44 protein-coding genes, 1 tRNA gene and 1 pseudogene (1 of these 46 running past the window's edge) are annotated in these 52,072 nt (G+C 39.3%); 29 read left to right on the top strand and 17 right to left on the bottom strand.

Features of this window, described 5'->3' with window-relative positions; all coding sequences use genetic code 11:
- Positions 1-149 precede the first annotated feature (149 nt).
- Positions 150-479, top strand: a pseudogene (locus C7H19_RS05965) (ABC transporter ATP-binding protein); the annotation flags it as partial.
- Between the two features lie 7 nt (positions 480-486).
- Positions 487-1,476, top strand: coding sequence for a glycosyltransferase family protein (locus C7H19_RS05960; RefSeq protein ID WP_106455969.1), 990 nt, complete (start codon positions 487-489; stop codon positions 1,474-1,476).
- Positions 1,477-1,520: 44 nt separating this feature from the next.
- Here the strand turns inward: C7H19_RS05960 and carB are convergent, their stop codons facing one another.
- The 4 genes from carB to C7H19_RS05940 all read right to left on the bottom strand — a co-directional run bounded on the left by carB (position 1,521) and on the right by C7H19_RS05940 (position 8,524).
- Positions 1,521-4,772: a carbamoyl-phosphate synthase large subunit gene (carB, locus tag C7H19_RS05955; protein ID WP_106455968.1), complete on the bottom strand. Its 3,252-nt coding sequence runs from the start codon at positions 4,770-4,772 to the stop codon at positions 1,521-1,523.
- A gap of 123 nt (positions 4,773-4,895) precedes the next feature.
- Positions 4,896-6,641 carry an ABC transporter ATP-binding protein gene (locus C7H19_RS05950; RefSeq protein ID WP_106455967.1) on the bottom strand — a complete coding sequence of 582 codons (1,746 nt, stop codon included), beginning with the start codon at positions 6,639-6,641 and terminating at the stop codon, positions 4,896-4,898.
- 9 nt (positions 6,642-6,650) lie between these two features.
- Complete coding sequence (locus C7H19_RS05945) at positions 6,651-7,385, bottom strand: TIGR00297 family protein (RefSeq protein WP_219907591.1); 735 nt, start codon at positions 7,383-7,385, stop codon at positions 6,651-6,653.
- A gap of 47 nt (positions 7,386-7,432) precedes the next feature.
- Positions 7,433-8,524, bottom strand: a complete 1,092-nt coding sequence (locus C7H19_RS05940; protein ID WP_106455965.1) for a DUF3616 domain-containing protein — start codon at positions 8,522-8,524, stop codon at positions 7,433-7,435.
- Between the two features lie 137 nt (positions 8,525-8,661).
- Here C7H19_RS05940 and C7H19_RS05935 point away from each other — a divergent pair, with 137 nt between their 5' ends.
- The 6 genes from C7H19_RS05935 (at position 8,662) to C7H19_RS05910 (ending at position 11,614) form a co-directional block, all read left to right on the top strand.
- A complete protein-coding gene (locus tag C7H19_RS05935; RefSeq protein ID WP_106455964.1) occupies positions 8,662-9,444 on the top strand; it encodes an ABC transporter permease in 783 nt (260 codons plus the stop codon).
- Positions 9,445-9,511: 67 nt separating this feature from the next.
- Positions 9,512-9,754, top strand: a complete 243-nt coding sequence (locus C7H19_RS05930) for a hypothetical protein (RefSeq protein ID WP_106455963.1) — start codon at positions 9,512-9,514, stop codon at positions 9,752-9,754.
- The gene (locus C7H19_RS05925; RefSeq protein ID WP_106455962.1) at positions 9,744-10,115 is read left to right on the top strand and encodes an NINE protein; all 372 of its coding nucleotides are present in this window, start codon (positions 9,744-9,746) and stop codon (positions 10,113-10,115) included. Before C7H19_RS05930 ends, C7H19_RS05925 begins: the two co-directional genes overlap by 11 nt.
- 5 nt (positions 10,116-10,120) lie before the next feature.
- Positions 10,121-10,813, top strand: coding sequence for a helix-hairpin-helix domain-containing protein (locus C7H19_RS05920; protein ID WP_106455961.1), 693 nt, complete (start codon positions 10,121-10,123; stop codon positions 10,811-10,813).
- 42 nt (positions 10,814-10,855) lie between these two features.
- Positions 10,856-11,074, top strand: coding sequence for a hypothetical protein (locus C7H19_RS05915; protein WP_106455960.1), 219 nt, complete (start codon positions 10,856-10,858; stop codon positions 11,072-11,074).
- 189 nt (positions 11,075-11,263) lie between these two features.
- Positions 11,264-11,614 carry a hypothetical protein gene (locus C7H19_RS05910; RefSeq protein WP_106455959.1) on the top strand — a complete coding sequence of 117 codons (351 nt, stop codon included), beginning with the start codon at positions 11,264-11,266 and terminating at the stop codon, positions 11,612-11,614.
- Between the two features lie 149 nt (positions 11,615-11,763).
- Here C7H19_RS05910 and gnd read toward each other — a convergent pair whose 3' ends face one another.
- A complete protein-coding gene (gene gnd, locus C7H19_RS05905; RefSeq protein ID WP_106455958.1) occupies positions 11,764-13,188 on the bottom strand; it encodes a decarboxylating NADP(+)-dependent phosphogluconate dehydrogenase in 1,425 nt (474 codons plus the stop codon).
- A 250-nt stretch (positions 13,189-13,438) separates the two neighbouring features.
- Between gnd and C7H19_RS05900 the strand changes: the two genes are divergently transcribed.
- On the top strand, positions 13,439-13,888 hold the full coding sequence (locus C7H19_RS05900) for a DUF29 domain-containing protein (RefSeq protein ID WP_106455957.1): 450 nt from the start codon (positions 13,439-13,441) through the stop codon (positions 13,886-13,888).
- Here the strand turns inward: C7H19_RS05900 and C7H19_RS05895 are convergent.
- Positions 13,877-14,323: an EVE domain-containing protein gene (locus C7H19_RS05895; RefSeq protein ID WP_106455956.1), complete on the bottom strand. Its 447-nt coding sequence runs from the start codon at positions 14,321-14,323 to the stop codon at positions 13,877-13,879. The two genes, C7H19_RS05900 and C7H19_RS05895, sit on opposite strands and share 12 nt — an antisense overlap.
- A 468-nt stretch (positions 14,324-14,791) precedes the next feature.
- Here C7H19_RS05895 and C7H19_RS05890 point away from each other — a divergent pair, with 468 nt between their 5' ends.
- Positions 14,792-15,604, top strand: coding sequence for a response regulator transcription factor (locus C7H19_RS05890; protein WP_106455955.1), 813 nt, complete (start codon positions 14,792-14,794; stop codon positions 15,602-15,604).
- A 6-nt stretch (positions 15,605-15,610) separates the two neighbouring features.
- On the opposite strand, the gene C7H19_RS05885 is transcribed toward C7H19_RS05890, so the two are convergent.
- The 8 genes from C7H19_RS05885 to C7H19_RS05850 form a co-directional block, all read right to left on the bottom strand.
- Entirely contained in the window at positions 15,611-15,964 is a 354-nt protein-coding gene (locus C7H19_RS05885) for a hypothetical protein (RefSeq protein WP_106455954.1), read from the bottom strand.
- A gap of 321 nt (positions 15,965-16,285) precedes the next feature.
- The gene (locus C7H19_RS05880) at positions 16,286-19,336 is read right to left on the bottom strand and encodes a response regulator (RefSeq protein ID WP_106455953.1); all 3,051 of its coding nucleotides are present in this window, start codon (positions 19,334-19,336) and stop codon (positions 16,286-16,288) included.
- Between the two features lie 288 nt (positions 19,337-19,624).
- Positions 19,625-20,602, bottom strand: a complete 978-nt coding sequence (locus C7H19_RS05875; protein ID WP_106455985.1) for a prephenate dehydrogenase/arogenate dehydrogenase family protein — start codon at positions 20,600-20,602, stop codon at positions 19,625-19,627.
- Between the two features lie 23 nt (positions 20,603-20,625).
- Complete coding sequence (gene aroF, locus C7H19_RS05870; RefSeq protein ID WP_106455952.1) at positions 20,626-21,687, bottom strand: 3-deoxy-7-phosphoheptulonate synthase; 1,062 nt, start codon at positions 21,685-21,687, stop codon at positions 20,626-20,628.
- Positions 21,688-21,765: 78 nt separating this feature from the next.
- The gene (gene trpB / locus C7H19_RS05865; RefSeq protein WP_106455951.1) at positions 21,766-23,001 is read right to left on the bottom strand and encodes a tryptophan synthase subunit beta; all 1,236 of its coding nucleotides are present in this window, start codon (positions 22,999-23,001) and stop codon (positions 21,766-21,768) included.
- A gap of 25 nt (positions 23,002-23,026) precedes the next feature.
- Complete coding sequence (gene trpA, locus C7H19_RS05860) at positions 23,027-23,845, bottom strand: tryptophan synthase subunit alpha (RefSeq protein WP_106455950.1); 819 nt, start codon at positions 23,843-23,845, stop codon at positions 23,027-23,029.
- 14 nt (positions 23,846-23,859) lie between these two features.
- Complete coding sequence (trpC, locus tag C7H19_RS05855; RefSeq protein WP_106455949.1) at positions 23,860-24,771, bottom strand: indole-3-glycerol phosphate synthase TrpC; 912 nt, start codon at positions 24,769-24,771, stop codon at positions 23,860-23,862.
- A 5-nt stretch (positions 24,772-24,776) separates the two neighbouring features.
- Positions 24,777-26,996: an anthranilate synthase gene (locus C7H19_RS05850; protein WP_106455948.1), complete on the bottom strand. Its 2,220-nt coding sequence runs from the start codon at positions 26,994-26,996 to the stop codon at positions 24,777-24,779.
- Positions 26,997-27,840: 844 nt separating this feature from the next.
- Here C7H19_RS05850 and C7H19_RS05845 point away from each other — a divergent pair.
- The 12 genes from C7H19_RS05845 (at position 27,841) to C7H19_RS05790 (ending at position 42,189) form a co-directional block, all read left to right on the top strand.
- Complete coding sequence (locus C7H19_RS05845) at positions 27,841-29,073, top strand: hypothetical protein (protein WP_245927327.1); 1,233 nt, start codon at positions 27,841-27,843, stop codon at positions 29,071-29,073.
- A 37-nt stretch (positions 29,074-29,110) separates the two neighbouring features.
- Positions 29,111-30,901, top strand: coding sequence for a thiamine pyrophosphate-binding protein (locus C7H19_RS05840; RefSeq protein WP_106455947.1), 1,791 nt, complete (start codon positions 29,111-29,113; stop codon positions 30,899-30,901).
- A 15-nt stretch (positions 30,902-30,916) separates the two neighbouring features.
- The gene (gene scyB, locus C7H19_RS05835; protein ID WP_106455946.1) at positions 30,917-32,017 is read left to right on the top strand and encodes a tryptophan dehydrogenase ScyB; all 1,101 of its coding nucleotides are present in this window, start codon (positions 30,917-30,919) and stop codon (positions 32,015-32,017) included.
- Positions 32,018-32,026: 9 nt separating this feature from the next.
- Positions 32,027-33,004, top strand: a complete 978-nt coding sequence (gene scyC, locus C7H19_RS05830) for a scytonemin biosynthesis cyclase/decarboxylase ScyC (protein ID WP_106455945.1) — start codon at positions 32,027-32,029, stop codon at positions 33,002-33,004.
- A 93-nt stretch (positions 33,005-33,097) separates the two neighbouring features.
- Entirely contained in the window at positions 33,098-34,504 is a 1,407-nt protein-coding gene (locus C7H19_RS05825) for a ScyD/ScyE family protein (protein WP_106455944.1), read from the top strand.
- 24 nt (positions 34,505-34,528) lie between these two features.
- Positions 34,529-35,683 carry a scytonemin biosynthesis PEP-CTERM protein ScyF gene (scyF, locus tag C7H19_RS05820; RefSeq protein ID WP_106455943.1) on the top strand — a complete coding sequence of 385 codons (1,155 nt, stop codon included), beginning with the start codon at positions 34,529-34,531 and terminating at the stop codon, positions 35,681-35,683.
- A 45-nt stretch (positions 35,684-35,728) separates the two neighbouring features.
- A complete protein-coding gene (locus C7H19_RS05815) occupies positions 35,729-36,409 on the top strand; it encodes an EboA domain-containing protein (RefSeq protein ID WP_181280539.1) in 681 nt (226 codons plus the stop codon).
- Positions 36,410-36,434: 25 nt separating this feature from the next.
- Positions 36,435-37,343, top strand: coding sequence for a TatD family hydrolase (locus tag C7H19_RS05810; RefSeq protein WP_219907590.1), 909 nt, complete (start codon positions 36,435-36,437; stop codon positions 37,341-37,343).
- 14 nt (positions 37,344-37,357) lie between these two features.
- On the top strand, positions 37,358-38,254 hold the full coding sequence (eboC, locus tag C7H19_RS05805; protein ID WP_106455941.1) for a UbiA-like protein EboC: 897 nt from the start codon (positions 37,358-37,360) through the stop codon (positions 38,252-38,254).
- Between the two features lie 16 nt (positions 38,255-38,270).
- Positions 38,271-39,512, top strand: a complete 1,242-nt coding sequence (locus C7H19_RS05800) for a 3-dehydroquinate synthase (protein WP_106455940.1) — start codon at positions 38,271-38,273, stop codon at positions 39,510-39,512.
- A 42-nt stretch (positions 39,513-39,554) separates the two neighbouring features.
- Positions 39,555-40,817 carry a metabolite traffic protein EboE gene (gene eboE / locus C7H19_RS05795; protein WP_106455939.1) on the top strand — a complete coding sequence of 421 codons (1,263 nt, stop codon included), beginning with the start codon at positions 39,555-39,557 and terminating at the stop codon, positions 40,815-40,817.
- A gap of 1 nt (position 40,818) precedes the next feature.
- Positions 40,819-42,189 (top strand): alkaline phosphatase family protein, encoded by a 1,371-nt coding sequence (locus C7H19_RS05790; RefSeq protein WP_106455938.1) that lies wholly within the window; start codon positions 40,819-40,821, stop codon positions 42,187-42,189.
- Positions 42,190-42,243: 54 nt separating this feature from the next.
- Here the strand turns inward: C7H19_RS05790 and gyrB are convergent, their stop codons facing one another.
- Complete coding sequence (gyrB, locus tag C7H19_RS05785; RefSeq protein WP_106455937.1) at positions 42,244-45,474, bottom strand: DNA topoisomerase (ATP-hydrolyzing) subunit B; 3,231 nt, start codon at positions 45,472-45,474, stop codon at positions 42,244-42,246.
- 452 nt (positions 45,475-45,926) lie between these two features.
- Between gyrB and C7H19_RS05780 the strand changes: the two genes are divergently transcribed.
- From C7H19_RS05780 to C7H19_RS05765, 4 genes are all read left to right on the top strand, one after another.
- Entirely contained in the window at positions 45,927-46,127 is a 201-nt protein-coding gene (locus C7H19_RS05780; protein WP_106455936.1) for a hypothetical protein, read from the top strand.
- A gap of 111 nt (positions 46,128-46,238) precedes the next feature.
- Complete coding sequence (locus C7H19_RS05775) at positions 46,239-46,967, top strand: hypothetical protein (RefSeq protein ID WP_106455935.1); 729 nt, start codon at positions 46,239-46,241, stop codon at positions 46,965-46,967.
- A gap of 639 nt (positions 46,968-47,606) precedes the next feature.
- Positions 47,607-47,676: transfer RNA gene (locus C7H19_RS05770), tRNA-Met, on the top strand.
- 213 nt (positions 47,677-47,889) lie between these two features.
- Positions 47,890-49,323, top strand: a complete 1,434-nt coding sequence (locus tag C7H19_RS05765; RefSeq protein WP_106455934.1) for a vWA domain-containing protein — start codon at positions 47,890-47,892, stop codon at positions 49,321-49,323.
- A 73-nt stretch (positions 49,324-49,396) separates the two neighbouring features.
- Here the strand turns inward: C7H19_RS05765 and C7H19_RS05760 are convergent, their stop codons facing one another.
- Together C7H19_RS05760 and C7H19_RS05755 are read right to left on the bottom strand one after the other, a co-directional pair.
- On the bottom strand, positions 49,397-49,732 hold the full coding sequence (locus C7H19_RS05760) for a XisI protein (RefSeq protein ID WP_106455933.1): 336 nt from the start codon (positions 49,730-49,732) through the stop codon (positions 49,397-49,399).
- Entirely contained in the window at positions 49,720-50,136 is a 417-nt protein-coding gene (locus tag C7H19_RS05755; RefSeq protein ID WP_106455932.1) for an element excision factor XisH family protein, read from the bottom strand. Before C7H19_RS05755 ends, C7H19_RS05760 begins: the two co-directional genes overlap by 13 nt.
- Positions 50,137-50,174: 38 nt before the next feature.
- On the opposite strand from C7H19_RS05755, the gene C7H19_RS05750 reads away from it, so the two are divergent.
- The 3 genes from C7H19_RS05750 to C7H19_RS05740 form a co-directional block, all read left to right on the top strand.
- Positions 50,175-50,999, top strand: coding sequence for a hypothetical protein (locus C7H19_RS05750; RefSeq protein ID WP_106455931.1), 825 nt, complete (start codon positions 50,175-50,177; stop codon positions 50,997-50,999).
- A gap of 3 nt (positions 51,000-51,002) precedes the next feature.
- Entirely contained in the window at positions 51,003-51,635 is a 633-nt protein-coding gene (locus tag C7H19_RS05745; RefSeq protein WP_106455930.1) for a ThiF family adenylyltransferase, read from the top strand.
- 124 nt (positions 51,636-51,759) lie between these two features.
- Positions 51,760-52,072 carry the beginning of a hypothetical protein gene (locus C7H19_RS05740; protein WP_106455929.1) on the top strand. It continues 1,253 nt past the right edge of the window, so 313 of the gene's 1,566 nt are visible here — the first part of the coding sequence; it begins with the start codon at positions 51,760-51,762; the stop codon falls past the right edge of the window.

Raw genomic sequence — 52,072 nt, 5'->3', positions numbered from 1 at the left:
AGTAATTGGAATGTTTATCAATCGAGATGAATTTGGAGTTTTAATTTGAGGTTTAACAACAGATCAATAACATCACCAACGAGTTATCTGTAGAGTAGGCTTGATTTTTGCTTCAACTTACTAGCAATACAAATGCCTCAGTGGACAATAAACAACGGATTTGTATTGCAAGAGCCTTAGCCTTAAATCCTCAGTTGATTGTCTATGATGAATCGGTTTCCGCGCTAAATGTTTCAGGACAAGCCTAAGTTTTGAACTTATTGAAAGAACTACAACAGGATTTTCAACTCACTTATATTTTTATTTCCCATGATTTAAGTGTAGTCAGATTTATGAGCGATCGTATTATTGTGATGAATAAAGGTAAAATTGCTGAACATGGTACAGCAAAAGATATTATTAATCATCCCAAAGAAGATTATACTAAGCTATTAATTGCTTCGATTCCCAAATTTGAGAATATAAACGTTAATTTGTAGTATTAAAATGACCAAAATATACTTTTATACTCCACATAAAATTCAGCAACAAATTATTCAAGAAAACCACACACAATGGAGGAGTCATCACAGTAATTTTATGGCTTGGATTGCTCAAACATATTTTTATCTTAAACAAGCTGGTTTCCCTTGCAAAATTACTGAGAAAATTCCTGATGAAGGAATATTAATTGCTGATCGTGATACACTAGCAAACAATTACCCATTTCTCGATCAAGTAATGCTAATTTGTGCCAAAAGTGATAAAGAATATCATCCATCAGCACATTTACATACAATTCATAACCCGATAGATTGGCAAAAAGAAAAAAATACGATTTGGAATCCCCATTTAATTAATCATTGGCCGATTCCTGGATTAATTCCTAGAGATAAAAAGCGTTTGAGTAATGTAGAAAATATTGCTTATATTGGTTCAAAAAGTCAGATTGCACCAGAATTAATATCAACGACTTGGAAAGATGCTTTATCCTCTTTAAATTGTCATTGGTTGCCCATATTTAATAGCTCTCAATGGAATGATTATACTTGTCTTGATGTTATCGTAGCGGCTCGTAGTTTTGAATCAAATATTTATCTTAACAAAGGTGCGATTAAACTAATCAATGCTTGGCACGCAGGTGTACCAGCTATTTTAACACCAGAATCAGGCTTTATGGCAGAACGAAAAACAGATTTAGACTTTATTATAGTTCGTTCTGTTGACGAGGCAATTCAAGCGGTTAAAAAACTGAAAAATTACCCTGAACTATATCATAAAATGGTTGAAAATGGCTACGAAAGAGCTAAAGAAACTAGCATTCAACAAACGCTTAATAAATGGGTTTCATTTTTTAACGATGTGGCTTTTCCTGCTTATGCCGAATGGTCTAAAATGAGTAAAAATCAAAAAAGATTTCTTTTTTATCAACGCTATTTTAATTTTAAATATAGTAGAGTTAAAGATAGATTTACCAGAAAAATCAAATTAATTTGAGATTAAGAAGGGTTTGGAGACCAAACCCCTACAAAAAAAATCGTTTATTTTTCGATTAGATAATCCTGTATCGCTTTCACCTCTAATGGCGAAGACTGTAAAGAACGAATGGCGGCGACAGTTGCTTTAGCCCCTGCGATCGTTGTAATAATGGGTAATTTATAATCTAGTGCAGTTCGGCGAATCATGCGTCCATCGGCTTGAGGTTCTTCACCACTGGGAGTATTAATAATAAACTGAATCCAATTATTCTTGATCCAGTCGATAACATGGGGACGACCTTCATGAAGTTTTAGCACAACTTCTACCCCTTCAACACCATTTTCTAGTAAAACTTGGCGTGTTCCTGAAGTCGCTACGACTTTAAATCCTAGTTCCATTAAATCTTTGACGACGGGAATGGTAGCCATTTTATCTCGATCGTTCATGGATACAAAAACGGTTCCTTCAGTGGCGAGTTGAACTCCTGCGGCGAGTTCAGCTTTGGCGAAGGCTTTACCAAAATCGCTGTCAATGCCCATTACTTCGCCTGTAGAGCGCATTTCTGGACCCAGTAATAGATCTGCACCGGGGAACTTTTGGAAAGGTAATACAGCTTCTTTAACGGCAATATGACGGGGTATAAATTCATCAGCGAGGCCTAAACTTTCGATGGTACGTCCTGACATGATTAATGAGGCCATTTTGGCTAGAGGTATACCTGTCGCTTTAGAAACATAGGGAACGGTTCGAGAAGCGCGGGGGTTGGCTTCTAGGATGTACACTTGTTCGCCTTGTACGGCATACTGAATATTCATTAATCCAACTACATTTAAAGCTTTAGCGAGTTGAATTGTCCAATTGCGAATCGTTTCTATTACTGACTCAGAAAGGGAAGTATAGGGAAGTGAACACGCAGAATCACCCGAATGTACGCCCGCTTGTTCGATGTGTTCCATAATGCCACCGATGATTACTTTTCCTGTACCATCGGCTAAAGCATCCACATCAACTTCGATCGCATTTTCGAGAAATTTATCGATTAGAATTGGGTGATCTGGTTCGATTTTTACAGCAAAAGTCATGTAGTGTTCTAATTCTTCGTCACTAAACACAATTTGCATGGCACGACCTCCCAATACATAGGACGGACGTACTACTACTGGATAACCAATTCGTTTAGATACGGCAACTGCATCTTTATAGTCTCGTGCTAGTCCATTTGCAGGTTGAGTAATATTTAAATTGCGAAGAATTTGTTCAAATTTTTCTCGATCCTCAGCGATATCAATAGAGGTGGGAGAAGTTCCCCAAATTTTGGTATTTACGGGACAGTTAGGGCTTTCTAGATATTTTTGTAGCGGGACGGCTAATTTTAAGGGTGTTTGCCCGCCAAATTGAATAATTACGCCTTCTGGGTTTTCTGCTTCGATGATATTGATCACATCTTCTTTAGTTAAAGGTTCAAAGTATAAGCGATCGCTCGTATCATAATCCGTGGATACGGTTTCTGGGTTAGAGTTAACCATAATGGTTTCAAACCCTGCATCACTTAAAGAAAAAGCCGCATGACAACAACAGTAATCAAATTCGATCCCTTGTCCAATACGGTTCGGCCCACCGCCTAAAATCATCACTTTTCGGTTGTCAGAGGGCATGACTTCGGTAATATCTGGCTCGTAGGTAGAATAGAAATAAGGGGTAAAGGCTTCAAATTCAGCAGCGCAAGTATCAACAACTTTGTAAACGGGAATAATTCCTAACTGTTTGCGGACTTGACGAACTTCATCTTCATTGGTTTTCGTCGCATAAGCAATTTGACGATCGCTAAATCCTTGTTGTTTGACATACCGCATTTGTTCGGCGGTAATTTGTTTAAGAGGCGTTTGTTTAAGGAAATTTTCGGTTTCTAGAAGTTCATTTAATTTATCTAAAAACCAAGGATCGATCGCCGTGAGTTCGTGAATTTCCTCAACCGTTAACCTCAGTTTCATTGCTTGATAAATCGTAAAGACGCGATCTGGGTTAGGAGTTCGTAAACCTGCGCGAACTTGGGAGAGTGGGGGTAAAGTTTCATCACGATCGCAACCAAAGCCAAATCGTCCAACTTCTAGTGATCTTAAGGCTTTTTGAAAGGATTCTTGGAAAGTTCGCCCAATAGCCATCGCTTCCCCGACTGACTTCATTTGGGTGGTGAGAGTGGATGATGATCCTGGGAATTTTTCAAAGGCAAAACGAGGAATTTTCGTTACTACATAATCGATCGTTGGTTCAAAAGATGCGGGGGTTTTTTTGGTAATATCGTTAGAAATTTCGTCTAGGGTGTAGCCTACTGCTAGTTTAGCGGCAAATTTAGCGATCGGAAAACCTGTAGCTTTCGATGCTAAGGCTGAGGAACGAGATACCCTAGGATTCATTTCAATAACGATTACATCGCCATTTTGGGGGTTGACAGAAAACTGAATATTAGATCCGCCTGTTTCCACGCCGATTTCGCGGATAATTGCTTTAGAATAATCTCGTAGACGTTGGTATTCTTTATCGGTTAGGGTTTGTGCGGGGGCAACTGTGATCGAGTCACCTGTATGAACGCCCATCGGGTCAAAGTTTTCGATCGAACAAATAATAACTACATTATCGGCTAGATCTCGCATTACTTCGAGTTCATATTCTTTCCAACCGATCAAGGATTTTTCAACTAGAATTTGCGACATTGGCGAACAATCTAAGCCATATTGTGCCATTACCTCATATTCTTCTTGGTTGTAGGCTATACCGCCTCCTGTTCCCCCTAATGTGAAGGCAGGACGGATAATGAGAGGATAAGAACCGATTTCAAGGGCGATCGCTTTAGCTTCATCAAGATTATTAGCAATACCAGAAGGACAAACGGGAACACCAATTTTAGCCATCGCTTTCTTAAAGAGTTCCCGATCTTCGGCCATTTCGATCGCTCCTAGTTTAGCCCCAATGAGTTCAACATTGTATTTTTCTAGGGTTCCGTTCTTAGATAGTGCAACTGCTAGATTGAGGGCTGTTTGTCCGCCCATTGTTGGTAATATTGCGTCTGGGCGTTCTTTTTCGATTATTTTGGCGATAATTTCTGGCGTAAGAGGTTCGATGTAGGTTCGGTTGGCCATTTCTGGATCAGTCATAATTGAAGCGGGGTTAGAATTGGCTAAAACCACTTCATAGCCTTCTTCTCGTAGGGCTTTACAGGCTTGGGTTCCCGAATAATCAAACTCACAGGCTTGTCCAATAACGATCGGTCCTGCACCCAGGATTAAGATTTTGTTAATATCGTTGCGACGTGGCATAAGCAGTCTTCGTAGGGAGATACTATATTAATCCCAATCATTCTATCTGCTATTGATCGGATCGATGTCGATATTTTCTCTTGGTTTAATGACTTGCTCGGATGGTGATTAGATTTTTGGGGTTTAATTTAAAGTCGCTTCTAATTGTTGTTGGTTCCATAATCGTTGATAAAGTCCGCTTTGCAATAATAAGTCTTCATGAGTTCCCATTTGGACGATTTCTCCTTTATCCATGACAAAAATACGATCGGCATTTGCAACAGCCGATAATTGATGAGAAATAAAAATAACGGTTTTTTTCTGTTCTGTCGAAAGATTATTTAAAATTTTTGTGGCTGTTTCATTATCAACACTCGAAAGGGCATCATCTAGAATTAAAATGGGTGCATTGATTAATAAGGCTCTTGCTAATGCGGTTCTTTGTCGTTGTCCTCCAGAAAGGGTGATCCCTCTTTCGCCGACTAAGGTTTCATATTGTAGCGGGAAATTCAAGATTTCTGGATGAATTTGCGCTTGTTTGGCAGCAGTTTCGACGTTTATTGGTTCGGAGATCGGATCACCATAGCGTATATTATTTTGAATGGTTGTACTGAAGAGAAAACTTTCTTGGGGAACGTAGGCGATCGATGAGCGTAAATCAGCTAAGTTAATTTGAGTGATATCTTGATCATCAATAAATAATTGTCTTGAATTAATATCCAATAGACGAGGGATCGCATTTGCTAGAGTCGATTTTCCGCAGCCAATGGGACCGACGATCGCCACTGTTTCACCTGCTAAAATTTTAAAACTAACTTCTTTTAAGGCTGGCTTTTTCGCCCCTGGATAAGTGTAAGATAACTTATTTGCCCTAATTTCTCCTTTAACGTGTTCTAGCGGCATTGAATGGCTATTGGGAGCATTTTTTATCTGGGGGTCTACCTGTAAAATTGCTTCGATGCGATCAATACTGACTTCACCTCTTTGATAAGCTGTAATTGTAAATCCGAGTAAGGCGGTGGGGAAGCCTAAACCTTCGACTAAGATAATTAAAGCAATAAAATCGCCTGTTGTAATTTCTCCTCTAATAATCGCACGGGTTCCCAAAGCTAATAAAATCAATAAACTAACATAAGATAATCCTTCAACGATGGGAAATAATAAATTTCTGGTGAGGGCTAATTTTAAATTAGCATCTAATAAATTTTTGTTTTTGACTTCAAAGGCACGTTTTTCGTTATCTTCTTGGGCGTAAATTTTAATGAGAGACATTCCACTCATGTCTTCTTGGATCAATTCACTGATATCTGAAAGACTTTCTTGTACTTCTAGTTGTTCTACTCTCAAGCGATCGCTAAATAATTGTACAGTAATGAGCATCAATGGATAAATTGTAACTGCCCATAAACTGAGAGGAACATTGATCGCTAACATGGCGGGCAGTGTTAAAGTATAAGCAAAAAAGGTATTAACGATACTTAAAACCGCAAATCCTAATAAACGACGAATATTATCAACATCACTGGTTGCGCGGTTGATCAAGTCTCCAGATGTATTAATAGCAAAGTATGCGGGTTCGAGTTTTAATAAATGCTGAAAAATCTTTTGTTTAAGTTCATATTCTACCTGACGACCCACACCAAATAACAAAACCCGTGATAATAAACGGATCGCAAACATGAGCGTTGCTAGTACTAAAATTAGGATCACATAGTACCAGACTTGGGAAAATTTAAAAGTTGACTTGAGTTGATCGACTCCATCTCGAATAAGTAAAGGAATGTAAACACTCAAACTATTTACAAAAAATAAGGCGACAACCCCGATTAAAATAGTTCGCCAATGGGGATAAAGATAAGTCAGTAACTTTTTGAGTCTTCTGTTGTTCATCGAGTTTTTTTAGATTAAAATACCGAATAAAATAGCGATCGTTGCACCGATAATGGTATTAATGACGTTAACCCATTCATTGGTTAACCATTCCCATTGATTTTGTAGAGTTGCACCGATCACACTTTCTAAATTTGTGGCGATAAAAGCAGCGATGATACACCAAATAACGCCTATTGGGTTGATTATACCAAGTCCCAAACCTAAAGAGGCGATCGCAGCCGAAGCAACTACCCCCGCTAATGTTCCTTCTAGACTAATTGCACCTTCGGTTCCTCGTGGTACAGGTTGTAAAGTAGTAATTAAAAATGTACTTTTTCCGTAAGCTTTCCCAACTTCACTGGCGCTGGTATCCGATAGTTTTGTACTCAGACTCGCCACATAACCTAAAATCAATAATTCTTTGATGGGGGAACTGACCAGTAAGGTTAGTATAGCGCAGATCGTGCCGGCTAGGGCTGATCCCCAGACATTTTCTGGCCCTCTCATTCCCGAACGTTTTTCGGCTATTCCTTCTGCTTCTTTTTGTTGGATGCCAATACGAGTGACTGCTGATCCGACGAAAAAATAAAACATCATGAGCGCATAGCCACGCCATCCCAGTGTACCCCAAATGATCACACCCAGTAACCAAGCATGGAGATAACCCGCAGGGGTTAACAGTTTTTTGGGAATGATATAGGCGATCGTTAGTAATATGGTATTGATGGCGAACGCTATTACCCAAGGTGAGGAAAGATTCATGAGTTCAATGATTGAGACTTGTCTATTATTTTAATTTAAAATAATTTTTAAGGTAATTGGAAGATATCTGATAATACAGTGAATTCGTTGTTGTCAAGACGCTGTTTATTAGGAGTATCATAGACAACTAAGATGGATTTACGTTCATTTTCATCAGTATACAGGGTTATTCCCTCAGCGCGGTCGTTTTGGAAACCATGAGGAATTTCAAATAAGATTTTTAGTAAATTATCTTGCGCTTCAGTCAAACTATTTTCTTGTAGACTAAAAGGATCATTTAACTGAAATAGCCTCATTGAAGCATCTAAACTCATGGTTGGCCCTGCTAAAATCAGTAAATTATTTTCATTCATACAAAGTTCTCGAATTCCTAAGCCATTGAGGTCTATAAAATGAAGTTTATAACCTTTTTCGTCGGTTCCAATCGTTTTTAGGGTAAGAATGCCCTGTTGTGCTTCTTCTAGTTCAATTTCAATTAAGATAGCAATCCCTCTTAAAACGGGTCCCCGCAGCCCAATTAATATTTTATTATTTTTAATGACAAAACCTTCTATATCAAAACCATTATCTTTTCCAGGTAAATTACTCCTAATGATCTCCCCAAGATAAGGATCTTGTGCTAAAACTGTAAGTAATTCATTACTATTGGGTTCTCGCTTGAGTACGGCTGAATGTTCTGATTCAGTGGATTTGATTAATTTTCCGTCCTTTATAGGAATACGAGCGAGTAAATAGCGATTTCCATCCAGAGCAACTGTTAATTGTTTGCCACTAATTGGATTTTCTTTAGCTTTTTTGCGTTTGCTGCTATGAGAACCAATTAACCAGAGATATTGACCATCATAATCTAATCCTTCGATATCAACTTCTTTTTGTTTTGGATCGAAGTCATCTAATAAGTCTTGTAGTGCAAATCGTTGATGATTTCCGTAGGTTTTATCATCGATTTTTTCTAGACGTTCTATGGCAATTTCTTCATCAGCAGCTAACCATAAATATTTTCCATTTTCGGTGAATACCGCAGCCGATAATTGTTCAGTGACGGGCTTTTCGGGATCGCTATACTTGGGTTCTTTGTTTTGATACTGTGGTTCAAAGTTTAGTTTAAGTTGTTTAATTAAAGAACTTGATTTATTCATTTCGCATTTGATTAAAGATTTTACTCAATATTATAATTAAATTAATTTTGATAAAATGAAGGAGATCTTACGAAATTTTAACAATTCTCTCCCTCGTGGGTTTGGCATAACATAACTTTTTAAAAATTTTTCAAATTATGAAGAGATATTTACATTTAATTCGTTTGTTTTGGAGTACAGCGATCGCAGCAGAATTAGAGTATCGTTTAAACTTTGTGATTGCTGGCTTCAGTAGTTTAGCAAATCTAGCGGGTAGTTTGTTTGGATTATTTCTATTTTATCGAACAGGTTATCAGTTTGAGGGGTGGAGTTGGCCTGAAGCAATGATTGTTTTGGGTATATTTACTCTACTTCAGGGAATTTCAGCCACATTTTTAGTTCCTAATCTTAATCGAATTGTAGAACAAGTAGAACAAGGTACTTTAGATTTTGTGTTACTCAAACCCATTAGTAGTCAGTTTTGGTTATCGACAAGAACTTTATCACCTTGGGGCTTTCCTGATTTAGTTTTTGGCGTTATTATTATTGTATATGCAGGGATTCAACTAAATTTAACGCTTAAATCTTATTTATTGGGAATCGTGCCTATTGTATTGGGAACCATTATTTTATATAGTCTTTGGTTTATGTTGGGAGCAACGAGCATTTGGTTTGTTAAAATATATAATGTAACGGAAGTCTTACGAGGTTTTTTAGAAGCTGGACGTTATCCAATAGTAGCTTATCCCGCTATTTATCGCGTCTTTTTTACATTTATTATTCCCGTAGCTTTTTTAACAACGATTCCTGCTCAAGTGATGTTAAATAAAAGTCATTTGTTTGGAATTTTGGGTGCAGCAATTTTAGCCGTTAGTTTGTTATTCATATCTATCTTTTTTTGGAAATTTGCTTTAAGATTTTATACCAGTGCATCGAGTTAGTTTAGCTTAAAATTGCACTATGACACGTTTGTATAATAAGCGTTTTTGAGGAAGTAAAGTGATTAAAATGAATCATTATTTAAGTAGTAAAATATCTCCTAAGTGGCTTAGATTAGTTCCTTTTTTAGCGATGGGTGGAATAATTTTTACATTCAACTCAACTTTAGAGCTAAACTATATGATTAGAGGATACTTGCTCTTTCTCGAAGCACAAATCGGAATTGTAATTCTTTATTATTGGGTGACAAAAGTGATAAGAACAAATAAAAAAATGAGCAATTTAAAAGGAAAGAAAAAAGATGAAAAATAAAGTAGCAGCAACATTGTTAGTTTTCTTCTTGGGTGGTTTTGGTATCCATAAATTCTATTTGGGCGAAACTCTAGCGGGCGTTTTATATTTATTATTTTTTTGGACATTTATTCCGAGTATTTTCGCTTTCTTCGACTTTATCGGATTATTAATTATGTCCGAACAAAGCTTTAATGTTAAGTATAATTTAGGGTATACTTTAACACAACAAGGAAATTATATTAGCCCAAGTCATCTAGTTCAAGAGTCTTCTAGAGATAAAATGGCGATTTTAGTAGACCTCAAAAAATTGTATGATTCAGGAGTAATTACTGCTGAAGAATACGAAGAAAAACGACGTAAATATTTAGATTCATTATAGAAAAGATGAAACTATCAACTCGTAAGAAAAATACTCTTAATTGGCTTTGGTTAGCGTGGGTTCCCATTATAGGAGGAGGAGCGATCGCCTATGAAGGTTACAGAACTAAAACGAGAACTTGGCTAATTTTAGGCACAGTATTTATTATCATTAATTTAGTCTATACATCCAATCAACTTTTACCATTTTTGTTATTTTGGATGGCTCAAATTTTAACAGCTTTTTATATTCAAAGAAAATCTTATAAGAAAAATTCAAGAGTTTTAGACAGTTTTGAAGAACCTCAAATCATCGACAAAAATGAGCCAAAAATTGATATTAATAAATGTTCTAAAGATGAAATGGTATATCAATTAGAATTACCGATCGTTTATGCGAATAATATAGAATTACTGCGAAATGAAGGATATTTCTTTACTGATATAGAAGAATTATCAGATATTGCGGGAATTCCTAAAAACTATCTCAAAAAATTAGAACCATTAATAACCTTTAGATATCATCCTGAACAAGAAGAAGATTTATCATGGAGACGAGTTAATAGTTATTCAACAACAGAATTAATTCGCTGTGGACTAGATGAAAAAGTAGCGCAAAGAATTATTGAAGAAAGAGAGAAAAATGGTCAATATTATTCAGTGATTGATATAAAACATAGAACAGGTTTATCTTTAAATCAATATAGAGAGATTATTTAATTTCGCCAAAAATAATCAAATATAAACAAAATAGTAGTAAAAATGACGCAAAAAATACGCTTATCTAAAAAGAAAACTTATCTAACCTTATTATTACTTTGGGGTTTGGGTAACTTTGGTATTGTTTCAACAATGGATTTAAATTTATCCTTAAAATGGACTGGTTTGCTAATCGTTTTGGTTGGTGGTTCGTATATTGTTAATTATGGAATTTATCGCCATCATCGGAACAACAAAAAAGGTGGAACATTGCCTAGTTAATCTGTGAAATATAGCATTTACCTTCATTCAAAAGTAAAATAAAAACTTATTTTTAACATAAATGAAGTTCTTTCCTTATCAAAAGAAGCGATCGTCACAGTCGAATAAGCTCATAATATAATTAGTCCCCTATAGTTTTTACCTTTAGGGGATTGAAAAACCTTTCAACTAATAAGGAGTATAGCAAAAATGTCTACATTAACAGAAGCCGATTTAAAGCGGTTAGAAGATTTAATTAACAATCGGTTTAGTGATTTAGACCGAAAAATCGACGGACTAGACCGAAAAATCGACGAGAAAGTAGACACTCTTGAGAAAAAAATCGACAGAAAAATAGATTCTCTTGAGAAAAAGTTAGATGTTTACATGGCCAAAACGAATGAACAGTTAAAAGGCATTGAAAAACGATTCGATGATAACAATGCGCGTCTAGGGGGTATTGATTCGCGTCTCAATACTTTTATGATTGCTTTTTTAAGCATCATTGGTATTCTTGTTGTGGGAATTTTAAACAAAGCTAATTTTACTGGTAATCCTTAACCGTTCTTGCGGGTGGCTACACATCACCCCTATTTTAAAACCGTCTCAGAGAAAATTCTAAGACGGCCTTCTTAATAAACTAACCGTCTAGTACAGTATTGGTATTAATGTACTACTTTATTCAAGCTAAATCTTTCGTATACGAAATACTACGAAGAATGAGACCATTCAGTATGGAAGAATTCACCTTTTGGTTTATCCGTCCGTTCGTAGGTATGTGCGCCAAAATAGTCGCGTTGCGCTTGAGTTAGGTTTTGGGGTAAACGATCGCGTCGATAAGCGTCAAAATAGTCTAGAGAAGAACTAAACGCAGGAACAGCGATACCTAACTGGTTAGCTAGTACCAAAATTTCGCGCCATGCTTCTTGTCGATCTAGAATACTTTGTTTAAACTCAGGTGCAAGCAGTAAATTAGGTAAACCGGGGTTTTCTTGGAAAGCCTTTTTAATCTTATCCAAAAAGCCAGCACGAATAATACATCCACCTTTCCAAATGCGAGCCGATTCGGGCAGACTGATATTATAGTTGTATTCTGCCGAAGCCTTGGCTATAAGTGCCATACCCTGAGCATAGGAACACATCTTAGAACAATAAAGGGCATCCCGTACCTTATTCACATAAGTGGCAACATCTCCCTCAAATTTAGTCGATGGGCCCATCAGTTCTTTAGATGCAGCAACCCGTTCATCTTTAATTGACGACATAATACGGGCGTTGACAGCAGCATAAATCGTTGGAATACCCACACCCAATTCTAAGGCACTCATGACCGTCCAGCGTCCTGTACCCTTTTGTCCGGCAGTATCCATGATTAAATCAACTAAATGCTGATTCGTTTCTGGATCGATATATTTAAAGATATCGGCGGTAATTTCGATGAGATAGGAATTTAATTCATCGGTGGTATTCCACTCGGCGAAAACTTCTTGTAATTGCGGGTTCGTCAAACCTAAGCCATTTTTTAGGACATCGTAGGCTTCAGCAATTAACTGCATATCCCCGTATTCAATGCCATTGTGTACCATTTTGACATAGTGTCCCGCACCACCTGGCCCGATATAGGTCACACAAGGTCCGTCATCGACTTGGGCAGCAATTTTGACCAAAATGGGTTCTAAGTAATCATAAGCGGCTTTCGTGCCACCTGGCATCAAACTAGGTCCATTTAATGCGCCTTCCTCGCCACCACTGACACCCATGCCGACAAAACCGAGTCCAGTCGCTTCGAGTTCTTTGGCGCGTCTTTCCGTATCTTCATACAAAGAGTTACCCCCATCGATAATCATATCGTCTGGATCTAATAGGGGTTTGAGTTGGGCAATTACGTCATCGACAGGTTTCCCTGCTTTAACCATTACGAGGATTTTGCGGGGACGTTCTAAAATTTGAACGAATTCGTCTAGGCTATAGGCGGCTTTTACGTCCTTTCCTTGGGCGCGAGTTGCCATAAATTCATCTGTCTTACCTGGGCTACGATTGTATACAGCAATCGGAAAACCCCGGCTTTCTACATTGAGGGCTAAATTTTCCCCCATAACGGCTAAACCGATCACACCGAAAGTTCGTTGAGTCATAAAATTGCCAGTCTATTGAAGTCATTTACTTTTGGTTGTAACGCGATCTTTTACGACAGTTAGATAAATGTTGGTTTTTTTTAAGACTAGCGATCGAATGAAGATATACAGCATACCACGCCTATTTGTTGTTGTACGCTTTTATACCATTATCACAATAAGTCAAAAAGTGCGATCGCCGTTTTGTCTTCTTTCCCCAACCAGAGAACCGCTATACTGAAATAAGTTCCTTTTTTAGAGAGAGATTATCATGAAGACTCAAGTTAATAAACAAACTCTCTATGAAACTGATTTTGTTTTGTGGCTAGAAACAACGGCTAATTTATTGAAAACTCGTCAACTCGACCAAATTGATTATGATAATCTAATCGAAGAAATAGAAACAACGGGAAGAAGTGAAAGAGCAGCTTTGAAAAGTAATTTGAGAGTTTTATTAATGCACTTATTAAAATGGAAATATCAACCTTCAATGCGTTCTAATAGTTGGCGTTCCACAATACGAGAACATCGAAAAAGAATTCAAGAAGCCTTTAAAGATAGTCCTAGTCTTCAGCGTACATTTGATGAAGGTTTCGAGATTGCGTATCAAGATGGACGAGAATTAGCATCCGATGAAACAGATTTAGTAATAGATACTTTTCCTGATCTTTGTCCTTTTAGTGTTGAGCAGGTTTTAGATTCTAATTATCTACCTGAGTAAAAGCTTTTGAGCCACTTCTATTTCTACTGGCATTACTGACAAACGATTCCCTTTTCTGACGACCAAAAGTTGCTCAGGGCTAAATTCTCGTTTTAATGTTTCTAGAGTAATAATCTGTGTAAACGCTTCGACAAATTCTATTTTGACCGTAAACCAACGGGGCGACTCTAAAATAGATTTAGGATCATAATAAGGACTATTAGAATCAAACTGTGTGGGATCAATTACATCACTTTCTATAACTTTTACTAAACCGACTATCCCTAGAGGAGACGTATTAGAATGATAAAAAAATCCTAAATCTCCTACTTGCATCTGACGTAAAAAATTTCTCGCTTGATAGTTTCGGACTCCATCCCAAATCGTTTGACGATCGCGGCGCAAATCATCAATACTATAAACATCAGGTTCTGATTTTATTAACCAATAAGCCATTTTAATGACAACTGTCTTTTAGAAGGACACAAGATCATCCTACCTTTTAATTTATGTGTTTCGCTTTCATAACCCCGAATCAATTCTCCACGCTAAATTATAACAAGCCTAATCATTATCTTAAAATTTAAATATTATAGAAGTAAAAATTCACCATCTATAACAGTCATCGTATCGTTTTTTTATAAGTTCAAAAATTTGATAAAGTTGCTGATAACAAAGAAGACAAACTTAGCTCGATTCTTTAAGTGTGAAATCCATCTTAAGACAGATTTATAAAACTTAACATATAGCTAATCTACGGGTAGAGCCTTAGCTATTAAGCATAACCATCATAAGCAATAGTGACTTTGCTTACAAAATAGCGAAAAAAGTTTTATCTACAAAAAGACATAAATTTTTTTGAGCCTTTAGAGCCGAGCCAAAATTTTTTTGTGATTCACTTAACTTTATTATACGGAAAAGACTATGGCAGATATTTTGCTAATTGAAGATGACTCTTTAAATCGTCATTTATTTCAAGAATTTCTTGAGTCTAAAGGGTTTCGTATTATTAGTGCAGAAGATGGAATTAGTGGTATTCAGCAAGCACGACAATATTTACCTGACCTCATCTTGTGTGATATTATTATGCCCGAAATAGATGGTTATAGCGTTTTGAGTCAACTACGCCAAGACCCTACGACATCTATGATTCCGCTCATTTTTATGACTGCGAAAAAAGCTAGGATTGAGTATCGTCAAGCGATGGAACTAGGAGCCGATGATTATTTAACTAAACCTCTAACACCTGAAGAATTATTAGGTGCAATTTCGGCGCGACTTCAACGAAAAACCATGCTAGAACGCTGTTATTTAAGTCGGTGTCAGCAAGCTTTAGAAGAAGTTCATAAAGATGACAATTCTTTATCAACTTCTATCACTACTGAACAAGAAATAGAATCTATTTTCCCGATTAATTCTTCTTTTAAAGAAGTTTTTGATTTTATAGAGGCTAATTATCATCGAGAAATTTCTTTATCAGATGTAGCCCGCTCAGTTGGTTATTCTCCCGCTTATTTAACTAATCAACTTAAACAGGAAACCGGACGAACTGTAAATCGATGGATTATTGAACGCCGCTTAGTAGAAGCTTGTAATTTACTTAAAAATACTAAATGGGCAGTGGAGCAAATTGCCATCACTGTAGGTTATTCTAATGCAAGCTACTTTTTTCGTCAATTCCGCCAATATAGAGGTATGACACCTAAAGCTTGGCAAGAGAAAAATAAATCAGTTTAAAATCTTTTAAATTTCATCTAATTTAATTCTATTTTTTTTAAAAGCTTCTTTAATTTGTTGAATATTTATATGACTTTGATCTTCTATTATATGATTAGCAATAATTAATTCATTTTGAGGATTAATCATACCAATATAGCCATCTTTTAGAGTATAATCATTGATGGTCTGGCATAAATGAAGCTCGTTTAAAGTTAAAGGAATTAATTCGTAATAGATTCCATTTTTAATAAAAGCATAGGCAATAATATCTTCTATATAATACTGAGAATCGACCTGATAAACTATTTTCCAGCCAGACTCAGCTATAAAAATCTGCTTTAACACTTTGTTTGGCAATTTATGGTAGACATCTATCATTTTAGTATAAATATTTTCTGAATATCTTAAAGAATTGTTGACTCATCAACTGAATTTAAGTAAAATTACTTTTCTAACTGATTGGAATATTTTAAATTTTAAGTAAAATCACTGAATAATGACAGATCTGAAAAAATTAAATTAACTAAATTATTCAATGAGCTTTAGACATTAAAAAGCCATTAGAGAAAAACTTGAATAATTTAATTAACAATATGCCTTGATTATTAAACTAACATATAGAACTGTGAAATTTGTTTGCAAATGTTGATAAAAGTAACAAAGGTAACAAAGCCACGAATTTTTCGAGATCCCACTCACTTACTGTAAAATTAAGTTCCGTAAAGCATTCAATAACTCTGTTTCTGTATAAGGTTTGGCTAAAAAAGTGGAGCAACCCAAATCGTTGATTTCATTAAGCTTACTGGTGGATGCCAGCCCACTTGTAACGATAAATTTGAGTTGAGGATTAATTTTTTGTAGAGCGCGAATCGCAGTAATTCCATCCATTTCAGGCATCATAATATCGATTAAAACAAGATCAATCTTTTGGTGATGTTTGGCATAAAGAGCGATCGCCTCAATTCCATCATTAGCAGTAATAGTTCTGTAATTATGTTCTTCTAAAGAAATTTTGGCGATTTCTCTAATTAAAGCTTCATCATCTACAATTAAAATTAATTCACCATTCCCGTTAGATATCTCTATTTGATCTATAACATCTGTTTCCTCTCCTTCGACACTAGGTAAAAACACTTTAAATTCGCTGCCTTGGTTGAGAGTGCTAGAGACTCGAACAAAACCGCCGTGATTTTTGACAATTCCTAAAACAGTAGAAAGACCTAATCCTGTGCCTTGTCCTGGTTCTTTTGTCGTAAAAAAAGGGTCAAAAATACGCTCTATAATTTCTGGTGCAATCCCTGTTCCCGTATCAGTAATTGTAATAACTACATAAAACCCTGTGTGCGCTTCTAGCTCCATGCGAGAATAGGTATCATCGATTAAAAGATTTTCTGCCATTAAAGTTAAACTCCCGCCTTCTGGCATCGCATCGCGGGCATTAACAATCAAATTCATGAACACTTGATGCAGTTGGGTAGCATCAGCATAAACTGTCCATAAATCTTGCCTAGAACAATTCAAATGTACTTTAATCGATTTAGGAAAAGTTTTTTGAGCAACTTGGATCGTTTCCCGTAAAAGAGGCTTAATTTGTACATAAGTTCGTTTTCCTTCCTCTCCATCTCCACAGGCAAACGAGAGAATTTGTTCAACCAAAGAAGCACCGCGCCGACTACTATCTTCAATCATCTTCAAACGTTCTTGAGTTTGAGTTTCTAAAAGAGGAAATTTTTGTCGCAGTAGGTGAGCGATAAACAAAATCGGTTGCAGAATATTATTAAGGTCATGAGCAATACCACTAGCAAGCGTGCCTAGACTTTCTAATCGTTGAGCGCGGTAAAACTGCACTTCAAGGTGTTTTTTTTCGGTAATATCGGTATTAACGATGAGGATCGATTGAGGATGTCCCGCATCATCCCGTACCAAAGTCCAGCGACTCTCCACGATAATAGTCCTGCGATCTTTAGTCAGTTGTTCTAATTCCCCATACCAAATATTTTTTTCAATGACCGCATTTAAGTTAGGTTCAAGTTCAGCAGAAATGTTGTTGTAAAATAATTCATTGGTGGTTTTTTGCTCAGTTTCTGCAACACTCCAGCCATATAAACGTTCAGCCCCTTGACTCCAAAACAAAAGGCGATGCTCTAAATCGCAGACGAAAATTGCATCACTTGAAATATCGATGAGTGCTGCTTGTTGTTGAATTTTCCGCTCTGCCTGTTTGCGATCGCTAATATCCCGGAGTAACCAGCGCAGACCAACCGGCCGTCCTTGAGAATCCTTCATACAGGTCATTGCCAGAACAGCAAAAAAAGGAGAACCTATCCTCGGATGAATGCACACTTCCCAATCTTGTACAGGTTGTAACCGAGCCAATCGAGTTCTAAAAGTTTCACGATCTCCTTCAGCAATAAAAACCGCTAAAGGTTTACCAACAAGACGGCTTTGCGGGACACCGAGCAAAGTAGAGGCCGCCCGATTCGCCTCTCGAATTTTTCCATAAACATCAGTCACCAAATAACCATCAGGAGCTTCCGAAAACAAATCCTGATATCGTTGGCTTTCTGCTTCCGCCAATTCACGAGCAGCCATCAACGCTTCATTTTGTTGGCGCAGTTCTTCTTGAAAAACTTGGAGCTCATGAAGAGCCACTTGTAATTCCTGATTCGCGCTTGCTAATTGTGCTGTCCGTTGGCTCACCCGTTTTTCCAAATAATTTTGAGCTTGCCGTAGTTCTTCTTCTATTCGTTCACGCTCGACTAATTCACTTTGCAACTTTTCGTAGAGGGAGGATTGCTGAATGGCAATACCCACTTGCATAGCCAGTTGTTGTAACCATTCGATTTCTTCGGGCAGCCATTGGCGAGGAGCTTGGCAATGATGGGCAACCAGCAACCCCCAGAGATTTTCTCTTTGCAGGATCGGTACGACCAAATTAGCCCTAACCTGAAATTGAGCTAATAATTCAATATGACACTTTTCAATCTGGGCTGTGTAGATATCTGAGATTGCTTGTACCCGTCCTTGACGATAGCGTTCTACATAGCTCGATCCTTCTTGGGGTTGGCTGAAACAGGGATCGTGAATTGGCGTTGATAAAATAGATCTCCAATTGGGGTTAATAGATTCGACCGCTATTTCACCACTCCAGTCGGGTTCAAAGCGAAAGATAATTACCCTATCGGTATCCAGAAATTGCCGCACTTCTTGAGCCGTCGTGTTAAGAATTTCATCAAGATGAAGAGATTGGCGAATACGTTCTAGCATATTCATAACCAATCGCTGTCTAAATAGCTGTTGTTGTAAGGCTGTTTCTGCCTGTTGGCGAGCTATGATTTCTCTTTCATGCTGACGATTTAACCGTTCCCGCTCAACCGTACGAGCGACGATCCTTTGTAGCATTCCCGCTTTGATCTTGCTCTTAATTAGATAGTCAGATGCTCCCCCTTGAAGCGTGGCGATCGCTAATTCATCACCATGATTGGCTAACATGATCACTGGTAGATCATGTGTACCTCGAATGGTTCTCAACTCACTTAATACTTCTAGCCCATTAAGTTCACAGAGGGCATAATCTAAGACGATCGTATCAGGAAATTGCTCGGAACACATCAAAAGTGCTTGTTTTCCAGAAGCCGCCTCTAAAATTGTGTAGGTGTGTTGTCTATCTTCTAGTAAGTAGTTACGGTAAGTTTGTCGGGCTTGTTGCTCTTCATTAACAAGCAGAATTGTCAATGGTTTTTGAGACATGATGATATGAAGAATCTTAGCTGATTTAAAATCAGTAATGAATGAAAGAAATTTTCACCTATGTAAGGTAAGTTTTACACAACCTAACAAAGTTTCCTCAAAAAGTAATCATCTCTAGAGCATAAATAATGAGTTTTGGTCAAAACATGAAAATAATAAGAGATAACACCAGTAACTCTTATTAAAATAACAAATGATGTCATCATATTTAGCTAAATAGCTCTCAAAAGTGCCATCTACAGACGTGATATATTGCGTCTCTACTTGATTAAATCGGATTTGGGATGATTAAGCGATGAATTCTTGATTAATTGGGTTTTTTGGCGTAACTTCTTGGGCGGCTAAAAAACTACTTAGACGATCGATCAAGTAATTACTTTCAGAGAGGGCGCGGTGAGCATCTTGTCCAAAAATGCTACGAGTTGTCTCAAAGGTTTTTTGTAATGCAGCTTGGTCATTTTGCTTGAGCATTTGAGCAACCCGCCTAATTGTAGCATCTAAACGAGCGATCGCGTTTTGGTGTTGTGGAGTACCTAACATCAGCTTAAAAGATAAAGAACTATCTTGAGCAAACAAGCGACTCACCATATCGAGTTGCATTCGATAGAGAGGGCTGGCAAAATTCAAGGTACGATCTAGATCGATCCCTTCTTCGGCTATAAATACACCGAGGCTGAAGGCGACAAAATGACGGACAGCTTGAACACTTGCCATCATGCGATCGTGTTCTTCTGGCGTACAAAAGCTTAATTTTCCCCCTTTTTCCTCGATAAAGTCCAAAAACCACTGACAAGCTTCGAGATTACGCCCAGGGCAAACAATAACATTCTGTCCTAAAAACGACTGTACCCCTGGCCCAAACATTGGATGTAAACCCAAAACTGGGCCAGGATGATGCGATAGCATTGCGGAGACAATTGGTGTTTTAATGCTAGTCAGATCGACTAAAACCGTAGAAGGATCGAGAAATTGACTCGCTTTTTCAACAACCGCTAACGTCTGTTCAATGGGTACAGCGATCAACACTAAGTCTGCTTGTCCTAAAAGTTGTGGAGCATTCGACCAATCTCGACCCAAATTATTGACAAAACATTGATTATGTGATAGTTGCTGACCAAAAAAGAGACCCATTTTACCACATCCACCAATAATGGTGATCCGTCGTTTGGGTTTACTCAGATCACAAACGCCATTTTCTGCCTGAAATAAAAGAGTAATTTGTTCTTCCAGTAGTCGGATCAATTCTCGGTTAATCGTTGGTAGCATTTCCATTTCCCTACAAAAATGTCTTAAATCAAAACGGGTACAAGTTGTTCATGACGATTGATCGCTTGGCTGATAATCTCCATTTCTCGACTCAGATAGTCAAATTGTTCTAGAGTCAGAGATTGAGGCCCATCTGATAAAGCTTGGGCAGGTGTAGGATGCACTTCAATAACCAGCGCATCTGTTCCCGCAACGATCGCCGCTTTAGACATGGTAGGAACAAAGGCAGAAATTCCCGTACCATGACTAGGATCGATCGCAATGGGTAGATGAGTTAGCGATCGTAATACAGGAATCGCACTAAGATCTAAAGTATTGCGAGTATATTGACGATCAAACGTTCGGATTCCTCGTTCACAAAGAATCACATTAGGGTTTCCCGATGCCAAAATATATTCAGCCGCCATCAGCCAATCATCGATTGTCGCAGCCAGACCTCGTTTGAGCAAGACAGGCTTAGATTGTGTCCCCACTTTTTTAAGTAGGGTAAAGTTTTGCATATTACGCGCCCCAATTTGCACAATATCGGCAACTTCGGCAACACGTTCGATATCGCTTGTATCCATCACCTCTGTAACAATTCCTAAACCCGTTGCTTGTCGTGCTTGCCATAACATTTCTAAAGCACTTTCACCGTGTCCTTGAAAAGCATAGGGTGAAGTACGAGGTTTATAAGCTCCACCCCGTAAAAACTTAGCTCCTGCGGCTTTCACCCGTTGAGCCGTTCTGACGATCATCTCTTCATTTTCGACAGCGCAAGGACCGGCGATCGTTACGACGGGGTGGTGTTCACCAAAGCTTACTGCACCATTGGGAGTAAGTACAATCACCTCACTGGCTTGTCCGTGATAGTATTCTCGACTCGCTCGTTTAAAAGGCTTCTCGACGCGCAAAACCCGCTCTATCCAAGGGCTGATTTCTTGGAGTCTCATCGGATCGAGGGTAGCCGTATCGCCAATTGCGCCGATAATAACGTGATGTCGTCCGACAACGGTTTCGGGTTTAATATTCCAACTCTCCTGTAATTCATGAGAGATGCGTCTGATTTCTTCTTCTGGGGTTCCTTTCTTGATGACGAGAATCATAACTGAATTCCTCAAATTGTGATTTTTAGGTTAGAAATTAACTTAATTGTTCGTTTGCTCTTTCGCACCATGAGAGGTTTAGTGCAGTTGCGCCCAAGTTTTAGCCACAGTTTGTACGTCTTTATCCCCCCGTCCTGAACAATTGATCACCAGACGAGGACTCCCTTTTAATTGAGGGCAAAGGGTTTCTAGATAGGCGAAAGCGTGGGCTGTTTCGAGAGCCGGAATAATCCCCTCTAAGCGTGATAGACGCTCGAAAGCTTCGAGAGCTTGTTGATCGGTTACGCTATAGTATTCGGCTCGTCCATACTCTTTTAGATAACTATGTTCTGGCCCCACTCCAGGATAATCTAATCCGGCACTAATGGAGTGAGCTTCGATCACTTGGCCGTCTTCATCTTGTAAAAGATAACTCATTGCTCCGTGTAGAACGCCAATACGTCCCCGCGTTAGAGTTGCCGCGTGTTTTTCTGATTCTATTCCTTCGCCACCTGCTTCGATGCCAATTAATCGTACTGTTGGTTCATCGATAAAGTCGTGAAATAATCCGATCGCATTTGAGCCACCACCGACGCAAGCCAGTAAGATATCTGGTAATCCTCCCCATTTTTCTAAAGCTTGAGCGCGAGTCTCTTGGCCGATCATGGCATGAAAACTTCGGACAATGAGAGGATAGGGATGAGGGCCAGCAACCGAGCCTAAAATATAGTGGGTCGTTTCGACATTCGTCACCCAATCTCGAATTGCTTCTGAAGTAGCATCTTTGAGCGTTCCCGTTCCTGCAGCGACGGGGTGAACCTGCGCTCCCATTAACTTCATCCGAAAGACATTAAGGGCTTGTCGTTCCATATCATGAATGCCCATATAAATAATGCACTCTAAACCAAAACGAGCGCAAGCTGTGGCGGTGGCGACTCCATGTTGTCCGGCTCCAGTTTCAGCAATGATACGCTTTTTACCCATCCGTTGCGCTAAGAGAACTTGAGCAAGAGCGTTATTGATTTTGTGCGCTCCTGTATGGTTTAAATCTTCTCGTTTGAGATAAATTTGTACTCCCGTGCCATCAGGACGGCTGTAATAGTTGGTTAGGCGTTCGGCAAAGTATAGAGGACTCGGACGACCGACATAATCCTGCAAAAGATGATTTAATTGCGATTGAAAGCTCGGATCATCTTGATATTGCCGAAATATCGTCTCAAGTTCCAAAAGAGCGGGCATCAAGGTTTCTGGAACGTATTTACCGCCAAACTGACCAAATCGCCCTAAAGCATCGGGTCTTTGATGAGTGTTGAAATCTGTTTGTATGCTTACCATATTTTTAGTAAAAAGTCAATATAGCTTAAACTGAAATAGCAATTTTGGGCGTATCGAGGACGGTTTTCAGTTCTCGGCAGAGGTGGCCTACCGCTTGTAATCCTTCTGTTGGCGTACCTGTAGCCAAGCGTTGCACAAAAGCACTACCAACAATGACGGCATCAGCCCCCCATTCCCTGACTTGCTGTGCTTGTTCTCTACTAGAAATCCCAAACCCAACTCCAATGGGTTTATCGGTGATTTGTCGCATTTGCCCCAGTAACTCTTTAACTCGTCCTTGCAAGTTGGATCGTATTCCCGTTACACCCGTAACACTCACCAAATAAATAAAGCCACCCGACTGAGTTGCGATCGCTTTGATTCTTTCTGTTGAACTGGTGGGCGCAACCAATAAAGTTACTTCAATTCCGACTTCCGAAGTCACTTGCAGTAAATGAGAAGCTTCTTCGATCGGCAAATCTGGTACAATCAGACCTTCTACTCCCATACGAGCGATCTGTTCGACAAATGAGCGAATACCGCGATTTAAAATCGGGTTATAGTAAGTAAACAGAATAATCGGCGCTTTTATACTAGAACTGGTCATCTGAATTACTTCTAAAACCTCCTCTAAGCGAGTTCCTCGTTTTAAAGCGTGAGTCGCTGCAGCATGGATCACGGGTCCATCAGCCAAAGGATCGGAGTAGGGAAAGCCCAACTCGATAAAATCTGCTCCATTGTCGTCTAATACCCGTAAAACTTGGGCAGTTGTCTCTAAATTGGGATCGCCTGCGGTGATAAAAGGAATTAGGGCGCAACGATCCTGTTGTCGTAACTTTTCAAAGGTGTCAGAAATAATAGTCATTGTGTTATTAGAGATTAGATAGGTAGAGACACGCTATGACACGTCTTATAAGTGGAAAATTGATCATGATATAAATCTCTGATCGCTTGTTCTAAATCGGGTTGTCTGATGAGGCTTTCACCCACTAGAATTGCAGTAACACCCGCTTGGGCGACTCGCTCTAAATCGTCTTGAGTGAAGATACCTGATTCGCTAACGATCTTAATTCCTCGTTGACTGAACTCCTCACCGTATGCGTTCATCAGTTCTTCTGTCGTGCTTAAATCGACTGTAAAATCTTCTAAATTTCGATTGTTTATTCCTAATAAACGGACTCCCATAAAATTTAAAACCCGTTCACACTCAGAAAAGCTATGTACTTCGAGCAGTGGTTCCATCCCCAAGTTGTGAGTTAAATCAATTAAATCTTGTAAATCTCGATCGCATAAAATAGCAGCAATCAGTAGAACAGCATCCGCCCCTCTAGCACGAGCTAAATAGATTTGATAGGGGTCGATGATAAACTCTTTACACAGTAGCGGTAAGGAAACTCGTTTACGAATCGCCTGTAAATAAGTAAAACTACCACCGAAAAAAGTACGATCGCACAGTACCGACAAACAAGACGCACCGCCCTGTTCATAGGCTACAGCAATACTAAAGGGATCGAAATTATCCCGTATGATTCCTTTACTGGGTGATTCTCGTTTGACTTCAGCGATTAAACTTGGTTTAAGAAAACTTTGTTCAAGAGCAAAAATAAAATTTTGGTTCCGAGGGAAATCTTGAAGCTGAGTTTGCAATTCTCTAAAAGAAAGTTGAGTTTGCATTTGTCTGACTTCTTGCTCTTTATGCCAAACAATTTTTTCTAAAATATTGTGTGGTTGGTCTTCACAAGATGCAAGCGTATAATTAGTATTCGTTGGAAAACGGCGGCGAATTAACATAAAACTTACATTAGTTCAGTATTTGTCGTAATTGGAGTAGATAAAGGCGTAATATCTTCAGTTTTGGCGTAGTATTGCATGACATTCTTAATAATCGATAAACCAATCTGACCAGCTAGAGTCATAATTGATTCTGGATGGAATTGAACGGCAGCAATTGGTAAAGTAGAATGTTCGATCGCCATAATTACATCGTCTTCTGAAACCGCCGTCACCCTCAGTTCTGACGGTAGATGCTGAGGCAGGGCAAACAATGAGTGATAGCGCCCAACTTCAAAAGAAACGGGTAAATTTTTAAAGAGTGATGAATTAGGATCGCTGACAAAAATACGAGATGTTTTACCATGTTGAGGATAATTGAGTACCCCCAATTGTCCGCCCAAAGACTCAACAATCCCTTGTAATCCCAAACAAACGCCAAATATCGGTAGTTTTTGAGCAATACAGGTTTGGACTGTGGTCGGAACACCAAAATCTTTAGGTCTGCCAGGTCCTGGAGAAAGAACCACTAAATCTAGGGCTTCTGGGTCTAAAAGAGACTCATCAAAGCCATGACGTAGTGTTGTAACGATCGCTCCCGCCTGACGCAAATAATTAGCCAGCGTATGAACGAAAGAATCTTCATAATCAATAAGAAGAATACGCTTAGATAGAATAGTTGGTTCAGTCTTTAAACCTGTTGTCGTTCTAAAAGATGGCTGTTTAGCTTGGTGTAAAGTTTGAAATAAAGCCGCCGCTTTAGTTATTGTTTCTTGTGCTTCGGCTTCTGGTACTGAGTCAAAAAGAACGGTTGCACCAGCGCGCACTTCAGCCACAGAATTTTGTAAACGAATCGTTCGCAGGATCAAACCCGTATTGAGATTCCCGTTAAAGGCAAAATAACCAACCGCACCGCCATACCAACGACGTACACTCCGTTCGTGTTGTTCAATAAATTGAATAGCCGCTCGTTTGGGCGCACCTGTCACAGTCACCGCCCAAGTATGGGTTAAAAAAGCATCTAGGGCATCAAATTCGGGTCTTAGAATGCCTTCAACATGATCAACGGTATGGATCAGATGGCTGTATAATTCGATCTGACGACGACCAATCACTTTAACTGATCCTGGTTCACAGATGCGCGACTTGTCATTGCGATCGACATCAGTACACATCGTTAACTCGGCTTCATCCTTATGGGAATTCAGCAACTGTCGGATCTGGGCTGCATCACTAATCGCATCTTCACCCCGACTGATCGTACCGCTAATCGGACAGGTTTCGACACATCTCCCCTCAACTCGCACGAACATTTCTGGAGATGCCCCAATTAAATATTCACCTCCTAAATTGAAGATAAATCCATAGGGACTAGGGTTAATTTGCTGTAAGGTTTGAAATAATTTACTAGGAGCTTCTTCGCAGACTCGATAAAAACTCTGACTTGGCACGACTTCAAATAGATCCCCACGACGAAAGTATTCAAAGGCTGTTTTTACTAAATGGGGATATTCATCTGGTAAGCAGTCAGATACTTGTGTTAGTGGAGTTTGTTGTCGTCGTCCTCGATAATTGATTGTTTCGCCTGTGTGGGGCATTCCTTGGGTATTGCCAAAGCAGGTCTCAAAGTCATATTGTATTTGATAGGCTCGCTGTAGATAGTAGTCTACGATCGTTAACTCATCGGGAAGATACATGACTAAATCCCTTTGGTCATCGGGACGAGAGCGACTCTGAGTAATTGATTCAAATTGGAAAACCAGATCGTAACCAAATGCGCCATAGAGTCCTAAATTTTCGTCTTCTTGACTGGCAAAAAGTTGACTTAGGATACGAATGAGAGTAAAAACGGAGGGTTGTTTACTTCTTTCTTCTTCTGAAAAAAGTTGGTTTGTTTTCTGGATCGAACCTGTAATGCGATCGCTCTGTAGGATAACTTCTACTAATTGAGGATGATTGGTGATACTTTGGGCAATATAAGGGAGAAGTTGCTTACCGCGTTCGTTATGCGCCTTCAAACTAAAATTGTGATCGCGGGTAGTTAGTTCCAGAGGAGGATTAATAAAACCGATCGCCCATCTTTTGTACCGCCCCGGATATTCATAACTACTAGCTAATAAGCCCCCTCGTTGTGTATCGAGAGAAGATAGAATCTTTTCTAGTGCAGTGTTGCTCGTAATTTCTTTGGTAAGACGGGATATCTGAATACCGCCTTGAGTAACGTAGCTATGGGATTGTGTAGTCATTTAATGTCCCTAACCTACTTTAAAAAAATGAAGCAATATCTATACTTTGCTTGTAGAATTTAAAATATTTTATTTCTACAAATTACATTTTTTTTAGTTTATTAATTGCCAGCTTAATAAGTTTTTTTTGAAGTAACAATATACAAAGTTTAGATTTGACTTTAAGATTTATAGTTTTATAATTTTTGTTGTAATAAGCACATTTTTTTTGAATTAATCAAATTTTATCTCTCTAAAGATGGAATTTTTTTGTTAAATTATTTTTGATTAAATTATATGATGCTCATATAGATTTTTAACTTTTTTAATTATGAACAAAAATATTTATGATTTGAACTTAATTTTTTACAATCTTAAGATAGAGTAAGTTTAAAAATTATCTATACCTTTAGACAGATTGAATTAAAAAAATTGTTAATATACTAATTTGCGGAAGTGTTCGATAACCCTTAAATGCGGCATTTTAACCTATAACAGAGAAGACGGGCAATGATGGAAGAGAAAAAATAGTCAAGAGTAATATTATTGAGCTAAACAGAATCATCTCTCCAAGTTTACCTCATTTAATAATAAATTAAAAATTGTTTCGAGGAATACATTTTAGTGAATCCAAAAAATCGTCACTTCAAACGAAAGATAGTTGATTGTTTCCCTGAAATATATTTTATAAGCTGCAATACATGAATAAAGTTTTGCTTTGATTAAATTCTTTAAGCAATCGAGGATGATTTCATACTTCACAACGACGGTAATTGTATTGATTAAATAAATCAACAATTAATAAATACAAAACCTAGTAGTAAGTATTAAATCAAGAAAATCATAGCAATTTTCTAGAGGTTTTATGTCTCAAAGCAACGGAGAAAATCCTTTAACTAATATGCCCATTTTTGGTGTGGGTGATGGCAATTTTCCCAATGGAAATCTCCCGCCTTTTGCTGGTGGTGGTATTCCGTCTTTTGTAGGTGGTGGCACTTGGCCGATCGATGGTTTTGAAAGTAACAACAATCAAACCACAGGTAACGGTAACTGGTATTTTAATAGTGATAACCAAACTACAGGAAATGGTAACTGGTATTTTGGCAATGGCAACCAAACCATAGGTAACGGAAATTGGTATTTAGGGAACGATAACACGATCGCAGGTAATGGCAATCGTTCGAGTGGAAGTGGTAACACTATTACTGGTAACGGCAATCGTCCTGATGGAAATGATAATAACCTAACTGGCAATCGCATCAGCATTAGTGAAGACAATCAAACCATTTTCGGAAATGGCGATCGCTATTTTGTGATCGATAGTAACGGTAATGTCACTCTGGTTAATGACGCAACAGCAAGCGATAACGATCGTACCTATGAGTTGAATTTTCCTGATGATAGCGGTGTCTTAAACAGCAATCCTTTTTTAACAGCAATGAATACTAATAGTAATACTGATGATAATACTGGCGGTGATAACTCCGAGTTATTAGAACTGCTTCGTCAAAGTCCTTTCGGTCGTTTGTTCGATATCCCTGGTTTTGAAATTGACAGCCCAGAAGATATCTTTGGTAATGTCGGTGGCGGTGGTAATCCCTTTCCCGGTGGTGGGGGTGGTATAGGCGGCAATCCTTGGCGAGATTGGAATCCTCTAACTGATGGTAATCCTTTCATTGATGGAGACGAACCAGAAATCAGCAGCAGTAGCACTAGCTTAGGTGGCGGTGGTAATCCCTTCGGTGGCGAAGAATTCGATACAACCGACGGCGATTATCCAACCCAAGAAGATTATGTTTTCGACTTCGATTTCTCTGGGGATTATCCAACCCAAGAAGATTACCAATATGATTTCGATGATCTCACAAATGGAAATTCCGTTAATACATCGAATGTTGCTAATGACGATTTGCTAAATGGTGACTATCCTACCGCAGACGATTATAACTTCACTTTTGATTTCTCTGGATATCCCACCGCAGATGATTACACCTATGATTTTTCAAACATTGGTGATTTCTTTAACGGAGAAAATCCGTTTGGTGGAGGTGGTAGCTTACCGTTTCCAGTGGGAACCGACGTTAGCGGTGGTCTTTGATTTTTAATGACCCAACAACTATATATCTGGAAAAACAATGGTTAAAGCTCAATCTCGATTAACATCGCAAAAAACGATATCAGCCAAAAATTTCACCTTTGATGGGAACGGGGAGACTATCTCTGTAACAGTTGCCCAAGCGATCGTCAAAGTGCTAGAAAATTTAGGTGTCCGTCAAGCTTTTGGGGTTTCGGGTGGAGCAATGGCCACTTTGTGGGCGGCTCTATCTAATAGTCCTTTGATTCAAGTCATCCATTGCCGTCACGAGGGCGGTGCGGCTTTTGCAGCCACAGAAGCTTACTTTGCTAGTAATCGTCCTGTAGTGGTCTTTACAACGGCAGGGCCTGGTATTACCAACGCCTTAACGGGACTGTTAGCCGCACGAGATGAAGGAGCTAAGGTTATTCATTTATCCGCTTGTACTTCAGCCCCACAGCGCGGACGTTGGGCAATCCAAGAAACCAGCAATTATACCCTACCCCAAGAAGGTATTTTTACTTCAGGAACGCTGTTTCACGAGGCAACGGTCTTAGAGTCTCCGAAGCAATTACCCCAGATTGCTCGTCGGTTGGCTCTAGGATTGGCTGGAATAGGGGGATTTGTCGCTCATATCAGTATTCCAACTGGAGTACAATCGATGCCTAGCGAAATTCCTTTACCATATATTTATCCAGATGTCAAGTTATCTGTTCCGAGTAACGATACTATTCTCGAAGTTGCCCAGTTACTCCAAGATGGCTCATTTGCGATTTGGGTCGGTTTTGGGGCGCGTCATGCAGCCGATTTGATCCTTCAACTTGCCGAAATCACAGGGGCGGCGGTAATGTGTTCGCCTCGTGGTAAAGGGATTTTTCCTGAAAGCCATCCCCAATTTGTCGGGGTAACTGGTGTGGGTGGTCATGAGTCGGTCATGCAGTATCTACATGATCACTCTCCGCGACACATTCTAGTTTTAGGAACGCGCTTAGGTGAACCGACCTCATTTTGGAGTGAAGCAATGATACCTCCTGAAGGATTTATCCATGTTGATATTGATCCGAAAGTGCCTGGGGTGGCTTATCCGATGGCGACAACCTATCCTGTGATTGCTGATGTCGAGATCTTTGTTGAAGCTTTGCTAGATGCTTTACCGATCAAATTGCCTCAAATCTTGTCTTTTCCCAATCCCGAAACTATCGAGATTGATACAGTTACTGAAGATTTAGATTTAGTACGACCTGAAGTATTAATTGAGGCGATCCAGCGCATTATTGTTGATGGTAGTGATGCCCTTGTTTTAGCAGAATCAGGTAACTCGTTTACTTGGTCAACTCATCTATTGCGTTTCGATCAGCCCCATCGCTACCGCGTTAGTACGGGTGTGGGTTCGATGGGTCATAACGTGACGGGTGTAGTCGGTGCTGCATTAGGACGAGGCGGTAAAGCGGTGGCTATTGTTGGTGATGGGGCAATGCTGATGAATAGCGAAGTCAGTACAGCCGTTAAATACCAAGTTCCTGCCGTTTGGATCGTCCTTAATGACGCTCGTTACAATATGTGCTATCAAGGAATGTCCTTACTCGGATTAACGGGAGCAGATGCCACGATCCCACAAGCTGATTTTGCAGCGATCGCTAATGGCATGGGTGCCGAAGGAATTCGCTTAGAACGAGAATCCGATTTAGAAACCGTTCTACATCAAGCAATGGCTATCTCAGGCCCAGTGGTTATTGATGTGTGCATTGACCCGATGCGTCTTGCACCGTCGAAAGGTCGCAATAAGAGTTTGAGTGTTCAAGGCATTAAAGCCACAAAAGAAGAAAAACAGATCTCTTTTCCCTTAGTGTGAGCAGGAGAAAGTCGGGTGAATCTTTTTGAAACAGTTACAGGAATGGGACATGAGCAAGTTTTGTTTTGCCATGACAGCGCGTGCAATCTCAGGGCAATCATAGCGATTCATAATACCAGTTTAGGAACGGCAATGGGAGCGACCCGTCTGTGGCCTTATGCGAGTGAGATAGATGCTCTTTGGGATGCGCTGCGTCTGAGTCGTGGCATGACTTATAAAGCTGCTTGTGCCAATATTCCTGTCGGGGGAGCTAAAGCGGTCATCATTGCCCATCCCTCCGATAAAAATAAAGAATTATTGCGAGCTTATGGACGATTTGTCAATCGTTTGCAAGGCCAATTTGTCACAGGTCAAGATGTCAATCTTTCTCCCGAAGACGTTCGAGAAATCTGCCATGAAACCCAGTATGTAGTCGGCCAAGAGGAAAAATCGGGCGGCCCTGCACCAGTGACAGCAATGGGGGTTTTATTGGGGATGGAAGCGGCGATCGCTTTTCGTTGGCAGCAGGAAAATCTCGAAGGATTGAGGGTAGCGATTCAAGGTTTGGGAAATGTGGGTAAACACCTCTGTCAATACCTACATGAACAGGGAGCTAAATTAACTGTCTGCGACCTTGATCGAGCTAAAACGGATGATATTAAACGACTTTATGGGGCTACAGTGGTCGATTCCAAGGATATTTATCACCAAGAAGTCGAGATTTTTTCTCCCTGCGCTTTAGGAGGCGTTCTTAACAGTTCAACGATTCCTAAAATTAAAGCTTCAATTATTGCGGGTGCCGCTAATAATCAACTCGAAGATGAACGATTGCACAGCAAATTATTGCAAGAGAAAAATATTCTTTATTGTCCTGATTATGTCATTAATGCTGGAGGTTTAATTAATGTCTATCACGAGATGAATGGTTACGAAGAGTTAAAAGTTTTTCAACACTTGAACAATATTTCTGACAGTCTTGAGCAAATTTTTATTCGAGCTAAAAATCAGGAAATGACCAATCATCAAGCGGCTCAATCCTTAGCTGAAGAGCGAATACAACAAGCTAAAACAAGATTCATGCAAAAGACTACATCATCAAACGGACAAGTTTTCCCCCATTTTATTCAACCCATTTAGAGAGTATTCATGGAAGAAAATACCTTTGCAACATCAGCTTATATTGCTACCTCTTTAGAGACGACTTTTGATTATATCTACAGTCTAGAAAACTTGAATGACTGGACACTTTACAGCCGTATGATCGAACAAATTGACGAAAATACTTGGCTCGGAACAGCATCGGGTTATCAAAATAATCTATACTACCACGTCAGGAAAATCGAAAATTGTGCCATATCTGGGATTGAATGGCATTGTGGCTTTGAATATCAAAAATATTTTCAGGTTTATCCCGTTTTTCTGTTTCCTGCTAATTATATAGCTCCTGATACCGATGAAACTGGGGTCTATTTGCATTGGCTAAGTTTTGTCGATCCCAAACGGCGAACCCCAATGATTATGCAGGGAATCGAAACTGTGCATACATCCGAATGTCGATCGCTCAAAGCCATTTTAGAACGTCAAGCGGGTCATCAAGAAGCAGCACAGGGACGATACCGCATTTCAACAGACACGATTTATATTGATGCACCTATTGAAATGGGCTTTGAATATCTCAAAGATATGAAAAATACCGAAGATTGGGCGCATTTATTACGAGCTAAAGGAGAAATAACCGACGATAAAGGGGAATTTATCGATGAATACAATCAAAATGTTACCGTTACTTTCACCGCTTATGACCTCAAGAATTACTACTTAATCGAACAGGATTATTATTACCGCGATCGTAATTTTTATCAGCGTTGTCCAGTCGTGATTATTCCCTGTTCTTATGCGTTTGGTGATCCTTCGGCTCGTGGTTTTATCCAACACCGTATCACTTTTTGGCCAGTAGATCAGCCATTACGTCACGGCAAATTACAAATTCAAGATTTTGGAGCAGAAAGTATGAACATCAAGCGAATTTTAGAAGCAAAAGCAGGTAATACGGATACTTTTGCTCGTGGCATGAGTTATCAACTTCCTATACTGAGCCGTGAAAAATTAACAGTAAACACTTAACTTAAGCTAACGGTCCGATCTGTTTTTTTAGAGCAAAATAAAGACTTTTTGTCTTGTAAAAACCATCAATCTACTAACAAATTTCTTAAAACAATGAAACTCAAACAATTTACTTTTGCATTTTTTACTTGTAGTGTTGCTATTGTATCTGGAGCAGGAATCGCCGAAGCTGTAACCCTTACACCCATCGTCGAAGGGCTTAGTAATCCACGTGGGCTGTCTTTTGGGCCTGATGGTACGCTTTATGTATCAGAGCCTGGGATTGGCGGAAATGGCAACTGTCAGCCCTCTCCTAGTACTTTGTTTCAGCCGATCTGTGCGGGTAATACAGGTTCATACATTAAAGTTACATCCGATGGTCAACAAAGTAGTATACTCAATAACTTTCAATCTCTAGCAGAACAACCCACTGGTAATCAAGGCGCGGGACTTCAGGATCTACAGTTCGATTCTCTTGGTAACGCGTATCTTCTGACGGGGTTTGCTGGTTATCCGGGTAACCGCGATCTAGAATTAAATACTCTAGGGAGTCAATACCCGATTCCACCAGGACAAATTACTACTTTTCCTCCTTCTGCACCCGATGAAGTATTAAACACTCCTTTGTTAGCGCAACTATTTAAAGTAGACTTGAACACCGGAGAACTGACCAGTATTTTTGACTTTGGTGAGTATGAAATTACTAACAATCCTGACGGTGGGGACGTGGTGAGTAATCCCTATGACTTAACTATTAGTGGTGATACGGCTTATGTTATTGACGCAGGTGGAAACACTTCTTATAGTATTAAACTTAATGGTAGTGGGTTCGAGACAGTTGCTATCCCCGATAATATTGTTAGTAGTACAGTTCTGCCACCTCTCCCACCAGGAGTAGAGATCCCACCAGGTCTAGTCGAGTTTCTACCGCCAGAAGAACCAGGACAACCTCCTCGGATTGCCATTCAATCAGTCCCTACAGGTAATGCGATCGGGCCAGATGGTGCTTTATATGTTGGTGAGTACACGGGTTTTCCTTATCTTGATGGTGCAGCCCGCATCTTCCGAATTGCAGAAAGTGGGATACCAGAAATTTTCGCAGAAGGATTCAACCACATTACCGATCTAACTTTTGATGAAAATGGTAATTTGCTAGTTTTACAGTTTAGCGATGAGTCTCAGTTAGGTGGCGATATCCGATTTTTGCCAGGGTCTTTAATTAAACTTGCTCCTGATGGAACTCGCACTACCCTCGTTGCTGCGGGTGAAGGTTTGGAGTCTGCGGCAGGACTTGCGATCGGGCCTGACAATGAAATTTATATCACAAAACGCGGTGTAGGGCCGAATTTGGGTCAAGTTGTTCGAGTTGATCTTGATGCTGCAAGTGTTCCCGAACCTTCCTCAACTGTAGGTTTATTAGTATTTGCTGCTTTAAGTGGTGGTTTGTTATTAAAGCGTCAAGGTAGACAGCTTAAAGACGGTTCTGAGAATATCGGCAAAACAGAAACCACAGTGAAATAACGAATATTTGATAGGAGATTTACAATGAAAACGATCGCGCAATTTTCTCTTGCGATGGCAGGTGCTGGATTTTTGGGACTAATGACGGTTCCTAAAGCGTATTCACTAAGTCTTAGCTACGATAGTCAAATTGGTGCGCCTGGTTTTGCTCCCGGGCAGTTGTTTGTTCCTCAAGGGATCGGGGTACAGGATGCAACGGGCGATGTTTATGTTAGTAATGGTCGTGGACTTAATCCCGATGGTACTTTTAATGCCAATCTCGGCAACCGAGTCGATGTATTTAATGCTCAGGGTAACTATCTGCGATCGGTTGGTAGTGGTCGCCAAGGTAGCGGAGAGGGTTTCGATGAGCCAGCAGACTTAAAGTTCGACCCTGTTACGGGTGATCTGCACGTCGGTGATGTTTTCAATAGTGAAATCGATGTTTATAATCCCAACACGGGAGAATACATCAGATCTTATGGTTCCTTTGGTGGGCCTGTAGCGGGTCGGATTTTCTTCGGGCCTGGGGGAATGTCTTTCGGTGATGATGGCAATATCTATATCACTGATTTTAGTCTCGATGTGATCAAGGTTTACAATGCTGATAGTGGTCAACTTGTCAAGACTATTGGTAGCTCTGGCACTGGTTTAGGTCAATTTCAAGGACCCGCCGGGATCACGGTTTCCCCAAACACAGGCAGAATTTATGTAAACGATCAATACAACTATCGCGTTCAGGTCTTTGATCCAGATGGAACCCCTCTATTTGCCTTTGGCGAAAAAGGAAGCGCGTTAGGACAACTGCGAGAGGGGATCGGTTTAGAAGTGGATGAGTATGAGAATATCTACATTGCTGATTCACAGAATAGTCGTGTTCAGGTCTTCGATAAAAACGGTAATTTTCTAACCACTTTTGGTACTCCTGCTGCTGCCTCCCCTCCTGCACTGGGGGAACCTCCTTTCGGCAATCCTCTTGATCTGACACCAGGTACATTTAACTGGACGGCGGGTTTACATTACGACGATAGTAAACTTTATGTTGGTGATTTCTTCCAAGGTCGTGTCCAAGTTTTGAATGTTAGTGACGCAGCACCTCCAGATCCTTCTACCACTGTGCCTGAACCTTCTTCATTATTAGGATTAATTGGATATGCACTAAGTGCTATTTTTGTCAATAAATTCAGAAAACAAAAATAGTGATTTTTCTCTTGTTTGATCATTTTGCAAGGCTTAATCTGGATTATGGATGAAACAATTAATTTACTCAATCATTGGCTTTATCGACAGCTAGAACGAGAGAGTTGGGACTGGCTCACTCAACAAAGGCAACAGATTACAAGTATCCTCTCAGAGAGATTGCTTTTTTCTACCTTTAGTGCCGTATCTCGTCATGTCGGTAAAGACGATTTGATGTTACTTCCTCAAGACAGGCAAGCGTGTCAAACGGTTTGTTCTGATTGGTATCCAGGTCATTGGAATATTCAGCAGGTGGCGCGAACCCTTCTCGTTTTGTCTTGGCCCAATCAAAATCAAGACTTTTATTTACACACAATAGGAAAACTTTTTGCTACCGCTAATCTAGAGGAACTTGTTACCCTCTATCAAGCCTTGCCGATTTTATCTTATCCTGAACAGTTGCGCTTACAGGCAGCAGAAGGAGTTCGCTCTAACATGACGGCTGTAGTAGATGCTGTGGCTTTACAAAATCCCTATCCGGCTGAGTATTTTGATGACATTGCCTGGAATCAAATGATCTTAAAAGCTCTATTTGTCGGCAGTTCTCTCGATTTAATTCAAGGTCTTGAGCGAAGGGCTAATTCTACCTTAGCGCAAATGTTGAGCGATTATGCCCAAGAACGCAGATCGGCCAAACGGAGCGTACCGAATCAACTCTGGCAACTCGTCGAAACCTGTCCCCAATAAATTACTATAACTTTTTTATTTGCTGATGATGTACATCGATCCTCATATTCATATGTCTTCTCGCACCACCGACGACTATCAGGCGATGCGGGATGCTGGTATAGTGGCTGTTATTGAACCTGCTTTTTGGTTAGGACAACCTCGGACTCATGTCGGTTCTTTCCAAGATTATTTTAATAGTTTGATCGGTTGGGAACGCTTTCGGGCTAGTCAGTTTGGCATCTGTCATTACTGCACGATCGGTTTAAACTCAAAAGAAGCCAATAATGAAGCTTTAGCCGAAGCGGTTATGGAATTGTTACCCCTCTATGTCTGCAAAGATGGAGTGGTTGCGATCGGAGAAATTGGTTATGATGACATGACTCCTGCTGAAGATAAGTATTTCCGTCTCCAGCTAGAACTCGCTAAAGAAATGGATCTACTCGTTCTTGTTCATACACCACACCGCAACAAAAAAGCGGGTACCAGCCGTAGTATGGATGTTTGCAAGGAACATGGTCTAAAGCCAACACAGGTGATTATCGACCACAATAACGAAGAAACAGTGAAGGAAGTCTTAGATCGCGGTTTTTGGACGGCTTTTACCATTTATCCTAATACCATAATGGGCAATGCACGAATGGTCGAGATTGTGCGTCAATACGGAAGCGATCGCATTATTATCGATAGCAGTGCAGATTGGGGTATTAGCGATCCTCTTGCTGTACCGAAAACGGCTCAATTAATGTTAGAACGCGGTATCCCTCGAACCACTGTACAAGCTGTTTGTTATGGAAATGCTCTTGCTGCATACAGCCAAAGTGGACAGATGAAAGAAACGGACTGGCGAAACTCCCCACCTGTCGATCAAAGACAACTCTTTAACGGTAGTTCGGTCTTGCGAGGACAAAAACCTGTTACAGAAACCCCGCGCCATCCTGTTTTGATTGAATAGAAATTAGAGAAATTATGCAAATTTCAGATAAATTTCAAAATTACGGGTTAGCTTGTCTGCAACTAATGCGACCTGCCAATATCGTAACTGCATGGGCTGATATTCTGGCTGGTTTTGCCGTATCGGATGCGATAATAACTGATTCTACTTCTTTGGCTTGGTTACTCTTGGCAACGACGGGGCTTTATGGGGGCGGAGTGGTTTTTAATGATGTTTGCGATGCCCAACTTGATGCGATCGAACGACCAGAACGACCTATCCCTGGCGGTCGCATTTCCCTGCAAGCTGCAACGGTTTTAGGCATTCTGCTTTTAGGTGTGGGCATTCTTGCCGCCGCCCAAGTTTCCAGACTTAGCATGATTTTAGCTGTATCAATTGCGGTTTTGGCTCTAATTTACGATCGCTACAGCAAACATCATCCTTTGCTTGGCCCGCTTAATATGGGGCTTTGTCGGGGAGGAAATCTACTGTTAGGCGTTAGTGCAGTTCCTCTAATGATTAGCCAATTTTGGTATCTTGCTCTAATTCCCATTTTGTATATTGCTGCTGTAACTGCCATCAGTCGCGGTGAGGTAGCAGGGGGCGAACAGAAAACAGGTGCGATCGCTTTAGTTCTCTTCTCCATTGTACTAATCAGTTTACTAGCTCTTTCTTGGAAACCCTATTATAGTTTTCTTTTCGCTTTACCCTTTTGGGCTTTGTTTGCGGTGCGAGTGTTTCCTGTTTGGCTCAAAGCGACGACTCACCCTAGGCCGGAGATCATTCGTCAAGCAGTAAAAGTAGGTGTGATCTCTTTGATCCTTCTTGATGCAACCTTGGGGGCTGGTTTTACAGGTGGTTTGTTTGGTTTCCTGATTCTTGGTTTACTGCCTTTTTCTCTAGCTTTAGCACGATTATTTTCAGTCACTTAGTTTTGTAATAAAAATTATGACAATTAGTATTGAGCAAATCAGTCAAGCTTCTTTATCATTTCCGACAATTAAGCAACAAATACCGGTCACTTTTCGCTACAACGTTCATTTTACCGAACACTTATTCGATTTAGATAATCCTCTACTCGCTCAAGTAGTAGCGGCAGATAATAGATTATCCCCAAGGGGCGCGATCGCTATTGTCGATTCTGGGGTAGTACGCCATCATCCTAAATTACTCGAAAAAATCCAACTTTACGCCGATTGGTATCGAGATTATTTACACTTGTGTAATCTTCCTCTCGTCGTCACAGGCGGAGAAGTCGCCAAAAATGAACCGAAATCGGTACAAAGTCTTCATTCTCTCATTGATCGGGTGCAATTGTGCCGTCATTCTTACATCTTAGCCATCGGTGGGGGTGCAATGCTCGATATGGTGGGATATGCCGCCGCAACTGCTCATCGTGGGATACGTCTGATTCGTATTCCAACGACTGTACTAGGGCAAAATGATTCGGGAATCGGGGTAAAAAATGGCATTAATGCTTTTGGAAAAAAGAACTTTATCGGTACGTTTGCCCCTCCCTATGCGGTGATTAATGACTCTGATTTCTTGACGACTCTAGATGAGCGAGATTGGCGATCGGGTGTTGCTGAGGCGATTAAGGTAGCATTAATTAAAGATGCTGAGTTTTTTGCATATATTTGTACTAATGTCGATGCAATTGTGAGCCGAGATAAGGAAGTGATGCGGCAGATTATCTATCGTTGCGCTCAGTTACATTTAGATCATATTGCTAATAGCGGCGATCCTTTTGAAACAGGTTCATCTCGTCCCCTCGATTTTGGTCATTGGGTAGCCCATCGCTTAGAGCATTTAACAGATTATCGCTTACGTCATGGAGAGGCTGTCGCCATCGGTATTGCTCTCGATAGTACATATTCCTATCTGGCTCGTTTACTCTCCTATTCCCAATGGCAACAAATTCTTCATACACTCAAAAGACTTGGCTTTATTTTATTTGTTCCTGAATTAATCAATCATGATCTAAATCCTGCTAGGTGTCTTTTTCAAGGATTAACACAATTTCGTGAGCATTTAGGAGGAGAGTTAACGATCACTGTACTAGAAAAAATTGGCAAGGGAATCGAGATTCATGAGGTTGATCTTACTCTGTACCAACAGGCGATCGCTCTTTTACAAGAATTACACCGTAAGGGTTTGGTAACCAAACCCCTACCAGAAATCTGTACCTGAGCCACATAAAAATTGCTGTAATCTACTTTTTGCCGAAATTTTATGAAAATTAACAACGATCGCAATATTCATTTAACTTATTGCACTAATGTTCATTCGGGTGAAACTTGGTCACAAGTCTATACTAATTTAAAGCAGTATCTACCCTCTCTTAAAGCGCGACTTTCTCCTGATGCACCCTTTGGTGTTGGTTTAAGACTTTCGGATTTAGCAGCGCGAGAACTGTTGACACAACAGAACTTAGAACGATTTAAGTTTTGGTTAGCCGAGCAAGATTTATATGTCTTTACCCTTAATGGTTTTCCCTATGGTAATTTCCATCACTCTATCATCAAAGATCGGGTTTATGCTCCCGATTGGATTGAGCAAGATCGTTTGAAATATACCCAACGTTTACTTAAAATTCTCTCTATTTTATTGCCAAAAGGGATTGAAGGAAGTATCTCGACTTTGCCTTTGTCTTATAAACCTTGGTGGTACAGCAATCAAGTAGCCCTCGGAAAGCTCCTGACTGCTAGTTCCCTCCATTTGGCTCAATTAACGGCACAAATGAGCGATATTGAGCAGGACACGGGAAAAATATTACATTTAGATTTAGAACCCGAACCCGATGGATTAATCGAAAATGGGACAGAAGTTATTGATTTCTTTAAAGATTGGTTATGGCCAATTGGCAGAAAATATCTAGCCTTTAATCGTGGAATTAGTCTATCACAAGCTGAAGAATTATTACGAAAACACATACGGATCTGTTACGATACCTGTCACTTTGCGGTTGAATATGAAGATCCTGCTACAGTTTTTCGTCAGTTTCAATCTGTAGGAATTAAAATCGGCAAAATTCAGCTTAGTTCAGCCCTGAAAGTAGATTTAAGAACAAGCGATCGTTATGATGTATATCATCGCTTGCTTCCCTTTGCTGAATCCACTTACCTACACCAAGTCATCGAACAATGGGAAGATGGTACTCTACATCACTATCCAGATTTAATCGTTGCCCTTTTAGAATTAGAGCGATCGCCTGCCTGTGAATGGCGCACACACTTTCATGTTCCTATTTTCATTAAGGATTATCAACTTTTAGAATCTACCCAAGATCACATCATTGAAGTTTTACAACTTCTACAAACGTTTTCTACCTGTCACCATTTGGAAATTGAAACCTACACTTGGGATGTTTTACCTCCCACAATGAAGCTAGATTTATTTACTTCAATTGAACGGGAATATCGCTGGATTTTGCAGAAAATGTCAGAAATCAGGGAAACGAAAAAATTCTCGTCTCTACAAGGTGTTGAGCGATAATATGCAAAAAACTGTTGTTTTGAATGTCGTTGGATTAACTTCTAGTTTGCTGGAAAAGATGCCGTTACTGTCTCGTTGGGCATCTTGCGGACAAGTGGCAACAATTGAACCTATTTTACCTGCCGTGACTTGTTCAGTACAAGCGACTTATCTCACTGGAAAATTGCCCTCAGAACACGGAATAGTCGGCAACGGATGGTATTTTCGGGATGAATGTGAAGTCAAATTTTGGCGACAGTCTAATAAATTGATCCAGTCTCCTAAGATATGGGAAATGGCGAAATCGATCGATCCGACATTTACCTGTGCTAATCTTTTTTGGTGGTATAATATGTATTCCTCGGTGGATTATGCGATTACGCCACGCCCAATGTATCCCGCCGATGGTCGAAAAATTCCTGATATTTATACTCAACCGACTGGGATACGCTCATTAATTCAAGATGAACTAGGTCAATTTCCGCTATTTAATTTTTGGGGCCCGAATACATCTATTAAATCAAGTCAGTGGATCGCGGATTCTGCTAAATGGATCGAGCAACGCTACAGCCCTACTTTAACCTTAGTTTATTTACCTCACCTCGATTACTGTTTACAACGCTATGGCACTGATTTAGAACAAATACAACAAGATTTAACAGATATTGAGACTCTTTGTTTGGATTTAATTGATTTTTATGAAAAGCGAAATGCTCAGGTTATTATTCTTTCTGAATATGGTATTACGTCTGTTTTTCAACCCATTCATCTAAATCATCTTTTACGGGAAAATGGCTTACTTAAAGTGCGTCAGGAGTTGGGGAGGGAATATCTAGATGCAGGTACAAGTATCGCTTTTGCTGTTGCTGATCATCAAATTGCTCACATTTATATTAATGATCCAGACTATATCCCGAAAGTTTATGATTTGCTCTTAAATGCTCAAGGTGTAGCACAAGTTTTAGATGAATCAAGTAAAAAAACTTATGGTTTAGATCATCCTCGTTCTGGGGAATTAGTGGCGATCGCTCAAGCCGATGCGTGGTTCACTTATTATTACTGGTTAGACGATACAAAAGCCCCAGACTATGCTCGAACCGTCGATATCCACCGTAAACCAGGTTATGATCCTGTTGAACTTTTACTCGACCCTAAAATCAGATTTCCTAAACTCAAAATTGGCACTATTCTAGCTAAAAAACGGCTTGGTTTTCGTTCTTTGCTGGATGTGATTCCTTTAGATGCTTCTTTGATTCGAGGTTCTCATGGTTGTGTCAGTTCTTTTTCTGAAGAATGGCCGATCTTTATTACACAACAAGAATTTATTCCTTCAACAGCGATTAAAGCGACTGATATTTACTCGATAATCATGCAACATTTAATGAGCGTCTAAATAAAAATGCGACTAGAATAATTAATCCTAGCCGCACTTGACAAAATGACACACTTAGATATCAAGATCGGTTAAATTAAGTCTTGCTCCATGTGTTTCGATAAACTCTCGTCGTGGGGCAACGCGATCGCCCATGAGAATTGTAAATAACTCTTCTGCTTTGGCTGCATCTTCGATCTGAACTTGTTTCATCGTTCGGGTTTCTGGGTTCATGGTTGTATCCCAAAGTTGTTCGGGCATCATTTCGCCTAACCCTTTAAACCGTTGAATCGTGTAGTTAGCATTTGCGGGAAATTCAGCTATTTTTTGTTGTAATTCTCGCTCACTGTAACAGTAATAATGATTCTTGCCTCGTTCTAATTTATAGAGTGGAGGACAAGCAATATAAATGTAACCTTGATCAACTAACGCCCGTTGATAACGATAGAAAAAGGTGAGTAAAAGTGTTCTGATGTGCGAACCATCTACATCAGCGTCAGTCATGATCACGATGCGGTGATATCGTAATTGAGATGAGTCAAATTCTTCACCTTTGATCCCTAATCCCAGTGCCGTAATTAATGATTGTACTTCGTTATTTTTGTAGATTTTTGCATCATCTGTCTTCTCAATATTCAGGATTTTTCCTCTTAACGGAAGAATCGCTTGGAATCTTCTGTCACGTCCTTGTTTTGCACTGTTATGAACGAAAATTCCACTAGCTAATGCAAAATTATGAGTATGGGGAACCTCAATATCATAAACGTCATAGGTGTCGTCTAGATATTTTATTGAAACAATACGATGATTGTAATTCGTAATAGCTTCTTTTGCTTTACTAACATTACCTTCAAAGTATCTTGTGCAAAAGGTATCAAATTTTAGTAATGACTTATCTTTTGTCTGTAAACGATAAGTTTGATAAGCTTCTAAATCGATACATCCATGCTCAATTTCTACCTTTTTCAGTGCAGTAATCGTTTTATTGTAGTATGTCTGAGAAAGAGCAGCTTTTCTTTTTGCTCTAAATTCAGGTGTCCATTGTTCTTTTGTCTTTTCTCGTCTCCAGTCTAATAAAGATTCATTTTGCCATTGTTGTTTAGCAAAGTTAGAAAACTGTTGTCTAACTTCTGGATGGTCTACAAAATATTGATGAACTTTTTCTGCTTGTTTTTCTCGATTGTTTTCATTACTCCAGTAGAGTTGTTGAGATACATTTAATCGTTGATTGTTTTCTTGACGATATGTTTCATTACTGTCATAAAACTCACGCCATTTTGACACCATGTATTCTTTATATTCTTGATTCACCCACTGTGCTTTTGCTTGCTGTGAAAGAATTTCTTTAGTTTGTGGTTCCTGCATTCTTTGACTCATCCGAGTCCGAAACTCTTCTGTCTGATGTATTTGGCGACATTTTTCAACCACATCAGGACGGTGTAAAGTTTGATTGATCTGAATGCGATGTAAAGCTAAATGATCTTTAGCAGAAAGACGTTGAAGATTAGTCGGATTATTGTTCAGCTTGTTAAAGTCAACGTGATGACAATGCTCTCCATCTTCGGCTTTATAAACACCTTGCCAACGATTATACCAATCTGATAAAAGATGAGTGAATAGCCAAGAATCAGAACGAGGATTCCATACCATTTCATAGCCATCAATGGTGATCTTTGGTTCATTGATATCAGAATATTTCCGATATAAAGGCATTAAAGAATCATCTGAAGTTAGCAAAGCCGCAGGTTTGTAACTACCATCTCTCAACATAAAAAGATGGTCAGGGGTACAAATAAGAGTTTCTCCATTATCTAAAGTAACTTTGATAACCTCTGCATTCTTCTTAGTTACTCTTGCATTGATAATTTTTTCGATTCCAATTGTTCCATCTTGGCGAATTGTATAACCAAAGTGCTGTTTTCCTGCCTCTTGTTCAGCAACCAAGTCTTTAAAACTGATATTTCGACCATCAGCTAAGGCAACTTTTATATCGCCATGAAAACAACCACCCGCCGAATCGCCTTCGACGAGGTAGATTTCGGATTCTCTGGGATCTCTGGAACTACAATCGGCTAATTTACCTGGTAAGGGAGAAGATTCTAAAACGGATTTTCTGCGGACTAAATCTCTAGCGCGTCTAGCTGCTTCTGCTGCTTTGAATGCTTGAATGGCTTTTTCGAGAATTGAATCACCAATAGGGAGGTTAAATTCTAAGAATTCGTTGAGTTTTTCGCCAACCATTGAATCGACAAGTCCTCTAACTTCGGTATTGCCGAGTTTGGTTTTGGTTTGTCCCTCAAATTCAGGTTCGGGTACTTTGACGGAAATAACCCCCGTTAACCCTTCTCTGATATTCTCTCCGCTTAGATTTGACTCATTTTCTTTGATTTTGTTGCGTTTGCGGGCTAAGTTATTAAAAGTACGGGTTAGAACGGCTTTTAATCCTTCTAGATGAGTTCCTCCGTCAATGGTACGGATATTATTCGCAAATCCTAATAAGTTATCACTGTACGCATCAATGCACCATTGTAAAGCAACTTCGATTTGTACGCCGTTGCGCTCTCCTGATACATATATAATGTCTTTGTGTAGGGCTTCTTTTTCTCGACACATATACTCGACATACTCACGAATTCCCCCTTCATAGAAATAAACTTCCTGATGAGGTTCATCTTGTCTGTTATCGGTAAAGGTAATTCTGACACCTGCATTCAGATAAGCAAGTTCTCGTAGTCTTCCTGAAAGGGTACTATAGTCGAATTCGATGCCACCTGTAAAGATCTGAGTATCGGGAAGAAAAGTGACTCGTGTTCCTGTATGGGTTTCTTTACTCGGTTTGGACTGTAGTTCACCAATGGGTATTCCTCTTTCAAAGCGTTGGGTATGTACTTTTTTATCTCGCCATACCGTTACTTCTACCCATTCAGACAATGCGTTAACGACAGAAACTCCTACCCCGTGCAATCCTCCAGACACTTTATATCCACTATCACCGCCAAATTTACCGCCAGCGTGGAGAACGGTTAAAACAGTTTCTAATGCGGATTTTCCTGTAGTGGGGTGAATATCGGTAGGAATTCCGCGCCCGTTATCGGTTACAGTGACAGAACCATTAGCATTAATATCAATTTCGATGTGATCGCAATGTCCCGCTAATGCTTCATCAATTGAGTTATCAACGACTTCATAGACGAGGTGATGCAGTCCTTTGGGGCCTGTCGTCCCGATATACATCCCAGGACGCTTACGAACGGGGTCTAATCCTTCAAGGACTTGTATCTGTTCTGCACCGTAATTACTGGTCATAGAGTTTCCTATAAATTGGCTGATATTCGTTATCTGCTTTATCAAAGACAAAATCCTCAAAAATTCTAACACAAATGGGTTACAGACTGCTTAAAGTGGTTCTGTGATGAAGTTTATTTAGGGGGTGTAGCGAACGAGTGATAAATAGCGATCGTTGTTTATGCAGCTAAGTACAATCATACCATATTATTCACTAAAATTTTTTGTAGTATGCTATTGACACACTCGTATTATATGTAGTATATTATAAGACATGAGGAAAAAAACCTCGAAGACCGTTTCTGCCATGTGTCCCGACGTGATCAAGCTTACATACTGGTTAATCGGTTAATCCCGTAGTAGGTTCGAGTCCTACAGTCTCCGCCAATCTTGGAGATTAAAAAGTAACTAGCTGTTCTGACTTACACGAGGTGGAAGCCCTTTAATTACTTAAAATATGGAGGTGATGAGCGATGATTCATGTACGTTTTGAAGGCCGTTCTTTTGATGTGAATGAAAGACAGGTTAATATTGCTGGGAATATGAGCGATCGCGCTATTAAAGAACAACTCGCCAGACATCTCGAAGTCAATAGCGATCAATTGAATACATATGTAGTTGATCGTCGTCCTAGTGGTGATTTTATCATCCGACCTGAAGCAGTTTACGGTTAAAAAAGGAGCTTAAAACAATGAAATGTAATAAAAAATTAGTTTACCAAAATCCAGCCAACCAGGAGGTACAAAATTATGAACCTCCCTAATTAAATTCTCATTTGTTGTAATATGAGCGAACATCGATTAGGTGAAATTGTTATCGAACGTCCCAGAGGTGGGAGTCGATGCAGTTCCAGAAGACTCAAGGGAGTTAAAAAAGAACTGGATCGAATCACTAAAGAAGCAACTGAAGATGGTTTACTAAGTCCTTATTTAATTAAAGTCAAAGATAAAAGTAAAGATCTTTCTGATCATTTAGGCCCTTTACGTCGTCTCTTGCGTTCTAAAGTGGGTCAACCTTGGGATCAAGTGTACAGTGAACTTTGTCAGCAACTTAAACCGAATACACTAACAGGACTACACGTTATTTCTCATCTATGGGATTATGTCGTACTTCATGTAGAAATGATTGACGGAGTACCCTATCATAAGGCAAGTGCAAGTCATAGGAGATATGGGCCACTCGGAAGTTATTATCAGGATAATTATTTTGTCCATCCCGAAACGAGAATACTTTGTTTAGCACCCAAAGTTACTAATTTCAACAAAAAACCGAAAAAACCAGATGATCTTATTTGGATTGATGACTATCATCAGTATCGTAAAATCGATGATATTTGGTACGTGATCACCTTTAAGGATTTCACACCATATTTAGTAGTAACAGATGTCGTTTTAAAGGTTCCGATGACTTCTAAGATTGCATATGATGAATATAAAAAACAGATTTATGCAGCACATAAAAGACAATGTAGCAAACGAGAACTTAAGCTGATTCAAGTCCGCAGGGATGAATAAAAATTACAATATCAAAACCGTCAGAGAATAAATTCTCTGTCTCACAGCTTAAGTCGGTTGAAACCGACTCACCATAAAAAAGTTGATTCATTTTCACGGATTTTGATAAACCCGCACACTGTAATAGTTTTAGTCCATTTCAATGGACTTTGGCTATGAGGCAGTGAATTCATTCGCTGACTTCGCACCCCAACCAGATTAGCTTACATACCAACAATCGTGGGTTCAACTCCCATCAATCCCGTTAGGGGTTGTAGCAAAGCGGTAATGCACTGGTTAAACATCGATCGCTAATCGAACTTGTGCGAAGTTCAAGAATAATATCAAATCGTACCCTCACCAGATTAGCTTACATACTTGGGAGCTACTATCTTATTAGATTACATGGGTTCAAATCCCATCGAACCCGTTTGGGTTTGTAGCAGAGTGGTTAAATGCGGTAGAAAATGTACAAATCGCTAATCGAACTTGTACGACGTTTTCAAAAAAATCTCACATCGCACCCCAATCTAAAAAGCTTACATACAAACTCTCTTGCAACGAGAATCAGCTTGAAAAACTGAATCTGTATAAACCAGCTTTTTGAACTTGTGCGAGGTGGTTAAAAAATCCTAGTCGTGTCCCAACCTATAAAGCTTACATACTAGCTCATTTTGGTAGAGCATTCGTCTCATAAACGAAGTGTAGCAGGTTCAATTCCTGCGTATAAAACAACAGCTTTCTATACTTACACGATCGGGATTTTAAAAAAACATCTAAAAAAATATTGTTTATTCCGTACCCAGACAGGGGAAGCTTACATACTCTACCAAAAAAACATAGGTGCGTATGGAGAAATACGCGGCAGGCCCGAACCTTAAAGCGGGTATCCTGAATAAGGAGAGCTTCCCTGACTTGTACGGTATTATGGAGGTTACATAAATTGAATATCGCAGAACGTGACTTACGTTTGGAAATGCTCAACAGCTTATTAACGACTCCTCACCGTAAGCTTGAGCAAGTTAAAGAAATTCATGATTTAATTATCGAACTTGATCCAATATTCTACGGACACTTAGCAATTTGGTATCAAAGAAATGGAGATGTACGAGATCACAAAGAGGTTTTTGTTAGCTACTTGTTAACCAGTTCTCTGACAGAACACCGTGACGCAGGTTTTATGATGCTGCAAGAGTTCCCACCCTATCAAGTGGCTCGTGTGGTAGACTTCATGAAACAAACGTTAGGTAAATTACCTCGTTCTGCTAAAACTGCGGTCACTCGTTATCTGAAAGTACGGGAAAAAAATCCGACTCAGTTCGATCGTGCCGTATTACGGGCTAAAAATGCAATGAAACATTTATACGCTTCACTGCACATTAAACCCTCGGAACGTGCAAACGCGATCTTGTTTCATGAACAACCCCCCGAAGGTTCTCCATTAGCTGCATTAAAACTGTTAGCGAAAGCAGAAACAGCCGCAGATCAAGCGAGAATGATTGTAGAGTACGACATTCCTTATACCGTTGCAGTCGGTGCAGTTAAACAAATTACTCCGACGGTCTTGGTAGCTTTGATCAATAGTATGACACCGCAAGAGGTGATCAATAACCTGAAGTCTCTAAAAACTAAAGGCGCAATGGATCACCCTGAAGTGAAACAATTAATTGATAGTAAGCTAGAAGAAGCGAAAAAAAGTAACCGAGTCTCTGCATTCAAAGCGAAAGTTGCTGCTGATGTTGTTGAGTTGGATAGCGAAACGGTAGCCCGACTCGAACAAGTGACTAATGAACAAGTCAAAAAACGGGGTACAATTACTCGTGCGACTGCTTTATTAGTCGATAAATCGGGTTCAATGCAACGAGCGATCGAAGCAGGTAAACAGGTAGCAGCGTTGATCTCTGGGATTACGGAAGCAGAATTATTTGTCTATGCGTTTGATACGATTCCCTATACTGTAACTGCAACAGGGAAAGAATTAACCGACTGGGAAAAAGCTTTCCAAAACATCAATGCAGGTGGTGGTACAAGTATCGGTACAGCATTAGAAATGATGCGACGCAAAAAACAAATCGTTGATCAAATTATTCTTGTAACCGATGAAGGAGAAAATACTGCACCCTACTTCACAGAAGTATACAAAACTTACTCCCGTGAATTTGCGGTCATGCCTAATGTTGTAATTGTTCGAGTCGATAGCAATTATGATTGGTTAGAACGACAATTAAAACAAGAACATTTACCTGTCGAAACCTTCACTTTTGCGGGTGACTACTATTCTTTACCGAACTTGGTTCCTCTATTAACTCGTCCTTCTCGTTTAGAGTTGTTGATGGAAATTATGGAGATGCCTTTACCAGTACGGAAAGATAAGTAATGATCTAAGGTAGAGACGCTAAATTTAGCGTCTTTACTCTTTCCCTCTAATAACTGATGTTACGCCATTAAAACTAATTAATAGCAAACTCAGTTAAAGCACGTCTTTCAGGACGATAGAATCCTAAAACAATATCTTCTTTTTTAATTCCTAAATCTAATAACTCTTGAGTAATTCCAGTTTCTAAACCATCCCATTCAACCCAAATTTTATCATTTTGAATTCTTAAATGAAAAACAACAGCATGAACACGTCCTGTATTATCCCATCCGAGATCCATTAACATATAATTATCATTTTTAGTATCACATATTGCCAATGCTTCAATCTGTCCGTGACTAGGTTTATAAGCTTGATGTTTATTAAGAACCTTTTGAATAGCTTTTCGATAGGTATTTAACTTATCCATTGAATAATCTCCTCTAAATTTGGGTCAAAAACTAATAAATTAATTTTTTGATCTAAAATAATTTCTTGAATAGCAGGTCTTTGAAAAAAATCTAAATAAATATCATTAGCAATAGCCAAGTAAATTTTTCTATCAGGATGAAGGCGGTGTATGAATGTTCGATATATATTATACTGTCCAACTGCTTTTTGTAATTCTGTAATAAGTGAAAGACTATTAAAGACTTTAATTTCAACAACAATTTTTTGTTGATCTCTAATAGCAGTAAACAGTCTTTCCGCACCTAGATCAGCATACAGTCGCAATCCCTTAAATTCAATTATAAACGGATCATCTGTAATAATCCAGCCATCTTTGATTAAGGCGGCTCTCACAACATTATGATAAAAGTCATACTTAGGCATCTAACAAAAACTTAAAATTTTTTCATTTTAATTTTACCATGTCCAAAATCCGTAAACTTTTAGAACAAATCGCCGCACAAGAAAACCAACTACGAGTAACACAATTTTTTGCACCTTGTGTCAAAGGAGGAAAAGTTAAAACAAAAGTAGCTGGTATGATTTATAAATTTGCTCCCAAACCCCAAAATTTTGAAGGATGGGGCATCTTTCAAGCCGAAAATGAGAAAATAGCCAAACTTGTTGACCAAGCTGATTTATGGCAAATATCGGAATATTTAAATTATTTTCCCTCATTTCGTTTACGGTTAGCGTATCGTCTTTCTGGCAAAACTTGGTTAGCTTATCCAGTTAGTGAAGCAGATGTGAAACAACGTTTAGGAAAAGTTAAACCAATACCTGTTCATCTTGTTATAGAAGGTGGACGCTTTGAACAAATAATAGCTCGTTTTGATGGTCATACTTGGTGGTTTGAAGAAGTTGATCGTAGAGGTGATTTTAAAATTGTCGATCAACTTAAATCTTCTCTAAAACAATTGGTTTCTGTTCAAAAGCTATCAATTAAAGGAATGACACCAGAAATAAAAACTGTTTATGATCTAGTGACTCAAAAAACAGAAGGATTTACTCAATACAGTGATGAAAGACGTTTGAAAAATGCTCTTAAACTTGGAGGTGGTGATTTACAAGAATTTCAAGATAGAGGTGATTATTGGACAGTAAATTGGATAACTTCAGATGGTGAACATCATATTAGTGCTATTTCTAAAAATGATCTTACTGTTGTTAGTTCGGGTATCTGTTTAAGCGGAAAAGATCGAGATTTTGACTTACAATCTTTAGTCGGTGTCATCGAACACCGTTAACCGATGTCTATTTTTTTTCATGAACAACTGTATCGTACAAATGAACTGATGAAGCAATTAGAAAAGTATCCGATCGCTATTTGTGGTGCGGGTGCTTTGGGTGCTAATATTACTGAAAACTTAGCGAGATCGGGATTTAGTCAGTTAAAAGTGATTGATTACGATCGCATCGAAGAACAGAATTTATCTACCCAACCTTATTATCGTTCGGATGTGGGAGCGTTTAAAGCAAAAATTCTCGCAAATCATCTGTATCGTGCAGTTGGAGTGAAAATAGTCGCAGTTACCGATAAATTAACCCCCGAAAGTGTTACATCTTTACTAAAGGGAAATTTAGTCATCGATGCTTTTGATAACAGTATAGCCAGAGGAATCGTGAAAGAACACTGCGATCGCAAATCAATTTCTTGTCTTCATGCGGGTTTATCGAGTGATTATGCTGAAATCATTTGGAATGAAATCTATCGTGTACCATCGGATATTAATGATGATATCTGTGATTATCCTTTAGCGAGAAATTTAGTAATGTTGACGGTAGCGGTGACTTGCGAGACAGTGATTAACTTTATTGCAACAAAACAAAAACCCAGTTACAGCATCACTTTAAAGGATTTATCCATTCAACCTTTAGTCTAAATGTAGGGGTAGGGAGTCCAAACCCTCACTCCTTACCCAACCAATAAATAAACCCTCACCTTGCTATTTCTCTTTTTTCAGATAAACTAGGTTGCAATCGTTTAAATCAGTCTGTGACTGGATTATGAATCTAGAAAAAAATCTATTACCTATTGCTGTAACTACAGTTGCGACTCTGTTTCTCTGTGTTGTTTTAGCATTATTATTCGATGCTAAAGCAGCATTACTCGGACTTTTTTTGATTCCGGGTGCGGTGGTAGCATTTCAAAATCCCCGTTTAGGTTTATTAGCACTTTTAATTTATCTTCCTTTTAGTAGTACGATCGCTTTTTCTGTGGTTAAAGTATTTACTGTCATTGGGAACTATATTAAATACAGTAAATCCTATCCTTTATTCAAAATTGCTAAAGATGCGTTTTATTTTCCTGCATTACTTG

The sequence above is a fragment of the Aphanothece hegewaldii CCALA 016 genome, from assembly GCF_003007785.1.
GTDB lineage: Bacteria > Cyanobacteriota > Cyanobacteriia > Cyanobacteriales > Microcystaceae > Chroococcus > Chroococcus hegewaldii.
Note: the sequence above shows the minus strand (reverse complement) of the source record. Positions and strands in the feature narration are given on the sequence as shown.

Excerpts from the sequence above, each read along its gene's own strand:
- C7H19_RS05900 (WP_106455957.1), top strand. The coding sequence starts at position 13,439 with ATGAAGACTCAAGTTAATAAACAAACTCTCTATGAAACTGATTTTGTT.
- C7H19_RS05815 (WP_181280539.1), top strand. The coding sequence starts at position 35,729 with ATGGATGAAACAATTAATTTACTCAATCATTGGCTTTATCGACAGCTA.
- trpA (WP_106455950.1), bottom strand. The coding sequence starts at position 23,845 with ATGACTATTATTTCTGACACCTTTGAAAAGTTACGACAACAGGATCGT.
- scyF (WP_106455943.1), top strand. The coding sequence starts at position 34,529 with ATGAAAACGATCGCGCAATTTTCTCTTGCGATGGCAGGTGCTGGATTT.
- C7H19_RS05780 (WP_106455936.1), top strand. The coding sequence starts at position 45,927 with ATGATTCATGTACGTTTTGAAGGCCGTTCTTTTGATGTGAATGAAAGA.
- C7H19_RS05890 (WP_106455955.1), top strand. The coding sequence starts at position 14,792 with ATGGCAGATATTTTGCTAATTGAAGATGACTCTTTAAATCGTCATTTA.
- C7H19_RS05880 (WP_106455953.1), bottom strand. The coding sequence starts at position 19,336 with ATGTCTCAAAAACCATTGACAATTCTGCTTGTTAATGAAGAGCAACAA.
- aroF (WP_106455952.1), bottom strand. The coding sequence starts at position 21,687 with ATGATTCTCGTCATCAAGAAAGGAACCCCAGAAGAAGAAATCAGACGC.
- C7H19_RS05895 (WP_106455956.1), bottom strand. The coding sequence starts at position 14,323 with ATGGCTTATTGGTTAATAAAATCAGAACCTGATGTTTATAGTATTGAT.
- gyrB (WP_106455937.1), bottom strand. The coding sequence starts at position 45,474 with ATGACCAGTAATTACGGTGCAGAACAGATACAAGTCCTTGAAGGATTA.
- C7H19_RS05950 (WP_106455967.1), bottom strand. The coding sequence starts at position 6,641 with ATGAACAACAGAAGACTCAAAAAGTTACTGACTTATCTTTATCCCCAT.
- eboC (WP_106455941.1), top strand. The coding sequence starts at position 37,358 with ATGCAAATTTCAGATAAATTTCAAAATTACGGGTTAGCTTGTCTGCAA.
- C7H19_RS05825 (WP_106455944.1), top strand. The coding sequence starts at position 33,098 with ATGAAACTCAAACAATTTACTTTTGCATTTTTTACTTGTAGTGTTGCT.
- gnd (WP_106455958.1), bottom strand. The coding sequence starts at position 13,188 with ATGACTCAACGAACTTTCGGTGTGATCGGTTTAGCCGTTATGGGGGAA.
- C7H19_RS05945 (WP_219907591.1), bottom strand. The coding sequence starts at position 7,385 with ATGAATCTTTCCTCACCTTGGGTAATAGCGTTCGCCATCAATACCATA.
- C7H19_RS05935 (WP_106455964.1), top strand. The coding sequence starts at position 8,662 with ATGAAGAGATATTTACATTTAATTCGTTTGTTTTGGAGTACAGCGATC.
- C7H19_RS05910 (WP_106455959.1), top strand. The coding sequence starts at position 11,264 with ATGTCTACATTAACAGAAGCCGATTTAAAGCGGTTAGAAGATTTAATT.
- scyC (WP_106455945.1), top strand. The coding sequence starts at position 32,027 with ATGGAAGAAAATACCTTTGCAACATCAGCTTATATTGCTACCTCTTTA.
- C7H19_RS05930 (WP_106455963.1), top strand. The coding sequence starts at position 9,512 with ATGAATCATTATTTAAGTAGTAAAATATCTCCTAAGTGGCTTAGATTA.
- C7H19_RS05960 (WP_106455969.1), top strand. The coding sequence starts at position 487 with ATGACCAAAATATACTTTTATACTCCACATAAAATTCAGCAACAAATT.
- C7H19_RS05925 (WP_106455962.1), top strand. The coding sequence starts at position 9,744 with ATGAAAAATAAAGTAGCAGCAACATTGTTAGTTTTCTTCTTGGGTGGT.
- C7H19_RS05940 (WP_106455965.1), bottom strand. The coding sequence starts at position 8,524 with ATGAATAAATCAAGTTCTTTAATTAAACAACTTAAACTAAACTTTGAA.
- eboE (WP_106455939.1), top strand. The coding sequence starts at position 39,555 with ATGAAAATTAACAACGATCGCAATATTCATTTAACTTATTGCACTAAT.
- C7H19_RS05915 (WP_106455960.1), top strand. The coding sequence starts at position 10,856 with ATGACGCAAAAAATACGCTTATCTAAAAAGAAAACTTATCTAACCTTA.
- C7H19_RS05885 (WP_106455954.1), bottom strand. The coding sequence starts at position 15,964 with ATGATAGATGTCTACCATAAATTGCCAAACAAAGTGTTAAAGCAGATT.
- C7H19_RS05810 (WP_219907590.1), top strand. The coding sequence starts at position 36,435 with ATGATGTACATCGATCCTCATATTCATATGTCTTCTCGCACCACCGAC.
- trpB (WP_106455951.1), bottom strand. The coding sequence starts at position 23,001 with ATGGTAAGCATACAAACAGATTTCAACACTCATCAAAGACCCGATGCT.
- C7H19_RS05845 (WP_245927327.1), top strand. The coding sequence starts at position 27,841 with ATGTCTCAAAGCAACGGAGAAAATCCTTTAACTAATATGCCCATTTTT.
- C7H19_RS05745 (WP_106455930.1), top strand. The coding sequence starts at position 51,003 with ATGTCTATTTTTTTTCATGAACAACTGTATCGTACAAATGAACTGATG.
- trpC (WP_106455949.1), bottom strand. The coding sequence starts at position 24,771 with ATGTTAATTCGCCGCCGTTTTCCAACGAATACTAATTATACGCTTGCA.
- C7H19_RS05920 (WP_106455961.1), top strand. The coding sequence starts at position 10,121 with ATGAAACTATCAACTCGTAAGAAAAATACTCTTAATTGGCTTTGGTTA.
- C7H19_RS05800 (WP_106455940.1), top strand. The coding sequence starts at position 38,271 with ATGACAATTAGTATTGAGCAAATCAGTCAAGCTTCTTTATCATTTCCG.
- C7H19_RS05775 (WP_106455935.1), top strand. The coding sequence starts at position 46,239 with ATGAGCGAACATCGATTAGGTGAAATTGTTATCGAACGTCCCAGAGGT.
- C7H19_RS05750 (WP_106455931.1), top strand. The coding sequence starts at position 50,175 with ATGTCCAAAATCCGTAAACTTTTAGAACAAATCGCCGCACAAGAAAAC.
- C7H19_RS05755 (WP_106455932.1), bottom strand. The coding sequence starts at position 50,136 with ATGCCTAAGTATGACTTTTATCATAATGTTGTGAGAGCCGCCTTAATC.
- C7H19_RS05850 (WP_106455948.1), bottom strand. The coding sequence starts at position 26,996 with ATGACTACACAATCCCATAGCTACGTTACTCAAGGCGGTATTCAGATA.
- carB (WP_106455968.1), bottom strand. The coding sequence starts at position 4,772 with ATGCCACGTCGCAACGATATTAACAAAATCTTAATCCTGGGTGCAGGA.
- C7H19_RS05875 (WP_106455985.1), bottom strand. The coding sequence starts at position 20,602 with ATGCTACCAACGATTAACCGAGAATTGATCCGACTACTGGAAGAACAA.
- C7H19_RS05760 (WP_106455933.1), bottom strand. The coding sequence starts at position 49,732 with ATGGATAAGTTAAATACCTATCGAAAAGCTATTCAAAAGGTTCTTAAT.
- C7H19_RS05840 (WP_106455947.1), top strand. The coding sequence starts at position 29,111 with ATGGTTAAAGCTCAATCTCGATTAACATCGCAAAAAACGATATCAGCC.
- C7H19_RS05790 (WP_106455938.1), top strand. The coding sequence starts at position 40,819 with ATGCAAAAAACTGTTGTTTTGAATGTCGTTGGATTAACTTCTAGTTTG.